Below are 56,223 nucleotides of genomic sequence, written 5' to 3' on the forward strand. Positions count from 1 at the left end.
CGTGGATGCCTTGGAACTACACCGAGGCGCTGGCCCGCGCCGAGGCTGCCGCCGCCAACGAGGCTGAAGCGCCGCCGGACTGAGTCGCACAGCGGCAGGGTCTCGCCGCTCTTCTTGCTCGCCTAAGCATCCTCCAGGAGCTGGATCGCCCCCGTGCTGGGGCGGCTTGCGTCCGGTGGCCGGGGCTTTGCAGCGTTACCGAAAGCACACGACAAGCGGTCGTTGGGCGTGATCGTGACCGGTTGTGGGATGCTGCATGAATCGGCGGTCTGGCCTTGGCGAGATAAACGTTCAGGTTGGGATGAAATGCGCGCAGGCAGGGTGCCGATCGAGCGCCCTTATTCGCTGCTGCCGTTCAGCCATCGTAGCGCGACGCTCAGGCCGGTGTTCAGCGTCTGCCGGTCGAAGCCGCCGGGTAGCATGGACAACAGCCGGTCGCAACACGCCGCGTCATCGTTGTCGAAGCACTCAAGCAATGCCAGGATGGTTCCCAGCAGGCCGTCGTGCCGACGCAGGGCGCTGCCCACTTCCCGCTCCACGGCGATCTGTTCGAGTATTTCGTCAATCGGCAGACCCAGCGCTGTCGGCATCATCGACAGGATGCCGGTGAGGAACGCCAGATCGGCCATCTTGCGCTCGCCCGGCTGACCCTTCTCGGTGAGCAGTTCCATCATTCGCCCGCGCAGGGCGGCAACCTGCAGCAATGGCGATCGGGTCGGGTCGCCCGAGTCGTGGCCTGGCGCCAGTAGTAGCAGGGACAACCAGCGCTGCAACTGGCGCCGCCCAAGCAGGGCGATCGCGTGACGCAGCGAGGTTACCGGCTGCCCCACGCGGTTGCCCAGGCGGCCAACCGAATTTACTATGCGCAGCAGGTTGAGGGTCAGCGCCGGTTCGTGCTTGAAGGCATCTTCGATGACCGCCGTTTCGACGTCACGGCCGACCAGATTGCACAAACGAATCAGGGCGCTGTGCGAGGCCGAGAGGCGACGACCGCTGACGATTTCCGCCTGCGCGAAGTAGCGGCCCTGGAACAGCGCGAAGCCCGCGCTTCGACAGCGCTCCATCTGCTCGTGACTATCAACGCCCTGCGCCAGGAGCTTGAGCGGAAGGTGTCGCAACGAACCGGCCAGATCCTGGAGCCGGCTCAGTTCGGTATGCGCGAGGTCGATCTTGACGAAGTCGACGATCGGCAGCAGTGGCCGGCTGCGGTTGTCGATGCCCTGGTAGTTGCTCAGCGCCAGAGAATAGCCGCGCTCAATCAGGACCCGGCAACGCGTCAATGTGGCCGGATCGGGTACGCCATCGAGCAACAACTCGAGGACGACGTTTGTCGGCGGCAACAGCTCGATCACTTGCTGCTGCAAGAATTTGGCGTCGACGCTGATAAAGGCGCAGCTCTTGCCCAATGCACTGTGCATGCCGAGTTCGGAATAGGCGGCGCATAAAGGCGCCCCTACGCCGCAGTCGGCAGGGTCGTCGTCGGCGACCTGCTGACCTTGGTGGAACGACAAGTGGTAGCCGGCCAGTTCCTGCTTCCGGTCCAGAATCGGTTGGCGGAAGAGGAAAGCGTTCTGGAGAGCCTGATCAGTCATGGGCCGTAATTTCCTGCGGTCTGGCGTGGCGATTGATCGCGTCTGGGCCGGTCAATGGAACTGTTGCAAGACCGGTCCGCCTGGCCGCATCTGCGTGCTGCTTGGCAGCCTCGAATCTTAGCATCCGCGCCGGTGTGTCGGGCGGGGGCCGACACGTCAGATACCGGGAATCGGGGCGCCGCTCTCCGTACAGTACGCTCGGCTCCGGCGGTCAACGATGCCCCAGAGCGATGCGGAAGCCACTGCTGCGCGGTCTATAGGCGGGTTCGATCCGGCCTCGGTTGGCGGCGCGGGCGTAGCGCCCTGGGTCACCCCAGGTGCCTCCTCGCAGTACCCTTTGCTTGCCGTACCTGGGGCCACGCGGGTCAAGCTGGGGCTCGCTTGGGTACTCGGCGTACCAGTCGGCACACCATTCCCAGACGTTGCCGTGCATCTCATGCAGGCCCCAGGGGTTCGCTGGAAGTGAGCCGGCGGCAGCGGTACGCTGGCGATAGAGGCCCTTCTCTCCGCCAGCGTAGGGGTAGCCACCGTGGTAATTCACCAGATCCGGAGTGATCTGGTCACCAAAGGCAAACGGCGTTTTCGTGCCGGCGCGGCATGCATACTCCCATTCCGCCTCGCTTGGTAGCCGCGCGTGTAGGCCCGGTAGTCGCCTGTTCAATTCAGCGATGAACCCCTGGGCGTCATGCCAGCTGACGTTTTCGACCGGGTTGTCGCCATGATCCTGAAAATGGCTCGGGTTGACAGGCCACACTGCCTGCCAGAAGGCCTGTGTACAGGTGGTGTCGGCTAGCCAGAAACCGCTGCTCAGAGTGACTTCGTGTGGGATTTCCGTACGGCCACGCTCTGCCTCGTCGGTCGGCGAACCCATCAAGAATCGCCCTGGCTCGATCCAGCGAAAGCGCTGCCGCTCCTCACCGACGGTCAGCAGCAGCGAACGTCCAAACGAATCCTCGACAAGGTCGCTGGTCCAGGCCACCGGGAACGGGTCGGCGATCACAGCTTCAGCGTTTCTCGGACGTATAGGGTCTGGCATCGTGAGCTTTCGCAGTGGTGGTGGCGGGAGAGGGCTGGTGACCGGCGCAGCGAGACAGCCGCTCGCATCGTTGGCCCAACACTTGCGGCGATCGAGGCATGGCCGGGGCTTCCCCGACGCCCCGGCCAGGCGCGTCTTGTACCGACGATGGTGTCGCTGGTGCGGAGTCTGGTGCGGAGTCGCCGAGCATGCTTTTCTCGTCTCGATCGGCAGCAGCAGGCAGCTGAACCAAGAATCGTCTTCGTCTATTAGCCGTTTCCATTAGCCGACAGAGGCGGCGGCAAGCCGACGTGCCGGGAGGTTTTCGGTCTCGCCGCGAGGATCTTGCCGACGATGCAGCGAACGAGCGCCGGTGTGTCTCGTCGTCGTTCACCGTCAGCATCAGGGTCGCCATCATGGCTCGCATCGCGCCCATGACGTCATCTCCCCGACCCTTGCAGCAGATGACCAAGTCTTCCGCGTGATTGACAATTCGCGCCGACCGGCGACGCGCATACCCCAAAGTCTTCCATCCGAGGATCAAGCGCCGCATGCACAGATTCGACAGCAGCGGTGGAATCGGGGTCCCTTGCGGCGTACCGCGTGCGGTATCCCGGTTGGATGGCGTCCGTTGCCGGTGACCGTGTTCATCGTCTTCTTCCACCGGCGCCTCCAGCCATCGCCTGACGAGTTGCAGAACCTGCCGGTCAACGACCCGATCGGTGACGCGTTTCATCAAGTCTGCGTGCAGAATGCCATCGAAATGGCCGGTTGGATCCGCTCTTGTCACTTGCCGGTATCCTGTTTTCAAGAGACGATGAACCGTTCCTACCGCGCCCCGCGCCCCGCCCGACAGGCATACCGCTCCGGCAGCAGACCTGCTTCAAAGATGAGTTCCAGCCCGAGCAGGATCACCGTTGGTACGACTCGGTCGGTTATCGTCGGTATCCCCAAGGGGCGCAGTCTGCCGTTCGGCTTTGGCATCGAGACCCGCTTGACCGCTTCCGCTCGGCAGTCTTTCTTCTTTGGCCGTTCCGCCAGTTCCCCAAGCCAGCGTTGTTCTCCATACGCTTCGATGTCTTCAAGAGGCCCTCCATCCACCGCGGCGAATCCCTGGTTGGCTTTGCAGCTTCGGTAGACCTGATCGCGTACGTCCGGTCGGTGCATCTTGTCGTAAGGGAGGTAGAACCGGTACCCGGGTTCTTCCTTCGTTTTGGCGTGTAACACCGTCCGCAGTTTCTGAACACTTGTCGGAGTTTGCACGTTGTCCAATCTCCTGTCCCTTTCGGCTTCTGGCGTTGGTCTTGAACTGAGGCCCCTTTGCTCCATCGGCATTAGCCGACTTCAACGGTCCTACGCGCCTCTCTGCCACGCCGCGTCGCCCATCTTCCACACATGCGATCACCACTACCCGGGCCGGACCACAGACTGCGTTTCGCTCGCATTCGCCTGCGACTGTGGTCTCACCCGTCATTCTGGCGGGGCGACTTGCGCATCAACCTTTTCGAGGCCTGCCCGGTGTTCATTCACATTACGGCCTGCATGCTCGCCAGGTTCCTTGAAGAACCCTCCATACCGGAGGCTTCAGCCGCTTCGTTGGCTCCACCACTGCCCCAGTTGCTACCGGCCGCAGCGAAAGTTGCCGGGCGGGATTCGCACGCGCTGGAAAACAGCGCGTTGGCACGACCCACGGGAAGATGGGTTAAACGGCCCCGCCACAGCGGGCAATATACCGCGAACGAGGCTCCTGAAAGTGTCGTTTTCGTCACAGCGGTCGTCAGGCCGTGAGGACGCGGCTCTCCACACGGTGTCGACCCGGCGCGGCCTGTGCGCCGAACTGCTGGTGATCGGCGAGGCCGTTTCCCGCGCCAAGGCGGCGCCATCATTGAATCACCGCAACGCCAGTGGCGGCGGCGCCACCAGGGAGCCGTCCCTTCTGGCGTGTGCTCGACGTTCGGTCTGCGGGGTGCCTGCTGATCGTTCCGGCAGTCTGTCGGACTTGGAAATTCAGAGGATTCCGTATGCAAGCGATGGATTGAATGGTGGTGATGTCAGCAGTCGCGCCTATCGCAGGTACCTCAGCAGAACGCCACGCTCGCGCTTCTTGCGACCCCGGCCCGCAAGGTCTTGAGCTTGAGGAAGCGACAGAGATGCTCATACCGCTCGCCAGCGTTGCCTGCCGCCGAGAATCCAATCGAGGTGCCGGCGCTGAGGAGCGGCTCGATCGTGGTCAACCGTGCTTCTTCATGTTGAGCACCATCCTTGCGATGACCAACCCGCACCGCAATTCTCCTGCGATTTCTCTTCCTCGGGCCCGTTCCTGGCTGGAAGGAGACCCGTCCTTCAGGCCATGCCACGTTGACCAAGGCTAAAGCCCGGCGGGCGCGCCGAATAAAGGTATAATCACGTTTTAGTGCGATCGAGCGTTGACTGCTTTGAGCGATTTGAAGGCATCCCCCCCAATACGTTTCACCGACCTCGGCCTGGCGCCCGATCTGCTCAAAGCCGTTGCCGACAAGGGCTACCTCGAACCAACACCAATCCAGGCGCAAGCGATACCACTGGTTCTCGCGGGCCGCGACCTGATGGGCGGCGCCCAGACCGGCACTGGCAAGACCGCCGCATTCACGCTGCCGCTCCTGCAACGCATTCTGCCGTTCGCCAGCCCCAGCCCGTCGCCCGCACGCCACCCAGTCAGGGTCTTGATGCTGGCACCGACGCGCGAACTGGCAATCCAGGTGCACGAGTCGGTCAAGACCTACAGCAGGCACGTTCCGATCCGGAGCTGCTGCGTGTACGGTGGCGTCGACATCAAGGCGCAGATCGCCGAAATCCGCTGCGGCGTCGAGGTGCTGGTTGCCACGCCGGGCCGCCTGCTCGATCTGGTCGAGCAGAAGTGTCTGCACTTCAACAGCGTCCAGGCGCTGGTCCTCGACGAGGCCGACCGGATGCTGGACATGGGCTTCATCCCTGACGTCACGCGGATCATCAACATGCTGCCGCAGCAACGCCAGAGCCTGCTCTTCTCGGCGACCTTCTCGGAAGAGATCAAGAGGCTCGCCGACCGGATGCTCAAGTCACCCGAACTGATCGAAGTGGCCCAGCGCAACACCGTTTCCGACACGATCACCCACCGCGTCCATCCGGTAGCGAGCGACGCCAAACGAGCCCTGCTGGTCAAGCTGCTGCGCTCGTCCGATTTCAATCAGGTGCTGATCTTTACCCGTACCAAGATCGAGACCAACAAACTTGCGCGCGACTTGCAGCGAGCCGGCATTGCCGCCGATTCGATCCATGGCGACAAGACCCAACTGGAACGTCTGAAAGCGCTGGAAGCGTTCAAGGATGGTTCGGTGCTGGTGCTGGTCGCTACCGACGTTGCGGCGCGCGGCCTCGATATAGACGAATTGCCGCACGTGATCAACTTCGAACTGCCGCACACGCCGGAAGACTACATCCACCGGATCGGCCGTACCGGCCGCGCGGGCAAGGCGGGAACGGCGATTTCGCTGGTCTCTGCGAGCGAGGTGCAGTACCTGGTCGACATCGAGAAGCTGATCCGGATCAAGGTCGAGCAGGTGATCGTGGCGGGCTTCGAGCCGGAATACGAGTACACCTACCCGCCGGGCGACAAGCGCCATCGCCGGCCGCCGGCGGCACCACCGCCAGCACCGATCGCGCCGGCAGCGCGCGGCGAACGCTCGCCGGGCCGCAGCGCGCCGCGGGATGGAGCCAGAACGAGCAACCACGGTGGCGGGCGGCGCCCCAGCCATCTCGCCGCCGACGGTTTCGATTTCAGCAAGCCCTACCAAAGCACCGAACCGCATCCGGTTGCCGCCGCAGTCGGCGAGGACGCCAGCAAGGCGCTCAGCCACGAGCACCCGCACAAGCGGCGACGCGCGGTAGCGGCGCTACTTGGCGGGCTGGGACGCTAGCAACACACCGGCGCCGGGGACGGCGGCCTGCTCGGGAACCGGCGCCTCAACCAGCTTGAGGATGGCCATCGAGATATTGTCGCCGTCACCATTGCCCAATGCCCGCGCCCGGCCGATCAGCAATTCGGATGCTTCGCGCGCCGAAGACGCACCGTCGATCACCCACGCCAGTTCCTGGTCGGTGAAATAGGCCCACAGGCCGTCCGAGCAGAGCAGGAAGGTATCACCCACCTGCAGCTCATCGGCTTCGCCGAAAGCAATCTTGGGCGCTTCGACGCCACCCAGAGAGGTCAGCAGGATGTTGCGGTGGGGATGGACGAGAGCCTGCTCAGGCGTCACCCGGCCCTGCACCACCAGTTGCGCGACGTACGAATGATCGGTGCTGCGAAAGATCAGGCTATCGCCCCGAAAACGGTAAAAGCGGCTGTCGCCGCAGTGTGCCCAGCTGACCTTGCCGGGCTGCAACAGCATCATCACGGCGGTGCTGTGCGGGTCCTTCTCATTGATGAAGCGCGAAGCCTTGATCAGCATGTGCGCTTCGTTGATGCTCGACTCCAGCAGAGTTCGGGCTGATTCGGTGCGCGCCGAAAAGCGCTCGAGATTATCGCGCGCGGTGTGGATAACCTGCTGTGCGGCAAGGACCCCGCCGGTGTGGCCGCCCATCCCGTCGGCCAGCACTGCCAGCGCGACGCCCCCCCCGCGCGGGTGCGGCAGGATGGCTACCCGGTCCTGCTGCTCGCGACGGTCACCCTGGTGCTGGGCGACGCAGGCATCGATCGAAATCGGCATTGATTGACTTTCCAAGGAGCCGGCACGTCGCCTGCAGCCGCACCGCCTGGCAAAGCAGGTGGGCGACCAGGCTGACGTCGACCGTCAAGTTCAGCGGTGAGCGAAGCGAGTCCGCTGCAATGCCAAGTTAGGCTCTGGTGGCGGACCGGCAGGAGCGGGAATGATCGTCCACCCTTCCGCTGCGTGTTTGTTCTGGCGTGCCTGAAGATCAGCAAATATGCGGTCGAGATTGAAATCCAAGCTGGCGGCGTGCTGCTCGCGAATCGCACGTAATTCGTGAATGATGCTATCAGTCATTGTCGTCTCCCAAGAGTTCGTCAGGTGTGCAAATGAAAGGCAGGAACAAGCCGTGCTGCCGAAAATGCTCGGCGATTCGCGCCTGAATCTCCGGATTGGCAATATGCCGACAGTTCCACGTCAGCAGATAATCTACGAAATGAACTGTAGCAATCGAAATATGCATAGCATCCTCAGTCGCCCTGACCGGAACAATTCCAGCGGCAACCAGCCCCTTCGCCAGATCAACACTGCGGGCGGTAATGTCGAGCAGCGGTATCGCCAACAGCGCGTCAAGCCGTCTGGTCGCCGCGGAGGCATCTCCCGCGGCGTTGGTGCATAAACATCGACACCCCACTTCTCTTGCGATTTGAAGCGGAATTGGAACACTGGCCACCACCAATGGGCGTCAGAACGTCACCTCCGGAAAGAAGTCCCCCACATTCTGATCTAAAAATTGGATTTATGCACCAACGCCTCTCCCGCGCCGCATTCAGTGATAACAATTCTGACGCCACCAGATCGAATTCGCTACGCCGATCCCAGAAGAGGTAAGTGGTCTGCTGATGGCCTGCTTCAATAACGTTCTTGCTGGGGCGGGCCGTCAAATAGCTAATGACGGATGTTTCGATGTAAACCTTACGTTTCATGATTTCGGCGCCTTGGTTCAGAAAACCGTGATCTGTCCCGTATTTTTATTCGAGCGAATGGTTAGAACTCGTCATTTCCCCAGAAGCTCGTCGAGAAGTTTACGGCCGCGAATAACGATATCCTGGTGTTCACTTAACTGCCTTGTTGCTCCCGTAACCTTGAAATCCCAGTCGAGTTCGTATTCAAGCTTAGTAAAATATGACAACTGTAGCAGTGCAGCGAACTTGTCGTCGTGATTGAGGTTAACGTCCGCAAACCAACCATTGCAGACGGACGAATAGTAGGCAGAGTTGCCGCCGCGACTTGATCCAAGCGGGAAGAGAGAAAGCGGGTCTGGTGCAAAGCGCTTGCCGCGAGACCGGCTTCCTGCACGAGCGTGTCACTGGTCGTACTCCGACAGAACGCTTTTTCGATAACCGCAAAATTGGTTAACTAGCCAAATGTAGACTTCTTTTCCGCTCTCGAAGAAGGCGGTCTGGCCGCGAAAAACCGCCGTTGTTGGCGTTCTGTCTCCGCCGTGCTTTTGAGATTTTTCGGAAAAGCGCTCGCGAAGTATTTCTTCGGCTACGCGAACATGCTCAAGCTTGTTCTTCGAAAGCGCGTTTGCCCGCATGGTCTTAAGTTGCTCGCGGGTAAGCTTTGGGTCACTGGAAATTTTCGAGAAGCGTTCGATGTCCATAGCCACAGAGTTCTAACGTAGTGTTCTAGAGGTTTGCCCGCAGCAGTTCGGTCGGGCGGGGCAAATGATCGCTGCGATCGGGATGGCGCTCGATATACAACCGGTGCGCAGCGACCACCAGGGCGTGAACCTCGTCACTGTCCAGGGCGGGAAAGTTCTCGCGCACGACGCGGTACGCCAGATGTTCGAGCGACTGCCCGGCCCACCCCTGCTGCGGGTCGAAGAACGGCTCGATCATCGCAAACGCGTCAACGAAAGCGGCACGCAGACCGAGCCTGTGCCGCCGCTCGGGCTGCTCCCGGCTGTTCGCTCAAGCGCTCCACCTGCTTCATCGTTGTCCCGGCTCTCCAGCATTCACCAACCTTCCCTCTTCGCGAGCACGCAATAGGCGCCGCTGAACTTTTCCGGTAGTGGTCATCGGCAGCGCATCGACGAATTCTATCGCTTTCGGCGTCTCGTAGGGTGCCAGATGCCGGCTCACCTGCTGCTGCAGTTCGTCTACCAGCCCCCGGCTGCCAGCGACGCCGGCTTGCAGGACGACAAAGGCCTTGACCAGCGTTCCGCGAAGGTCGTCCGGTACGCCGATCACCGCACAGTTGGCGACCGCCGGATGCTTGAGCAGGCAGTTCTCGATCTCGGACGGGCCGATACGATAACCGCCACTGTTGAAGACGTCGTCGGCACGCCCCTGGTACCACAGGTCGCCGTCGCCATCGACCTTCGCCAGGTCGCCGGTCAGCCCCCAGCCGTCACCGACGAACTTCGCTGCCGTTGCCTCGGGATTCTGCCAGTAGCCAAGCATGATCACCGGATCGTCCTCGCCCTGGCACTGGCGGTGGACGGCAACCTCACCAAGCTCGCCCGGTGGCAGGACCTGGCCTTGGTCGTCCACCACCGCTACGCGGTGCCCCGGATAGGCCCTGCCCATCGCCCCCGGCTTCGCCGGCCATCGCGAAGCGCAATTGCCGACGACGTAATTCATTTCAGTCTGCCCGAACATCTCGTTGATCGTCACCCCGAGCCTTTCCTTCGCCCAATGAAAGACCGCTTCACCGACCGGCTCGCCGGCGCTCATGATCGTCCGCAGGTCGAGATCGTACTTCGCCTTCGGCTCGGGCACCGCCTTCATCATCATCTTCAAGGCGGTCGGAAAGAGGAAGGTATTGCGGATCGCGTATTTCTCGATCAGGGCAAAGGCTTTGCCAGGGTCGAAGCGGCCCTTGTAGGCCAGCAAGGGCATCCCGAAGTGCCAGGTCGGCAGCAGCACGTCCCACAGGCCGCCGGTCCACGCCCAGTCGGCCGGCGACCAGAACATGTCGCGCGCCTGCGGGAAGGAGTCATGCGAGCAGACGTAACCGCTGAGATTGCCGAGCAGCGTCCGGTGCGCCATCAGCGCGCCCTTCGGCTTGCCGGTCGTGCCGCTGGTATAGATGATCATCGCCGGGTCGTCGGCTGCGGTAAGCGTCGGCGTGTAGCGCGTCGACGCCAGTTCGAGCACTTCCGCCCAGCGCTTGATGCCGTCACCGGTCGCCGCGCCGACGCCAAGGATATGTCTTAACGCCGGCAGCCGGTGGCGAATCTCCTGCACCCTCGGCAGCGTCGTTTCATCGACAATGGCCAGGTGCGCGCCGGCGTCGCCAAGCCGGTACTCCAGTGCATCCGGCCCGAAGAGGTGCGACAGCGGTACCGCCAGCGCGCCCATTTGATAGATCGCGACATGCGCGATGGCTGTCTCCGGGCATTGTGGCAGGAGGATCGCGATGCGGTCGCCAGGCAGCGTGCCGAGAGCTGCCAGCACGTTTGAAAGGCGGTTTGCCGCGCGCTGGATGTCCCAGAAGGTATGCGCGGACGTGAAGCCGCTCTCGTCCTCGTAGTACAGCGCAAAGCGGCTGCGATCCTCGGCCCAGCGGCCGCAGACGTCGACCCCGATGTTGAAATGCTCGGGTACCTGCCAGCGGAAGTTCCGGCAAAGTTCCGCATAGCTGCCGGCCTGATTGGCCATCTTCATCGCTCTCCCCCAGCCGGGCCCAGAAACCCTGCGGGCGACTCAGGAGCCGCCGCTCAAACGCTCGTCGATCAACTCGATCCAGTGCCGCACCGGCAGCTGGCTACCACCTTGCAGGTGCGTCTGACAGCCGATATTGGCGGTTACCAGAACCGCCGGCGAACCGGCTTGCATGGCGGCCAGCTTATTATCACGCAGCTGCTCGGCGAGCACCGGCTGGCTGATCGAATAGGTGCCCGCGGAACCGCAGCACAGGTGTGGATCGGCCACCGGCGAGAGCTGATAGCCGGCGGCAGCAAGCAGAACCTCGACGACGCCGCGGATCTTCTGTGCGTGTTGCAGCGTGCAGGGCGAGTGGAAGGCGACGCGCTGACCGGCGGTGGCGCTGGCCTGGCGCAGCAATGCCTCGAGCTGATCACCTTCGGCAGCCAATACCTCGGAGGCATCGCGCGTCATGGCCGCGATGCGGGCGGCCTTGTCGGCATAGACCGGATCGTCTTTGAGCAAATTGCCGTACTCGCGCACGTGCTCACCACAGCCGGAGGCAGTCATCACGAATCCCTCGACGCGCCCGCTCTCGACATCGGGCCACCAGGCGTCGATCACCTGCCGCATGTCGTCGAGCGCCTTCTGCTGCGCGTGCAGGTGATAGCGCAGCGCACCGCAGCAGTTGGCAGCGGGCGCCTCGAGCAACTCGATCCCAAGCCGGTCGAGCACCCGCGCCGTCGCCGCATTGGTATTGGGAGTCAGGATCGGCTGCACGCAACCGGCCAGGGCAATCATCCGGCGCCGGTGCCCCGCCGGCCGCGGCCAGGGTCTGGCCGGACCGCCGGCGACCGTCGGCACCTTGGCCGCCAGTGCCGCCGGCAGCAGCGGCCGCATCCAGCGGCCGATGGTCACTGCCGGCCGGAAAATCCAGCGCCGGGGCAACGCCTCACAGAGCAGGAAACGCGTCGCCCGGACGACGAAGGGGCGTGGCACGCGCTGCTCGACGACCTCGCGGCCGATCTCCAGCAGGCGGTGGTACTTGACGCCCGATGGACAGGTCGTTTCGCAGGCCCGGCAACTCAGGCAGCGATCGAGGTGAAGCTGCGTCCGCTCGGTGACCGGCTGCCCTTCGAGCATCTGCTTGATCAGGTAGATTCTCCCACGTGGCCCGTCGAGTTCGTCGCCGAGCAACTGGAAAGTCGGACAAGTGGCGGTGCAGAAGCCACAGTGCACGCAGGTACGCAGGATGGCGTCAGCTTCGTGACCGGCCGGCGTGTCCTTGATGAAATCAGCGAGATTGGTTTGCATGCTCAGCGGACTCTCATAGTTCCGGATACATCCGGCCACGGTTGAACACCCCTTGCGGATCGAAGGCGTGCTTCAGATTGCGATGAATTCGTGCCAGCGGCGCGGTCAACGGCTGGAATACGCCGGCCGCGGCCTTCAGTGTATCGTCGCCACGGAACAGCGTCGCATGCCCACCGGCCTTGACCGCAGCCGCGCGGATCGCCCCGGCATCGCCCGTACGCAGCCAGCGCTGGGCGCCGCCCCATTCGATCAGCGTCGGCCCCAGCGCCATCGGCGGCGCCACCGATGGCAGCGAGAGACGCCATAGCGGCGCGTCACCGGCAAAGAAGGCATGCGTCTGCTCGCGTAACGACTGCCAGAAAGCCGTTGCATCGGCGTCCGCCAGGTCGTCGCCGGCCAGCGTCCGTTGCGCCGCCTGCACGGCCGCCGTCGCCCCCGACAGCCGCAGGGTCAGCACGCTATCGTGCCAGGCCGAGGCAGAGATCGGCAATGGCCGGCCACCCCACTGATTGAGCCTGCCCAGCGCAGCCGCTTCATCGACCGCAAAGCGCACGCTCTTTTCGGCCACTGGCAGCGGCAGCACCTTCAGCGAGACCTCCAGCACCACCCCCAGCGTCCCAAGGCTGCCGGCGAGTAGCCGCGGCACATCGTAACCGGCCACATTCTTCATTACCTGCCCGCCAAAGGAGAGTTCCTCGCCGGCACCGCTCAACAATCTGGCGCCGAGAACGAAATCGCGCAGCGCACCGACCGCCTGCCGACGCGGCCCGGACAGGCCGCTGGCGAGCATCCCGCCAACGGTTGCCGACGGCCCGAAATGCGGCGGTTCGAAAGCCAGCCACTGACCCTTCTCGGCCAGCGCCGCCGCCAGTTCGACGAGCGGTGTTCCGGCGCGCGCGGTGACCACCAGTTCCGTCGGTTCGTAGGCGACGATACCGCGGTGACCGCGGACATCGAGGCGCTCGCCTTGTTCCGGCCCCCCGTAGAAGGATTTGCTGCCGCCGCCACGAATCGCCAGCATGCGCCCGGACTTGGCCGCGTCGGCGATCTGACCGATCCAGTTTTCGATCAATGTGCTCATCAGAACCTCGGCGAAATAGCCGCGCCGCCGGCGCGGGCCTGGGTGTATTCGCGACAACGGGCCAGCGTCGGCACGCCCTTGCCGGGGTTGAGCAGGCCGTGCTCGTCGAAAGACTTCTTGAGCCGGTGGAAAGCGGCGATTTCGGCCAGCGTGAATTGCTCGGCCATGACATCGATCTTCTCGATACCGACGCCGTGCTCGCCGGTAATGGTGCCGCCCAAGCGGACCGACAGTTGGAGGATGGCGGCGCCGAAGGCCGCCGCGCGCTCGAGTTCTCCCGGCTGGTTGGCGTCGTACATGATCAATGGATGCAGATTGCCGTCACCGGCGTGAAAAACGTTGGCGCAGCGCAGGGCGTACTTCTCCGACAGGGTGTTGATCGCGTCCAGCATCTCGGCCAGACGCTTGCGCGGAATCGTTCCGTCCATGCACAGGTAGTCGGGGGTGATTCGGCCAACCGCCGGGAACGCCGCCTTGCGCCCCGCCCAGAACTTGAGGCGCTCGGCTTCGTTCTGCGAGACGCGAATCCCGGCCGCGCCGCTCGCTTCCAGCACCGCCGTCATCCGGCCGATCTCCTCGGCGACTTCTTCCGGGGTGCCATCCGACTCGCAGAGCAGGATCGCCTCGGCATCCATGTCGTAGCCCGCGTTGACATAGGGCTCAACGGCGTGAATCGCCTTCTTGTCCATCATTTCCAGGCCGGCGGGAATGATCCCGGCGGCGATGATGCTGGCGACCGCATCGCCGGCCCGCCGCACGTCGGCGAAGGAGGCGATCACCACCTGCGCCAGCTCGGGCTTGGGGGTCAGCTTGACGGTCACCTCGGTGATCATCGCCAGCAGTCCTTCCGAGCCGTTGAGCAGCGCCAGCAGGTCGTAGCCTGGCGCATCGAGCGCGGCATTGCCGAACTCGACGACATCGCCCTCAATGGTCAGGCCGCGCACGCGCAAGACGTTGTGCACGGTCAGCCCGTATTTCAGGCAATGCACACCACCCGCATTCTCGGCGACATTACCGCCAATGGTGCAGGCGATCTGCGACGAAGGATCGGGCGCATAGTAGAGACCGTACGGCGCCGCCGCCTCCGAGACCGACAGGTTGCGCACCCCCGGCTGGACGACCGCCGTCCGCGCCAGCGGGTCCACGCTGATGATCTTCTTGAGCTTGGCCAGCGAGACCAGAACACCGTCGGAATGCGGCGTCGCCCCGCCCGAGAGGCCAGTGGCGGCACCCCGCGGCACCACCGGCGCGCGCAGCTCGTGACATACCCTGAGGATTGCCTGCGTCTGCGCTTCATCCTCCGGCAGGGCGACCAGCAGCGGCAACTGCCGATAGGCGGTGAGCCCGTCGCAGTCGTAGGGCCGCATGTCCTCTTCCTCGGCGAGCAGCGCGTGCTCTGGCAGTAGCTCGCGCAATCGAGCTGTCAGAGCCTGCCGGTCGAACGTGAAGCGCCGCTCGGCAACGGTGGTTTCCATGCTCATGGACTTTCCTCAGACGACGTGGTTGGTGACTACGGTGAAGCGCGCGTCAGGATGGCGGCACTGCTTAGCGGCGATCACTGCTGCGCTCGCTGATCAGATCGTCGGCCAGTTCGATACCCACCCGCAGCGCTGCGCAGCGCACGTGCTCGTGGGCATTACGACGCGCGCCACGGGGGTCGCCGGCGGCGACCGACTCGAAGATCCGCCGGTGCTCGGTCTGCGCCTCCTCAGGCAAGACGCCGTTGCGCCCTGGCATGGTCCACGCCAGGCGCCGCGACTCGGAAAAGTGGCGACCGAGGAATTCCAGCAGGCGATGCGCGTAGCTGTTATGGGTTGCGGCGGCGATCGCCAGATGAAAATCGTCATCGGCTTCCGAGCCATCGCTGCCGGTCGCCAGCGCATCGTCCATCGCCTGCAGGAAGCACCGTATCGCGGTCACGTCGGCCGGCAGCCGACGGCGGGCAGCGAGTTCGGCAATCGAACTTTCGACCATCGCGCGCAATTCGAAGATCTCGCGCAACTCGGCCAGCGCCGGGCCGTCTCCCTGCCAGAAGCGGAGGTTCAGACTCTTTGGCGCCAGCGCGACGAAGGCCCCCGCGCCCTGCCGCGTCTCGACGCGGCCGTCGGCCTTGAGTCGCGCCACGGCTTCGCGAACCACGGCGCGGCTGACGCCGAAGGTTTCGGCCAACACTTTTTCGACGGGCAGACGCTCACCGGGTTTGATCTCGCCGCGCGCGATCTTCCCTTCGAGGGCCATCGACACCTCCTCGCTCAGGCGAGGCCGGCGAGCAATTTCCTTCAGATCGTTGTGCATCAGTTCGTTGGTGACCATGGCGATCCGGTTGTCTGACAACTTCGCGGCAGAATACTACAAGCAGCGCCTGATGCAATACCTGCGACCCACCCATCCAACGCTCACGCCTCCGACAGCGCCCGGGACGACCCGAATTGGCTTTCTGATACAATCGGCCGCTCGCTGCGACAGCCCCGGGGCCCGCTACCAGCGGCAGCCGGCCTTGCTTGAACGAACCGTCGAGGTCACAGAATGCAAGCTCTTGCCCATCTGAATCGCGTCTTGCCCGGACTGCAGCCCTTGCTCAAGTATCGTGCTGCCGACTTGCCATACGACTTGCGGGCCGGTCTGTCGGTGGCCGCGGTGGCCATTCCGATCGCCATCGCCTACGCCCAACTGGCCGGCTTCAGTCCGTCGACCGGCTTGTATGCCTCGATCCTGCCGATGGTGGTGTATGCCTTTGCCGGCACCTCGCGACAGCTGATCATCGGTCCCGACGCCGCCACCTGCGCGATGCTCGCCGCGGTGATCGCACCGCTGGCCGCTGGCAATAGCGGCCTCTACCTGACTTACGGCATCGCGCTGACGCTGCTGACCGGCGCCTTCTGCCTGGCGGCGAGCTTCCTTCGCCTCGGTGGCCTGGCAGACTTCCTGGCCAAACCGATCATCATTGGTCTGCTCAACGGCGTGTCGCTGACGATCCTGATCGGCCAGGTCGGCAAGGTCCTCGGCAGCAAACCGGAAGCGACGCGTTTCTTCAAACAGCTGCTGGAGATCCCGCACCTGGTGCTCACAGCACACTGGCCAACGGTCGTCCTGTCGATCTGCTGCGCGGCGGTGATGTTCTTCATGCCGCGTTATACCAAACGCGTGCCGGCGTCGCTGGCGACGATGATCATCGCCGGTCTGGCGGCTTTTCTGTTCGGGCTCGACAAGCATGGGGTGGCGCTGATCGGCCCGGTGGCCGGCGGCTTGCCCGATCTCGAATGGCCGGAACTGCACGTCGACGTCGTCGGCGAAATCGCAGCGTCGGCGGCCGGTCTGGCTCTGGTGCTGTTCACCAGCGGCATGCTCACCGCGCGCAGTTTCGCCGAACGCAACGGCTACGACATCGACGTGGACCGCGAATTCGCGGCCTTCGGTCTGGCCAACATTGTCTCGGCGCTGTCGCAGGGCTTTGCGGTCACCGGTGCCGATTCGCGCACTGCGGTCAGCGACTCGAATGGCGGTCGCACCCAGCTGGTCAGCATCATCGCCGCGCTGACGATTTCGCTGCTGCTGCTGGTCGGTACCGCTTCGCTGGCCTGGTTGCCGATTCCGGCACTCGGTGTCGTGCTGATGTTTGCCTCGTGGTCCTTGCTCGATTTTCAGGTTTTCAGGCGCTATCACCAGATTGAACGTTCGGCTCTGGTGCTCGGCGTGATCACCATGCTCGGTGTCCTCGCTTTCGGCGCCATCAAGGCAATCATGCTCGCCGTCGGCCTGGCCTTGTTGATGTTCATTCGTCGGGTGGCACGGCCCGACTGCGAAGAACTGGTCAATATTCCCGGCCGCTCGGGGCTGTACAACCACAAGCTGTTCCCGAATGCGGCAATCATCGATGGCCTGCTGTTGCTGCGCTTCTGTGGTCCTCTGGTCTTCTTCAACGCCAATCATTTCCGTGCGGAAGTGCATCGGGCGATCGCCCGCCAGCCCGCTCCCGTCGAGCGCGTGGTGCTCGACATGATCGCCATGACGGACGTCGACATCACCGGTATCGATACGCTGGAAAGGCTCGATGCGGAACTCGCGGCGAAGAACGTCACGCTGATCCTGGCGGGCCGGCAGATCGAGTTCGAGCAATGGCTGATCACCACCAAACACCCCGACGAGTCCCTGCAGCAGCGCGCGTTTCCAACCATGCGCCAAGCGATTCGCCATTGGCGGGTGCGTGAGGACCTGGACGTGGCCGCCGCAGAAACGGACGGCAGCGCCGACGAAACAGACGCGGCGGCCGCGGCGGCCGCGGCGGCAGGAGACCAGGACAACCCGCCGACGCCAGCGTCAGCTTCGGTCAATGCCCCGCGGGCACCCGGGCCGGCAGCCGGCTAGCGGATCGGACAGGAGCTCGGGGTGATGCGCTGTGGAGACGACTGAGAACGCGCCGGCCGCGGGCGCCCGTGAGCGGGACTCTGAACCGGGGCAACGCACGCCGACGGCCTGCGCAGGAAGCACCGGCAGGCGGGTCAGCCGGTCTTCTCGTTCGCCAGGGCCTTGGCAGTAATCTGTTCGTACAGATTGATCAATCTTGCCGCCAGTTCGCCATATTCGGGATGACGGGCGACGAGTGCCTTGCTATCCTCCATGTCGGTAAATACCCGTTCGAGGAAAGCGATGTCCATGTCGTCGAGCCGCTCGCCGGCGTCCACTTTCGCCTTCAGATCGATCGCCCGCGGCAGCCGCTCTTTTTCCAGACGCTCCAGCAAGACCGCCGCCATTCCCTGATCGTCCGATTCGTGATTCATCTCTAGCTCCCTTTCTGATTGCGGCGCCCCAACGGCGACTCGAGTCGAGGATAATGCCAGCTCTGCTGAATGGATGGCAATAGCAGGGGCCAGAGCGTCGGCGTTCAGCCAGGCCATGCCAGATCACACGCAGTTACACAATGGGGACAGAGATGCAACAGATCATGCTCGGCGGATTCGCTAATCTCCGTCCTGTCGCTGCCGCGCTCTCCCCCTCCCCCCGAGCGGCACCGGCCGTAGCACCCGGCCCGCCCAGACCCTCCCTCTGCGCGGGCCGTTCCTCTTCCGGAAAGCGGCGAGCCACGTTTCTGCAAGCTGCCGTCACCTGGCGCAACGCTGACCCCTGATCGCCAAGCGCGAGATTCGTGGAGTGATGCTGATGACCCGATGGATGAAGACGTTCGTCTGCCTGCTGTGGCCACTGCTGCTGGCTTTCGCGCCGCATGCGTTTGGCGCCGGGCAGGCCATGCCAACGAAACTGCCCCCGGGCGTCGAAAAGCTGAGCACGGTCGAAGGGATCACGGAATACCGACTGGCCAACGGCCTGCACTTCATCCTGTTTCCGGATGCCGCCAAGCCAACAGCCACCGTCAACGTCACCTACCTGGTCGGCTCGCGCCATGAGAACTATGGCGAGACCGGCATGGCGCACCTGCTCGAACACCTGCTTTTCAAAGGATCGAAGAATTTCCCCGATCCGACCCGCGAGTTCAAGGCGCGCGGTTTCCAGATCAACGGCTCGACCTGGCTGGACCGGACCAACTACTACCTGACTTTTCCGGCCAGCGAAGCCAACATCAAGTGGGCTCTGGGGTGGAGCGCCGACGCGATGGTCAATTCGTTCATCGCCAGGAAAGACCTCGACTCCGAGATGAGCGTCGTCCGCAATGAATTCGAAATGGGAGAAAACAACCCGTCCAGCGTGATGCTGAAACGGATGCAATCGATGCTCTTCGACTGGCACAACTATCGCCACAACACCATCGGTGCCCGCAGCGACATCGAGAACGTCAGGATCGAGAACCTGCAGGCCTTCTATCGGCAGTTCTACCAGCCGGACAATGCGGTTCTGACGGTCGCCGGCAAGTTCGACGAACAGCAGGCGGTCAAGTGGATTGTCGCCAGTGTTGGCAGGCTGCCGAAGCCGACGCGCGAATTACCGACGTCATGGACGGTCGAGCCGACGGCCGACGGCGAGCGCCAGTTCGCGGTCCGCCGCAAAGGCGAGATCCAGCTCGTGACCCTCGCCTACCGCACGCCGTCGAGCCTGCACGCCGACTCGGACGCCGTCGCGATGGCCAGCGAGATCCTCGGCGACACGCCGAACGGTCGTCTCTACAAGGCGCTGGTCCAGCCGGGACTGGCGGCCCAGGTGTTCGCGTTCACTGTCGACGCCCGTCAGCCCGGATTCGTGGTCTTCGGCGCAATGGTCAAGAAGGGCGAATCACTGGATCGCGTTCGCGAGCGGATGATCGAGGTGCTCGAAGGCGGCTTCGCCGACGACGCGGCGACCACGGCCGAGCTCGGTCGCGCGGTCGACCAGGCGCGGACGGCTTACGAGCGAGCCCTAGCCGACCCGGAGGTCTTTGCGGTGATGCTGTCCGAGTACATCGCGCTGGGCGACTGGCGGCTCTTTTTCCATGCCCGGGATCAACTGGCGCAGATCACGCCGGCGCAGATCGACGCTGCCGCCAGCAAGTACTTCGTGCGCGACAACCGAGTGCTGGGCACCTTCATCCCCGAGGATTCGCCGCAGCGGGCGGTGATCACCGAGGCGCCGAGCGCTGCCGAACTGCTGGCGAACTTCAAGCCGCAGGAAAAAGGCGACGCCGGCGAGGCTTTCGACGCCTCGCCGGAGAACATCAACCGACGGACCGACCTGCCGAGCTTTGGTGCGCTGAAGGTCGCGCTGCTGCCGAAGAAGAACCGCGGCCAGACGGTGAACGTGGCCATCAAATTCCGTTGGGGGGACCAGGACTCACTGCGTAATCGCGAGGTGGCAGGCGGCCTGGCGGTAGCCATGCTGGCGCGCGGCACGAGCCAGCTGAGCCGCCAGCAGATCGCCGACGAACTCACCCGTCTGAAGGTCAACGGCGACCTGAGCCACTTCGAGACCACCCGCGACCATCTCCCCGAAGCACTCCGCCTCGTGGCGCAACTGTTCCACGACGCGAGCTTCCCGGCGGCCGAGTTCGAAGAACTCAAACGCCAGACCCTGACCGCCATGCAGGCCCAGCTCGACAATCCTCAGGAACTTTCTCGCGACGCACTGACCGCCCACTTCAACACCTATCCCCCCGGCGACCCGCGTTACCACGCGCAGTTGACCGAGCGTATCGAACAGCTGCGCCAGACGACACTCGAGCAGGTCACCGCTTATCACCGCCAGCTAATCGGCACGGCGCGCGGCGAAATCGCGATCGTTGGCGACTTCGATGAAAAAGCCATCATCGACGAGCTCAAGCGGCTTTTCCCGGAATACGTCTCCCGCTCGCCGTATGGCCGCGTCGACCGCGAGTACCGCCAGGTTGACCCTCAGCGCCTCGTGATCGACACCCCCGACAAGGAAAACGCCTTCGTGCGCGCCCGTCTCGACCTCATGTTGCGCGACGATGACCCCGACGCCCCGGCCCTCTACCTGGCCAATGACATCTTTGGCGGCACCACCGGGTTGTCCAGCCGACTGCTGGATCGCCTGCGCCAGAAGGACGGACTCAGCTACAGCGTCGGTTCGTCGCTGTCGGTCGGCAGCCGCGAGCATCTGTCGACCTGGACCTTTGCGGCGATGGCCGCGCCGCAGAACGCCAACCGCGCCGAACAGGCTTTCCTGGAGGAGTTGCGGCGTGCGCGCGCTGACGGCTTCACGGCGGAAGAGGTCGCCGAAGCCAAGAAGGGGCTCCTTCAAGCACGCGCCGTCGAACGTTCACAGGACGGCGCGGTCGCTTCCCGCTGGGTCTCGTTTCTCGACCTCGGCCGCGACTGGCAGTTTTCGAAGGACTTCGAGGACAAGATCATGGCGCTCACCCCGGAACGGGTCAACGCCGCTTTCCGCAAGTACATCGACCCCGAGCGGCTGACGCTGGTCGTCGCCACCGACGTCAGCAAGGGGAACGCAAACTGACGGCGGCGGGAGGCCACGCCGGCCGACCCCCGACTACTTCTTCAAGCTGTCACGAATCTCGCGCAATAGCACGACCTCCTCGGCCGGCTCCGGCGCTGCTGCCGGCGCCGCCGGCGGCTCGCTCTTCCTGAGCCGATTCACCTGCTTGACCATCACGAAGATGATGAAGGCGAGGATGATGAAATTGACCAGGATGGTCAGGAAGTGGCCGTAGGCGAAAACCGGAACCTGAGCCTTTTTCAACGCTTCGAGCGTCGTCGCGGTCCCTTCCGGAACGCTGCCCAGGACCACGAACATCCCCGAAAAGTCGAGCTTGCCACCCATGATCAAGGCCACCACCGGCATGATCAGATCGCCGACGATCGCTTCGACGATCTTGCCAAAAGCGCCGCCGATGATCACGCCGACGGCGAGATCCATGACGTTGCCTTTCATTGCGAACTCTTTGAACTCCTGCAGCATGCTCATGCTGTTCCTCCACTGGTCGTTAAAAAACAAAAGGGGTGTCAAAAGCCGCAGCTGCTGGCTCGGCGCAATGCGCAATCGCTGCCGCCCGTTTGCCGGAAGGCTTTGGCCCCGGTTAAACGCCGCGCAGTCTTTCGCCCGCGGCGGCCAGCGTCGCCTCCTGCTTGGCGAAGCAGAAACGGACGACACGGTCGTCGTGTCCGTGGTGATTGAAGACCGATACCGGAATCACCGCCACCCCCACCTCGCGGGTCAGCCAGTACGCGAAATCCCGATCAGGCAGGTCGGAAATGGCGCTGTAGCGTGCCAGTTGAAAGTAGCTGCCGCGGCACGGCAGCAATTCGAAGCGCGAGTGGTGCAACTGCGCGCGAAAGAATTCGCGCTTCTGCTGGTAGAACGCGGCCAGCCCGAGGTGGCGAGAAGCGTCGCGCATGTATTCGGCAATCCCCAGCTGGCACGGCGTATTGACGGTGAATACGTTGAACTGATGGACCTTGCGGAACTCGCTCATCAGTTCCTGCGCGCCGAGCACATAACCGATCTTCCAGCCGGTGATGTGGTAGGTCTTGCCAAAGGACGACACGACGATGCTGCGGGCGGCCAGTTCGGGATGGCTGGCGACGCTTTGGTGTCGCACGCCGTCGAAAACGATGTGCTCGTAGACCTCGTCGGAGAGCACCACGATATTGGTTCCGCGCGTCAGGGCCGCCAGTTGCTCCAGATCGTCGGCGTCCAACAGGCTGCCGCTGGGGTTGTGCGGCGAATTGATGATGATCATCCGCGTGCGCGGGCTGAGCAGCGAACGCAGTTGCTGCCAGTCCGGCCGGTAATCCGGAAAAGCCAGCCTGGCGTAGACCGCCTGGCCGCCGACGGTCTCGATCGCAGGCACATAGCTGTCGTAGACCGGCTCGAAGACGATCACCTCGTCGCCATGGCGGACGAAGGCCGCGATGGCGGTGAAGATCGCCTGCGTGGCGCCGGCGGTGACGGTGATTTCGTGCTCGGCGTCGTAGGATGCGCCGTAGAGCGCCGCCACCTTGCCGGCAATCGCGGCCCGCAATTCGGGGACTCCGGCCATCGGCGGGTACTGGTTGCGCCCGTCGCGCATCGCCCGCAAGGCGGCGTCGAACAAGGCCGCGTCCGCCTGAAAATCCGGAAAACCCTGCGACAGGTTGATCGCCCCGCAGTCGGCGGCGAGTTTGGACATCACGGTAAAGATCGTCGTCCCCACCCGGGGAAGTTTCGAATCAATGACTACAGATGGCTGGCGCATGGCAATCCGCGCTGGGCACGGTGATCGGTGAGAAGGCGCCTAGTGTAGGGTTGCCCTGCCGATGAAACAAGGCCGGCGGCAGCGCAGCAACGGCTGACGGTGCGCGTCGGGCTGATCAACGGCGAGGCGATCTGATAGCATTCACCAATCAAGCGCTCTCAGGACGCCCCCCTCATGAACACCGCCGCCACCGCCCTGCGCAGCCTGTCGACCGCTGTCATCGTGCTGACCCTGCGCAGTGCCAGCGCCGCGGCACCGCTGCCGGCACTCGGCGCCGACCTGAGCCAGCTGACGGTTTCCGGTGTTTCATCCGGCGGCTACATGGCGGTCCAGTTCCAGGTGGCGCACTCGAAGCTGGTGCGCGGTGCTGGCGTGATCGCCGGCGGCCCGTACGACTGCGCCGAGGGCTCAACCCGGCTGGCGCTGACGCGTTGCATGTCGCCGTCGTCGTGGGCAGCGCTGCCATCGGTGGCGGAACTGCGCGCCAGGGCGGAGGCACTGGCCGGCGCCGGCCGCATCGACCCGCTCGACAACTTGCGCGACGACCAGGCATGGCTGTTCTCGGGCGGCAAGGACGACACCGTGGCGACGGCGGTAGTGGACCGGCTGGCAGCGTTCTACGGTCAGTGGATGACGCCGGCAGCGATTCGCTTCGTCAAGCTGCCCGAAGCCGGGCACGCGATGATCTCGGTCGCCGACCCCCAGGCCAATCCGTGCGCCAGCGCGCAGTCGCCCTACATCAACCGCTGTGGCGACTTCGACGCCGCCGGCGAAATGCTCACCCACCTGCTTGGCCCGCTGTTGCCACCGACCGCCACGACGCAAGGCGAACTGGCAGGCTTCGACCAGCGCCCCTTTGTCGACGGCCCGGCGATCGACGCCAGTCTGGCGAACGAGGGCTACCTCTTCGTGCCGCCCGCGTGCCACGCGGGGGCTTGCCGAATCCACGTCGCTTTCCACGGCTGCCGCCAGAGTGCGGCCCAGATTGGACGACGATTCGTGGAAGGCGCCGGCTACAACGGATGGGCGGCCAGCAATCGGATCATCGTCCTCTACCCGCAGGTGGCTCCGCGCTATGGCGCAGCGATGGGGTCATGGAAGTGGCTGAACAACCCGTTTGCGTGCTGGGACTGGTGGGGCTATTCGGGCAACGACTATCCCACCCGCCAAGGACCGCAGATCAACGCCGTGCGCACGATGATCGAGCGCCTGGCTGCGCCTCGTCAGCCCTGAGTCGGTCAACGGCGGCGGCGACGCTCAGCGGCGAAGCTTGCCGTAGATCACCAGCAGGATTACCGACATGATCACCGAGGCGATGAAGCCGGCCCCCTCGCCAGCGCGGTACCAGCCGAGGAACTGTCCAACCACCCCGGCAGAAAACGACCCGGCAATGCCGAGCACGACCGTAACCACGAAGCCCATGTTTTCCCTGCCGGGATGGATCAGCTTGGCAATCACGCCAATGACAAAACCCAGAACGACGGTCCACAGAATTCCCATCGCCGACCTTTAGTCAATCAATGTGTTAGCAGGCAGCAGGCCGTACGCGTCCAGCAAGCGCGACGGGCATCACAGGGGCGGGATGCGCAGGACCTGGCCGGGGTAGATCTTGTCCGGGTTGCCAAGCATCGGCCTGTTGGCCTCGAAAATCAGCATGTACTTATTGGCGTTTTCGTAGTGCAGTTTTGCGATCCGCGACAGATTGTCGCCCGCAACGACGGTGTAGAACATCGCTTCCGGCTCGCTCTGGTCGACCGACATCATGTCATTGACCCTGGAAACGCCGGTCACGTTGCCGCAGCAGAGCAAAATCTTCTCCTTGCTGGCCTGGTCACCGGCGACACCGAAGACCGTCGCCGTACCGCTTGCGCCGTCAAAAGTCACGGTCAGCCCGGTAACCGGCAGGCCCTGGGTATTGACGTACGCTTCGATGGCATCGCCGGCGCTGCGGTTCAACTCGCTCAGCCTGGCCGCGGCCGCCTCGTCATCGGGCGCGCGGTCAACGGCCGTCGACGCGGCCTCCGCATCCTGGGAGCGAAAAAGCTTCTCACCTGCCTCCTTGACGAAATCAAATAAACCCATGCTGTCTCCTCCGTTGGGGTGGCGCCTTCTGGCACCGCAAAAGTATCCATGGCCTGACGTTGTTTGCCAAACCGTAGCGAGTCTAGCAGCTTCACGGCCATAGGCAAAGGCAGCCGGAGGCGCGCCGACGACAGTGACGGCGATGAAGCACGGCAGGCACGCGCCGTATCAAGGGAGATTACGCTGCTGCCGGCGCCTGGCCGGTTCTACCGGCGCTTTGCTGTATATACTTGCGCAGCATGCTGTCGCGATGAGCGCCGCCACGTACAGCCACAGCATCGTGTCAGACGATCACGCCCCTAAAAAACTCTCCTGGAGAAATATTCATGCCGCTTGCCACCCATCCCATGGCCTCGTCGCTGCGCGCGTCGGACACCGGAAAGGTCGTTTCCGCGGAAGACGCGGTACGGCTGATCGAGGACGGTGACACCGTCGCCACCGGCGGTTTTGTCGGCATCGGCTTCGCCGAGAACATCGCCGTCGCACTGGAGAAACGCTTCCTCCAGGCGGCCAGTGACGACGCCAAGGGTCTCGGAAGTCCGCGCGACCTGACCCTGGTGTACGCCGCCGGACAGGGCGACGGCAAGGAGCGGGGACTCAACCACCTCGGCCATGACGGCCTGGTCGGCCGGGTCATCGGTGGTCACTGGGGACTGGTGCCAACGCTGCAGAAACTGGCGGTGGCCAATCGCGTCCAGGCCTACAACCTGCCGCAAGGGGTGATCGCCCACCTCTTCCGCGACATTGCCGCGGGCAAGCCGGGAACGATCAGCCGGGTCGGGCTGGGGACCTTCGTCGACCCGCGCTTCGGCGGCGGCAGGCTGAACGAGATGACCACCGTAGACATCGTTCGGCTGATGGAGATCGACGGCGAGGAGTACCTGTTCTACAAGGCCTTCCCGATCGATGTCGGGATCATTCGCGGCACCACGGCCGATCCCGATGGCAACGTCACGATGGAAAAGGAGGCGCTGACACTGGAAGCGCAGGCGATCGCCATGGCCGCCCGAAACTCGGGCGGGATCGTCATCGTGCAGGTCGAGCGCATTGCCGAACGCGGCACGCTGAACCCGCGTCAGGTGAAAGTGCCCGGCATCCTGGTCGATTGCGTGGTCGTCGCCGAAAAACCCGAATACCACATGCAGACCTTTTCCGAGCAGTACAGCGCGGCTTTCGCCGGTGAGATCAAGGTGCCGATGTCGGCCATTCCGGCGATGCCGATGAGCGAGCGCAAGATCATCGTCCGTCGGGCCGCCTTCGAGCTGCGGCCGAATGCCGTGGTCAATCTCGGCATCGGGATGCCGGAAGGCGTCGCCAGCATCGCCGCCGAGGAGCAGATCGCCGACCTGATGACGATGACCGCCGAGCCCGGCGTGATCGGCGGCATCCCGGCCGGCGGCCTGAGCTTCGGAGCGGCGACCAACGCGCAGGCGATCATCGACCAGCCCAGCCAGTTCGACTTCTACGACGGCGGCGGCCTGGATATCGCCTTCCTCGGGCTAGCGCAGGCCGACCGGCAGGGCAACCTCAATGTTTCGAAGTTCGGCCCGCGTCTGGCGGGCGCCGGCGGCTTCATCAACATCTCGCAGAACGCCAAGAAAGTGGTTTTCGTCGGCACCTTTACCGCCGGCGCGCTGGAGGTCGCTCTCGACGACGGAAAACTCCGCATCGTGCGGGACGGCAAGGCGCGAAAGTTCGTCGAAGAGGTCGAGCACCGCACCTTCAGCGGCGCCCAGGCCCGCAAGAGTGGTCTGACCGTCCTCTACGTGACCGAACGATGCGTCTTCAGGTTATGCCGCGAGGGCCTGGAGCTGATCGAGATCGCCCCGGGCGTCGATCTGCAGACGGACGTCCTCGACAAGATGGATTTCGTGCCGATCATGCATGGCCAGCCGGCGCTGATGGACAGCCGGATTTTCCGGGAAGAGCCCATGAAACTGCGGGCGGAGATGCTCGAGATCCCGATGGCCGACCGCTTGTCTTACGATGCCCGGAAGAACATTTTCTTCCTCAACTTCGAGGGACTGAGCGTCCGCACCAGCGACGATATCGCCCGGCTTCGACAGGCTGTCGGGGAGAAACTCGGGCCGATCGGCCACAAGGTCTACGCGATCGTCAATTACGACCGTTTTTCGATCGTCCCCGAACTGGTCGACGACTACATCGACATGGTCAAGGAAGTCGTCGACACCTACTACCACAACGTCACCCGCTTCACCTCGAATACCTTCCTGCGCGCCAGGCTTGGCGAGGCTCTCGCGAAGCGAAAAATCGCTGCGCGCAGCTACGAAACCGCCGCCGAGGCCGAAGCACACCTCAGGCCTGACTGACTTGGCCGCACAATTCATGTCGCGACCCCAGCTCCTGGTTAATGCCAGGAGATGCATCGGTCAAAGCCGGGTGAAATGGCTTGGCAAAGGATAGCCGCCCGCCCCCTTTTCAGCCTTGCCAATAGCGGTTTGCGGCGAAAGCGCACGACGGACGCAGTCGGCAGGATGAGGTGCGCGCAAACTAAGCGGCACGGTGTTGGTAAATTCCTGAGTTCCAGGGGATGACGCGCTGAAAGCGCAGCCACACACCGTGTTCCCAACGACAACCGGCTCCGTCAGAGCTGAAGCACCCCGGGTCGGGTGTCAGCGGGTCCCGGGCGATCGGCGGAACGGCTTACAGCACGAGAGAGAGAACAAATGCGAAAACGGAGAAGCGGCATGCAGCCGCTTCTCCGGGCCTCAGTCAGCGCCTTTTCAGGCTTGAACTTTGCGGCGCGCGCAGAAGGCAAGGGCGCCGATCCCCAGCAAGGCCAAGGTGCCCGGCTCAGGGATGTTTGGGTTCACAGAGCCGAAGGTGATGTTGTCGTATCCGGTTTGATTGGCGGTGCCGCCAAAGTCGATCGAGTAAGCCGTGCCGCTGAAGGCCACACCGACCGGCGTGAAGTTACAGAAAGTACCACTCGGGTCGCCAGTGCAGTTGTCGGTATACTGAGCCGTCAGATTGAGCGACCCAAGGACGTTACCACCGCCGGCCGCGCCACCCAGCGCATCATACACGCTGACAGTCGCCGCGGTGGACGACGTGTAATAGAACGAGAAGCCGGTCGTAAAGCCCGCAGCGTAATCGAGAACGGCGGTCGCCGCATTCAGGAAGAACATGATGGTATTGGGCGTCGGCTCGTTTGCGAAGTTGCCGTTACCGCCGTTATCCGCATCGACAAGCCCGAGGGCATCAACGAACTGGACGCCGTAGTTCGGGCCGGAATTGCCCAAGCTATCGGTTCCGCCGTTGTAGAAATTCTGGATGTCGGCGTAGTCACCCACACCTTCGAAGGTCAAGGTGAAGGCTCCGGCTTGAGCGCTGCAGAGCAAACCAGCAGCCACAAGGGCAGCGTTCAGTAGGCTAGTCTTGATGAGTTTCATGTCGTTTACCCCTGTTAGAGAAGATTCGTGTCATAGCTAGACTGTCGGTGCGCCTTACTGCGGACTGGCCACCGTTCGGATTGAATTCAACCCGACGTTTCTCTAGCATTTTTCGTGCCACTACTTTCAACATGCTGATAAATGGGCATTACATCCCCAACTGTCAGCGGACAACAACAACGACTGTAAGATTTTTCGACACTGGCTCTTGCAGCGCCCGGCCCGGCCTGCCCAGCGCGAGTGTCCGCTGCCAACGATCTCAGCCGTAGCGCCCCTCAATGTCGTCAGGGGTTCCTTGTGGGTTGGGGGAGCGAACATCTCTTCGGTCAGCGCGTGCTCGACCACTCTGCTTATCAGCATGAAGATGCACTCCTCGCTGGCGCGCTGCGGCTGCGCCATGTTGTGGGTGGCGATCAGGATAGTGTACGGGCGACGCAGTTTCCAGAGCAGCACCTGCCGCAGCGAGTCTTCGACGATCGCGTCTGGTGTCTCTGATCCGGCCGCTGGAGATCAACGGAGCGGAATTACGCAATAGGCCATTCCGACGGCACCGATGAGCGAGCGCAAAAACATCATCGCGTGTCGGGCCGCCTTCGAGTTGCGGCCGGTTGCAGTGGTCCGTCTCGGCATCGGGATGCCCAAGGATGATGGCGACGACGACCTGGATGTCTGCTTCCTCGGACTGGCGCAGGCCGGCTGGCAGGGCAACCTCAATGTTTCGAAGTTCGGCCCGCGTCTGGTGTGTACCGGCACTTTCATCAATATCTCGCAGAACGCCCGAAAGGGGATCTTCATCGGCACCTTCGCGGCCGGCGCGCTGAAAGTCGCGATCGACGACGGCCAGTTCCGAATCGTGCAAGACCGCGAGGCTGGGAAGTTGGCCGAACAGATCGGACACGGGACTTTCAGGGGCGCCCAGGACCGCACGAGCGGACTGACGGTCGACATGGTCAAGGAAGTGGTCGACACCTACTACCACAAGGTCACCCGCCTCACCTCGAATACCTTCCTGCAGGCCAGGCTCGGCGAAGCTCTACGGAAGCAAAAAATCGCCGCGGGCAGCTACCAAGCTGCCGCCGAGGTCGAAGCACACTCCGGCCGCCGGAGTGATGCGCCGGCGATAATCTGATCCAGGGGCCCGCGTGGACAACCTCGATCACGGCGCCCTGACGCCGCCGGACTGCGCCGCGATGCCGATCCGGCGAAATCCGGCAGCTGTCGCGATCCCGATGCTTATCCGCAGCCACCAGCAGCAGAACGTGGCCGACATGAGGATGATCTGTCGGATTTCTTTACACATGGGGTCTGCGGTTCCCGCAAACTTTTTAGTAAGTAACTGACAAAACTTGACTATTAGTTTTTGGCATGAAACGTGCTTTGATCAAGGCAACCTGTTTCTGCAACATTTCCGTAAGAGTTTGTGCAGCAATGGGGGTTGCCAGGGTTGGTTCTGATGCGTTCGGAGCGCCAATCGATCAACCGATAACTAAAACCATCAATCACCCAATCACCACTTGGAGCAGACAAATGAACAAGACACATCTGGCATCAGGAATGAAACTTCGGCACGCCGTCCAGCTCGGTCTGGCTGGCTTGGCACTCGCCTGCACCGTTCCCGCTTGGGCCGTGGCGATCAGCGTCGAGAATGGCGGGATCACTTTGAACTCGACTGACACGAGCACTGCCGGCGACGTGGGGGCGCCCTGGGTCATCAACGAGACCATGACCTCTGCCGGCACCCTGAAACTTGAAGGTGATCCGCTCGGTGGTAACAACCCGACCGGCAGCGGCCACGCGGCCGGGAAGTGGTTCCAGAAAATCGTTACCAACAACACGGGGGTGGCCTGGACGTCGTTTGAACTCGAATTGCAGGTCATCCTTGGGACGCCTTCCGGTCAGGGCGACGGTCTGAGCTTCGCCGATGGGTCTGCTGTGACGGGGCTTTTCAGCTCCGACGTGTTCTCGGGCTACACCCGCATCGATGACACGCGGGATTACCTCAACTTCAGCGGCGGCACCGTCGCTGATGGTGCGACGGTGACTTTCAATTTCGTGATCACTGACAACTCCGGCAACGATCCGTTCTACCTGCTGCAGACCCCCAACAAGCAAGAAGTGCCGGAACCCGGCACGCTCGCTCTGCTCGGCCTCGCGGGTATTGGCATGTTTGGCCTTCGTCGGCGCAAGTTGGCCTAGTAAGAACCGGCAGAAACACCAGAACGGCGAACCCTCGGGTTCGCCGTTTTCTATTGTGGCTGCTTTGTCGGTGGTCGGTGTCCTGCACTCGGTTCACCAACCGCTGCCACCCCGCTCGTCTCCCGCCCGAGGATGGCGCGAGGCTTTGTCTGTTCGCCTAGGTGCCGGCACGTTCAAAGCGCCGCACCAGGCAGCGGCCAGACACACGGAGATCAGACCCAGCCCCTGCAAATAGCGTCGCCCTATCGACGCACGACCGGCGTCCGTTCCACGCCATGACTCAGCGCGTCAGGCTCAGCCGTAGCGCCCTTCAATGTAGTCGGCGGTTTCCCTGTGCGTCGGGGTAACGAACATCTCTTCGGTCAGCGCGTGCTCGACCACTCGGCCCATCAGCATGAAGACGCACTCCTCGCTGGCGCGCCGCGCCTGCGCCATGTTGTGGGTGACGATCAGGATGGTGTACTTGCCGCGCAGTTCCCAGAGCAGCTCTTCCACCGCTTCGGTACCCTTTGGGTCGAGCGCCGAGCAGGGCTCGTCCATCAGCAGGAGCTTCGGCTTCACCGGCAGCAGGCGGGCGATGCACAACTTCTGCTGCTCTTCCAGCGACAGCTCGGTGGCCTTGCGCTTGAGCCGGTCCTTGACCTTGTCCCAGAGCAGTACCTGCCGCAGCGAGTCTTCGACGATCTCGTCCGGTGTCCCGCGGTGCACATCGCCGCCGCCCTTGGCGTGCAGCCGATGGCCGAAAAGGATGTTGTCGCGGATCGAAATGGGCAGTGGATTCGGACGCTGAAAGACCATCCCGACCTGCTTGCGCACCTGGATCAGCTCGACCTGGGGGTCGTAGATGTTCTGGCCCATGACGTCGATTCTGCCGTCGATGCGCACGTAGCCGAGACGCTCGTTGATGCGGTTGACGCTGCGCAGGTAGGTACTCTTGCCACAGCCAGAAGGCCCGATCATCGAGGTGATCATGCCCTGTCGGATCCGCAGATCCACGTCGTACAGGGCCTGAAAAGTCCCGTACCAGAGGTTGAGTTTCCTGGTGTCTATCGCGTATTCGGGTGCTGGCTGCTGCAGATCTGCGGCTTGGGCGGCGGCGGTCATGCTGGTTGTCCTTCGTTGGCATTGATCAAGTCTGTCGAAAGCCGGGGCCTGCGCCGCAGCCATTCATCTGTGGGCCTCCTGCCTAGCGCCGGGCTCCCCGGCTTCGCGGCAGCAGTGAGAAGCCGGGATTCGGGTATCAGCCGAAGCGGCCCTCGACGTAGTCGCGGGTGCGCTGATCCTTCACCTCGCCGGTGAACAGATCCTCGGTCACCCCCACCTCGACGCACTCGCCGTTCAGGAAAAAAGCGGTCCGGTTAGCCAGACGCCGGGCCTGCTGCACCAGATTGGTGACCAGGATGATCGTCACGTCCTTGCACAGTTCCTTGAGGACGTCCTCGATGCGCATCGTGGTCACCGGGTCCACCGCAATCGAGAACTCGTCGAGCATCAGCAGGTCGGGCTCCTGTGAAAGCGCCCTGGCGATCGTCAGCCGCTGCTGCTGGCCACCCGAAAGCAGGCTCCCCAGGGCATTGAGCCGATCCTTGACTTCGTCCCAGAGCGCCGCGCGGGTCAGGCAGCGCTGGACGATCACGTCCAGTTCGGCCTTGTTTTTGATTCCCCGCAAACGCGGCGACAGCGCGACGTTTTCGTAGACCGTCATCGGCAGGCCGACCGGCAGCGGAAAGACCACGCCGATGCGGCTGCGCAGGGCATAGACGTTGCTCAGGCGGCGGGTATCGCGGTCGTTGAAGCGGATTTCACCGTCCACCCGCATGCCCGGGGTAAACACGTCCATGCGGTTGATCGCCTTGAGAAAAGACGTCTTGCCCGCGTTGGCCGGGCCGATGATGCCGAAGATCTCGTGTTCGCGAATTTCCAGATCGACCCCCTGCAGGGCCACCGAGCTGCCGTAGCGGATGCTCAGGTCCTTGACCAGCAGCTTGGTCCGTGCCGCGGTGGTGAAGACGTCGATTGGCTCGTCGACTGCGGCCGGCGCCAGAGAATTCTGACTTACCATTTCTTTTTCCCCCTGAGCCACATGCGGAAGGCGATCGAGGCGCTGTTCATCAGCAAAACCAGCGCGATCAGCACCAGGGCGATCCCGAAGGGTATTTCGTCGGCGATGCCGGGGACCTGCGTGGCGGCGACGAAGAGGTGCAGCGACAGCGCCATGGTCTGGTCCATCACGCTCTGCGGCAGGAAAGGCGTAAAGAACACCGCGCCGGTGAACATGATCGGCGCGGTCTCGCCGGCGGTCCGCGAGACCTCCAGGATCACGCCGGTCAGGATGCCGGTGATCGAGTTCGGCAGAACCACCTTGCGGATCGTCTGCCAACGCGTCGCGCCCATGTTCCAGCATGCTTCGCGAAACGCCTGTGGCACCGCCTGCAGCGACTCGCGGGTGGCGACGATCACCACCGGCATGGTCATCACCGCGAGGGTCAGGCTGGCCGCCAGGATGCTGGTTCCAAAACCGAAGAAGATGACGAAAGCCCCCAGCCCGAACAAGGCGTGGACGATCGACGGAACGCCCGCCAGGTTGATGATCGCCAGGTTGATGGCGCGGGTAAACCAGTTGTCGCCCGCATACTCGCTGAGATAGATCGCCGCAAACACGCCAATCGGTACCGACAGCAGCAGCGCCACGGTCACCAGCCAGACCGTCCCCAGCAAGGCCGGCAGAACCCCTCCGGAACGCATGCCATCGGTGGGCGCGGTAAACAGGAACTCCCAGGAGATCACCGCGCCACCCTTGACCACCAGCGTGCCAAGGATCAGCAACACCGGCGCGATCAACATCAGGGTCATCAGACCGAAGAGCAGTCGGTAGAGACGCTGCACGCGCTCGTTACGCTGGTTCAGGCCGGTCGCCTGAAACAGTACTGCATTGGCCGTTGTCATTTTCTATCCCTTGCGAATGCCACGCACGATCAGGTCGGCGGTCAGGTTGACGGTGAAGGTGACCAGGAACAGCAGGATCCCGATGGTGAACAACACCTGGTAGTGCTCGCCACCGACCACCGTTTCGCCAAGCTCGGCGGCGATCGTGGCGGTCAGCGCGCGTACCGAATCGAAGATGCTGTCCGGGATATTGACCGCATGACCAGTGGCCATCAGCACCGCCATGGTCTCGCCGAAACCACGGCCAACGCCGAGCAGCACGCCTCCGAGCAGGCCGTTCTTGGCCGCCGGCAGCACCACCTTGTAGGTCACCTGCCAGCGTGTCGCGCCCATCGCCTCGGCCGCCTCGCGGTAGCGGTCGGGCACCGCCTTGAGCGCATCCTCGGCGATCGAGGTCATGATCGGTGCCGCCATCAGGCCGAGGATGATGCCGGCGTTGAGCACGCACAGCCCCACCGGAACGTCGAACCACTTGATGATCAGCGGGTTCATGATCACCAGCCCGATGAAGCCCCAGACCACCGAAGGAATGGCGGCCAGCAGTTCGACCAGCACCTTCAGCGCTTCACGCGTCTTGCCGCTGGCGAACTCGGCGATATAGATCGCCGTACCCAGCGAAAACGGGATCGCCACCAGCATCGCCAGGCCGGTGACGCTCGCCGTGCCGGCGATCAACGCCAGGATGCCGTATTCGGGATCGTCGGCATCGCTCGGAGACCAGTACGGGGTCAGGAAGAACTCGCGAAAGTTGAGATGCTCGATGATGAAGCCGATCCCTTCCTTGGTGACGAAGACGAAGATCCCGAGGACAAAAACGATCGCCGAGACACCGCAGACAAAGACCACCGCCTCTACCGCCTTGTCGACATACCAGTCGAAGTCACGGCGATCGAAGTCGTTCACTTCTCTGGCAGCAACAGCGCCGCCCTGGGTAGGGTTGCTGGTAACCATCTCAGCTGGGCTCCTCGCCGCGCAGGGTCTCCATCAGGTTGCTCACCTGCACCGCGATCTGTCGACACAGTTCCCCGTAGCGTGCGCGCTGCTGCTCATCGGGAAGATCCGCGACGCCTGCGCCGAAGTCCCACTCGAGCGCTACGGTATGGAACGGTACGTTCGCGATGTACGACTTGATCGGTCCCTGCAGGCTGACGATCACCTGAAACTCGGAGAGATCCTGATGCGAAAGATCGAGTGCCCTGGGCCGGTGGCGGCCGAGATCGACGCCCAGATCCTGCAGGGCGCTGACCGCCTCCGGCGCCAACGTACCCGCCTGCCTGCCGGCGCTCCGGTACTCGCCGCCCGCGGGAAAGTTCTTGCGGCCGATCGCCTCGGCGGTCGGGCCAAGGACGGTGTTGTCCTCATCGAGAAAAAGGATTCGGAAAACCCGCGCCGCCTTGGTCTGGCCGGTGACCGCGAAAACCGTATCCTCACAGACGTTCTTGGCCTGGTCGGAAACCCGTTCGAGGGCGTTGAAGACGCCAAGATAGGCGAACAAATCCTCGGTGCTGAACTGGCCAGCCTCACCGACCAGATCGCTGAAGGCGACGTCGAAAGTCCGCTCGACCTGATCGGCCATGACCATCGTCGCCCTGGCCTTGTCGCAGTTTCCTTCGATGAACGCCGCGGCCGCCTGCTTGAACATCTGGCGCGACTCGCTGGCCAGCATTTCGACGCTGCGCTTGATCAGCGCGTCCGGGCGCTTGACCACGTGCACCGACTCGCGCGCGATGGTCACCGCGTAGTCGCCGACACGTTCGAGACCGATGTTGGTGTGAATCACCGCGGTGATCAGACGCAGGTGTCCGGCGCTCGGCAAATGCACGCCGATGAAGGCATGACACATCCGGTCCAGCGCGCGACTGATGGCATTGATCCGCTGGTCGCCGAGAACGGTGGCGTAGGCCATTGCGTCGTTGCCGTTCAGCAGGGCGCGCACTGCGCTGGTCAGCGCATCGTCGACGCAGTCGGCCAGCAGCGCCAGTTGCTGCTTGATCCGGGACAGGTCTCTCTCGAGACGTTCTTCGTAATGACTCATCGGTAGCGGCTCCCCACAGCGCGTTCGGACAACACTTGAGACAACAATTAGCAAAGCGGGCACACGGAGTGCGGCGTCCGCGTGCCCGGAATGGCGGGCAGACTTACTTGCAGGTGACTTTCTTGACCGGCGCGTAGCCTTCCTTGGCGAGAATGCACTGGCCAACGTCGCTCTTGATCCAGTCCATGTACTTCTTGACATCGGCCTTTGGCTGGCCATCGGTGTACATGAACAGCGGCCGGGCAATCGGATAGGTGCCATCGAAAGCCGTATCCTCGGTCGGCTTGACGCAGGGCTTGCCCGCTGCCGGCGCGATGCAGAGCGCCTTGAGATGGTCCGTGGCATACGCCAGCCCGCTATAGCCGATGGCACAGGGGGTCTTCTCGACCAGGTCGGCAACGTCCTTGGATCCGTGCATGTCGAGCGTGCCCTGGCGGAACTTGCCTTTCTCACCGAGGACGGCTTCCTGGAAGTAGGCGTAGGTTCCCGAATTGTTCTGCCGGCTGACGACGACGATTTCGTTCTTGCAACCCGGGATGGTGATGCCGAGATCGCTCCATTTGGTCGCCCCGCCGTCACGCCCGTATATCTTCGCCAGGTCGGTGACGGTCATGGAATCGCCGGGAAAGTTCTTGTGCACAAAGATCGCCAGCGCGTCGTAGCCGACGATATGCTCGACGGGATTATGACCTTTGGCCTGCGCTTCCTTGATTTCCTTGTCTTTCATCTTGCGGCTGGAATTGGCGATGTCCACGGTGCCGTTGATCATCGCAGCGATGCCGGTGCCCGAACCACCTCCAGAGACGGCGACGGCAACGTTGGGGTTGATCTTTCCGTACTGCTCGGCCCAGGACTGGGCCACGTTGACCAGCGTGTCCGAGCCTTTGTTCTGGATTTCGGTTCTCGCGGACGCGGCACCGGACGCCAACGCCGTGGCCACCGCCACGCTGATATTCAATAACATCGATCTGGAAGTCATTCTGGGTTCTCCAAGGATGGGAAATTTTTTGAAGTCTATAGATGCAGATCAAAGACTTCCGGAATGGCGCAAGCAGCCGAAGCCAAAGATTATCAGAAAAAACTGGCCTGACAAGCCTTTGGCGACAGAACTTAATCAGAAAAAACTTCCTGAATACCAAGAAAAAACTCGTTGCATCGGCACCGGCACAGTTTTTTCCATTGGCATGCATAGCTCTTGTTTCGATTCATGCAATACAGATACATAACATGTAAAATATTGCTTTAATGCATTAGTTGTTGTAAAGTTAGATGCCAATTAGCTTTTTGTGTTCATGCGCATGACGGAGCAAAACAAACCAAATTGAGAGGCAAAATTTATTGAAGCCCATTCATCCATCACGGACTGCACTACCATCCCGCACCGGACTGAAGACCGATATAATGCGCCAGATAATCACCGCGCTTATTGTAATCACGGAAAACTAATCGTATGTTGTCATGGAGTTATGGAGTGCCCGGGCAAATCATCCGGACTTCTGGGAATTGCCCTGCTTCCGATACGGATCATGAATATGGCATCGTGCGGCAGGCGGCAGGAAGCAGTCGCCGGCTGAAGCGCTCGCCAATCTTCTCAATGACCGACGAACGGCTGTCAGAGCACGCGAGAGCGGATCGCCACACTAGCGGCAGGAATCAGCTCTTGACCAGGACAAATTCCAAACTGCGCCGGACCATGCTGTAGGCTGTAGCGCCGGCGATCCTGGGTAGTTGTGACGGTCTGCGCGAGGTCGCTTGGCGACGAGGCAAGAGCCAAGCACGCTGCCGGTGGGGCACTCCTGCCGCTGCTTCGCGTCACAGGCAGGAGCGCGCACGCATGACCCGGCCGAAGACCCCGCCGCGGTGGCTACTTGCGCAACAGGCGCATCCCGCGCTCCAGCCCGTTGAGCGTCAGCGGAAACATGCGGCCACCCATCAGGTTGTGGATCAGCGCGGTCGATTGCCGGTACTGCCAGGCGTGCTCCGACTCGGGGTTGAGCCAGATTGCGTGCGGCCAGGTGTCAGCAAGCCGCCGCAGCCAGGTGGCACCTGGCTCTTCATTGTTGTATTCGACGCTTCCCCACTGCTGCAGAAGCTCGTACGGGCTCATCGCCGCATCGCCGACGAAGATCATCCTGTAGTCATTGCCATATCTGTGCAGCACGTCGTGCGTGGCGATGCGTTCGCTGTGGCGGCGGCGGTTGTCCTTCCAGAGGAAGTCATAAACGCAGTTGTGGAAGTAATAGTGTTCGAGGTGCTTGAACTCGCTGCGGCACGCCGAGAACAGTTCTTCGCAAACGCGGATGTGATCGTCCATCGAACCGCCGACATCGAGGAACAGCAGCACCTTGACGGCATTGTGCCGCTCGGGCCGCAGCCGCAGATCGAGCCAGCCAGCGTTGCGCGCGGTCCCGGCGATGGTTCCTTCGAGGTCGAGTTCCTCGGGCGCACCCTGGCGGGCAAAGCGGCGCAGCAGCCGCAGCGCGACCTTGATGTTGCGGGTGCCAAGTTCGACGCTGTCGTCGAGGTTGCGATACTCGCGCTTTTCCCAGACCTTGACCGCCGAGCGGTTCTCGCTCTTGCCACCGACGTGGATTCCCTCGGGATGCGTGCCGCCGTGCCCGAATGGCGAGCTGCCGCCGCTGCCGATCCACTTGCTGCCGCCGGAGTGACGCTCCTTCTGCTCGGCCAGGCGCTGCTTGAAGGTCTCCATCAGCTTGTCCCAGCCGAGCTTTTCGAGCTTGGCGCGTTCGGCGTCGGTCAGATGTTTCTTCACCGCTTGCCGCAGCCACTCTTCGGGAATCAGGCACTCCATTCCCGGCAGCGCCTCGACCCCCTTGAAGTACTCGCCGAAGGCCCGGTCGAACTTGTCGAAGTTGGTCTCGTCCTTGACCAGGATCGCGCGCGCAAGCACGTAGAAGTCGTCCAGGCTGTGCTCGATGACGCGCTGCTGCAGGGCGTCGAGCAAGGCCAGGAACTCCTTGATCGACACCGGCAGGCGGTTTGCCTTGAGATGGAGAAAGAAGTCGATCAGCATCGTCGCATTCGTCCGCTATCGTTCAGCGTCGTTCAGTGGCATGCTTCTGCCTGTTGCCGCGTCGACCGCGGCGCGGTAGAACGCCGGGATCAAGGCGACCGTTCAGCGGTTCTGGCGGGCCATGAAAATCAGCCGCTCGAAAAGGTGAACGTCCTGCTCGTTCTTCAGCAGCGCGCCGTGCAGCGGCGGGATCGCGGTCTTGTGGTCCTTGCTGCGCAGTGCTTCGGGCGGAATGTCCTCGGCGAGCAGCAGCTTCAGCCAGTCGAGCAGCTCCGAGGTCGAGGGCTTCTTCTTCAATCCCGGGATCTCGCGCAGTTCGAAGAACACCTCCAGCGCCTCGCGCAACAAGGCCGGCTTCAAACCCGGGAAATGGACGTCGACTATGCGCCGCATCGTCTCCCGGTCCGGAAACTTGATGTAATGAAAGAAGCAGCGGCGCAGGAACGCGTCGGGTAGTTCCTTCTCGTTGTTCGAGGTGATGAACACCGCCGGCCGGTGGCGGGCGCGGATATTCTGGCGCGTCTCGTAGACGAAGAACTCCATCCGGTCGAGTTCGCGCAGCAGGTCGTTGGGGAACTCAATATCGGCCTTGTCGATTTCGTCGATCAGCACCACCGACGGCGTTTCGCACTCGAAGGCCTGCCACAGCACGCCCTGGACGATGTAGCTGCCGATGTCGGCAACCTTCGCCTCGCCGAGCTGCGAGTCGCGCAGCCGCGAGACGGCATCGTATTCGTACAAGCCCTGCTGCGCCTTGGTGGTCGACTTGATGTGCCACTGGAACAGCGGCCGGCCGAGGGCGGCGGCCACCTCTTCGGCGAGCATGGTCTTGCCGGTACCCGGCTCGCCCTTGATCAGCAGCGGCCGCTGCAAGGTGACCGCGGCGTTGACCGCGAGGGTCAGGTCACCGGTGGTCACGTACCTTTCGGAGCCGGAAAAACGCATGCGGATGTTCCCCTTCAAAGATCAGTCGATTCTACCCGCAAAGGTCTGCTGCCAGTGTCACAGCCACTGCCGGCTTGCTACCGAGACTCCACGGTCGACGCTGCGAGCACCCGGCAGCCGGTAGCAAGAAGCCCATTCCCCGCGGCAGGCGGGTTCGATCTCCAGCTGGGCATAGTGACTGAGAGCGCACGCGGCACTGTCGACATCTTTTACATCTGCCCGCACATACCAAACAAATGTTACATTAACTCCGCTAGTTATACACGTGGCACAAAAAATGCTTGGCACCGATCATCCCCGGCGTTTCACCGGCTTCTGCGCAGACGGCCTCAAGCCTGCAGCACGAACCTCACCGGCCCGCGCCGTGTTCAAGGATGCCTGGCGGGAGTGCGCTTGCACAACAGGTATTGGCAAGCGCAAATCCGCCCCCATGTTTCGGCTTCTAAATCGCATTCGTTTAAGGAGAGTTGAGAAAGGATCAGCAAACTTCGCATTATTCTTGCCCCCGCTCTGGCCTTGTCGACATCTTTGGCCCTTGCCGCACCGGTATCCTGGACCGACTGGACCACGTTGTCTGCTACCAGCCCTGGCGTTCTGGGCTCGCTGGTCGTCGGCTCGACCACCGTCGGCGTCACCTACAGCGGCGCCTACAGCTTCGCGCAAACCAGCGGCGGCACCAATTACTGGGTCGAGGGAAGCCCCGCCGCCTATACCGGGTCCGCACTGGTCGACAACGCGCCTCCGGCCGCCGACATCATCGCCCTCGATGCCGGCGGGCTCAAGACCATCACCTTCTCGCAAGCGGTCGTCGATCCCCTGATTGCGCTGGTCAGCTGGAATGGCAACACGGTCGACTTCGGCGTGCCCATCGAGATCCTGAGTTTCGGCCCGGGATACTGGGGTAGCGGAACGCCAGTCCTGAACGGCAGCGGCACCGGTTTCTTCGGCAGCGGCGAAGTTCACGGGGTGATCCGTCTGCCGGGTTCATACTCGTCTATTTCCTTCACCGATACCTCTGAAAACTGGCATGGCATTACCGTCGGCGTCGTGGGTTTGGCCGGCAACAATGTCCCTGAACCGGCGTCGCTTGCTCTACTGGGCATTGGTCTGGCCGGCCTGGGCGCCCTGCGCAGGTGCAGGACGGCCTGAGCAAAGCCACACGACGACACCCATATAGCCGGCCCCGCGAGGGCCGGTCTTCTTTTTCGCGGCGACACGACGTCGGCGCGTGCCTGTCCGCGGCCGCGGCGCCGGTCGGATGCTCGCCCGCTCGCCTTCCCCGCGAACGCGCCAACAACGGCAGAGCCGTATTTCACCTACCGGCTGCGCGCCGAACACAGTCGAGGTAGGCCGCCCCATCGATCGCCCCGCCATCGCGCTGGGCGCGCCAGATCGTCTCGCCCAGACACTCGATGATTGCATGTTCGGCGGCATGGACATCGAGACGCGCGCGCAGCGCCTGGTAGGCGGAAAGAATCCCGAACGGCTGGTCGATGCTGATCTGTTCGGCGACGGCGAGGTGCAGCGAAAGGTGGAGAAAGGGATTCATCTGGCCGCTCTCGGGCGTGAACTCCTGCTCCAGCGCCAGCGCCGGGTTCTCCAGCAGCGCGTGGTATTCGGGGTGTTCGACGATCAGATCGGCGGCGACGACCTCGGCACCTTCGAGAATCGAGCGCTCTCGATGCTTGCGCCAAGCCTCGCAGAAGAACTGGCGGACCTGCTCACGGCTGGGATTGAACATCGGCTCTCCGGGTGGTCATGCTGATCAAGGCGGTGACGACGGCGTTATGCAGCAGGCGATTGCCACCCGCCGCCCGTGGCGCGGTCTGTCCGGTGCCGTAGCTTCCGATCAACGGCAGACCGGGCAAGCGCTCGCGCAGACAGTCGAGTTCACGGTCCTGGCCGCTGTGGAAACAAGCGCCACGGCCGATGCACGAGAAGACTAGCGCGGCGACCGGGTCAGCGGCAACGCCAGCCAGGCGGGAAAGGGACTGGCGCATGTCGTCTTCGGCCGACTGCGGCACGCGCATCGCCCAGGCCAGGCCTTGCCCCGGCGTGGTCCGCTCGGCCAGGGTCAGCGACTTGTCGACATTGGCCGCAATGATCGCGATCGTGTGCCAGCTTTCGTCAGCCCCCTCGCCCCGGCCGTCGGTCACCACCGCGCGCAGCGAAGCCAAAGGGAGTTGCAGCGGGTCGCGGCAAGCTGCCGGCAGCGTGCCGGTCAGGCTGTCGAGCGCACTCTTGCCGCCCAGGCTGAACAGCTCGTGGTCCCGGCAGCTGTCGACCGGGAACGGACGACCGAGCAGTCGCCAGCCGCAGGAAACGCCGAGATCGACATGCGCCGCGCGCAGCCGCAGGCTGCATTCCCAAGCCAGACGACTGTGCTGCCAGGCAACAGGGTCGCGGCGGCCAAGACTGCCAGCAAAGCTGCCGCCGAAACGCCGCGGCGCCAAGTCCCGCCAGGCGCAGGGAAAGCTGCTGCCCGCGTAGCTCAAGAGGGGTTCGCTGCCCTGCTCGCTCTCGTCGCCAGCGTGATCGTCGTCACCCTCCGCGCCCCCCTGGCCGGCCGGAGCGGCAGGCTGCCGATGATCCAGCGACAGGCCGCCGGCAAAGACCATCACCGCTGCTGCCGGGCGGTCGAGTATCCAGCCGTGGTCGGTGAACACGCCGGCTGCGATACCTCCGGCGACCTCGGTGCACCGCGCCGCTCGTGCCACCGCGGTGACGGTCCGCTGCGCGTGCCGGGAAAAATCCGACGTCAAGAAAAGCAGCACGCTCGTGGCGTGGCTGGCGCCGGACTTTTCCAGCGCCTGCGCCAGCGCCTCCTTGGCCAGCCGCGGCAGCGGCTCGTTGCCCGCGGCCAGCGCGCTGCCGATGCTCATCCGGGCATCAGCCCGAAGGCCACGGTCTTTTCCGGGTAGGCACAAAGGTCGGCGATGCTGCAGCGCCAGCACTCCGGCTTGCGTGCGGTGCACACGTAACGCCCGTGCAGGATCAGCCAGTGATGCGCGGATTGCCGGAATTCCCCGGGAACCAGTTCGAGCAGCTCGCGTTCGACGGCCAGCGGCGTTGTGCCGACCGCCAGCCCGGTGCGCCTGGCGACCCGGAAGATATGCGTGTCGACAGCGATCGTCGCTTCGCCGAAGGCCGTGTTGAGGACCACATTGGCGGTCTTGCGGCCGACCCCGGGCAAGGCTTCGAGCGCCGAGCGCGAACGCGGCACATCGCCGCCGTGAAGTTCCAGCAGTTGCCGGCAGGTGGCGATGACGTTCCGGGCCTTGTTGCGGTACAGGCCGATCCGGTTGATGTAATCGCTCAGACGCTCCTCGCCCAGCGCCAGCATCGCCTGCGGCGTCGGAGCGTCGGCGAAGAGCTTCCTGGTCGCCAGGTTGACGCTCTTGTCGGTCGCCTGTGCGGACAGGATGACCGCAATCAGCAACTGAAAGTTGCTGGCGTACTCGAGCTCGGTGGTCGGTTGCGGATTGGCCGAGCGCAGCCGTGCGAAGAGTTCATGACACTGGCTGCGGTTCATTCGGGTCAATTCTCCGACGATTCCGGTAACACTCAGACACCGTCGGCCAGTGCCGCCGGCGAGGCCCGATCGGACGGCGAATCCGCTCGGGAATCGGGGCGGCGCGCAGCGGCGCGCGCTTCAACCCAGTTCTTCCAGGCGATCAGGCAGCCAAGCAGGATGAAGGCGCCGGGCGGCAGCATCGCAAGCAGGAGGCCGGGATAGTCCGCGGGCAGCAATTTCAGTCCCTGCAGCGCCGGAAAGACCATGTCGACACCCGAAAAGAGCGTGCCGGCGCCGATCAGTTCGCGCAAGCCGCCGAGCAGGGCCAGCGTCCACAGCATCCCGACGCCCATGAAAACGCCGTCGAGCAGCGACTGCAAGGGTCGATTCTTGTTGGCGAAGGCTTCGACACGCGCCAGGACGATACAGTTGGTGACGATCAGCGGAATGAAAATCCCGAGCACCAGATACAGCTCGTGGAAGTAGGCATTGAACACTAGATCGACGACGGTCACCAGCGCGGCGACGATCAGGATGAAGACCGGGATGCGAATCTCGTGCGGAATCAGATTGCGCAGCGCGGAGACCGCGACGTTGGCCACCGCCATGACGATGATCGTCGCCAGCGAGAGCATCACGCCATTGACCAGCGTGGTGGTCACCGCCAGCAGCGGACACAGGCCGAGGATTTGGATCAGGCTGGAGTTCTGGTGCCAGACCCCGTTGTCCATGATCTGGCGGAATTCGTCGCGGTTGATCACTGGCTCCCTCGCGGATCGGATGAAAAGAGTTGCTGGCGGTTCTCGGCGACGTACTGCAACGCCCGGTGCACCGCCTTGATCACCGCGCGCGGGGTAACCGTCGCGCCGGCGACCGCGTCGAAGCGCCCCTGGTCCTTCCTGACCCGCCATTCGCTATCGGCCACGCTGGCCAGCGACAGCCCGTCGAACTGCCTGATCCACGGGCGCTCCTTGTTCTTGTCCTTGCGCGGGTCGATGTAGTCGCCGAGTCCGGGCGTCTCCTTGTGCTGGGTGACGCGGACCCCGAGCAGGATACCGTCGGCGGCGACCGCAATCAACAGCCGGATCTTGCCGGAATAGCCGTCCGGGGCGACGGCTTCGAAAACCAGCGCGCTGGCGACGCCAGCCTGGCGCGCCAGATAGGCGGTCGACGGCTCGTCAAGCCCCAGCGCGGCGCTCGGCGCCAACTGCCGGCTGTCGTTGAGCAGGTCGTTATCGAACACGGCCCCGGGCAGCACCTCGCCGATCAGTTTCATCTTTTCGGCCGCCGCCGCTGCCTCGATCGCCTGCTGCGTCCACAGGTGAGCGGCAGCCAGAAGGCTGGTAAACGCGACCACGAAGACGAACAGGACGATCGCCGTACGGACCGCCATCTGTGGCGCGCTGATGGTCTTGACGGGTGGCGTCATGGCTCGTTCTTGAGGCCGAAAATCGGCGGCTGCGAGTACATGTCGATCAGCGGCACGCCGAGATTCATCAGCAGGACGGCGAAGGCAACGCCGTCCGGAAAGCCGCCGAAGACCCGGATGGTGTAGGCGATCAGACCGGCCAGCAAGCCGAAAATCAGTTTGCCCTTCGGCGTCGTGCAGCCGGAAACCGGGTCGGTGACGATGAAGAAAGCACCGAGCATGGCTCCGCCGGAAAACAGATGGAACAGCGGATCGGCGAACTGCTGCGGATTCCACGCCCACAGCGCACCAGCCAGCAGAGCCAGGCCGGCGATGAAACCGAGCGGCGCATGCCAGGTGATCAGCCTGCGCTGCCACAACCACAGGCCGCCCAGCAGGTAGCCACCGGCGACCCACTCCCAGTCACGACCGGCGAAATAACCGAAAACGTCCTGTGTCGCCAGCAGCGTCGGCACCTCGACCTTGCCCTCGCCCAGCTTGAGTGCGGTCTTGAGTGCGTCGAGCGGCGTCGCACCGCTCATCGCGTCGATCCGCGGCAGCACACCGGCAATGATCTGGAACTGCTCGAGCAAGCTCAGCTTCAGACCAGGCATCGGCCACTGCGACATCAAGGCCGGAAAGGAGATGATGCACGCGGCGAAGGCGACCATCGCCGGATTGAAGGGGTTCTGGCCGAGGCCGCCGTACAGATGCTTGGCGACGACGATGGCCAGCAGGGTGCCGACGACGATCAGCCACCATGGCGCCAGCGGCGGGAAACTCAGGGCGATCAACCAGGCGGTGACGATGGCACTGCCATCGCTTAGGAACAGTGCCAGCGGCTTGCGCCGCAGGGCGAGCATCAGCGCTTCGCCGGCCAGTGCGGCGACCGTGGCGATAGCCAGTTGCACGACGATCCCCGGGCCGATCAGCCAGACGTAGGCAGCGACGCCTGGCAGCAGCGCCAGCAGCACCTGCAGCATGACGCGGCGCACGCTGCTGCGCTCTACAAGCAGGTAAGGGGGGGTGGTGAAGTCCATCAGTCAGCCGTACGCCTCGCCGTCCCCGGCGTTTTCAGTGTTCTCTCGGGGCCGGGCCGATCTGCGGTCGTCGCGTCCTGTTCTGCCCGCAGGGCCGCCCTTCGCGCATCGACCGCGGCAAGCTGTCGCTTCTGCTCGGCGGTCAGTTGCTCGGTGTTTCGCGGCTGCACGGCCGTGCGCTGCGCGCGAGCACGTTCCATCGCCGCGACGATGGTCGCCTTCTTGACCTCGTCGGCATCGAGCGCGGGCGCCGCCGGTTGCGCTTCCGAGGTGACGACCGCGTCGCTGCCCGCTGCGGGCGCCACCGGCACCGACTGCTCGGCAGTCACCACGACTGCTCTGGTGGCCGAGCTTGCGGCAAGGCTGGTCGCTGGGGCGGCGGCGGGAGCGGCAGGAGCGATGACCGGCGGCGCCTTCTTCTCGGCGGCCCTGGCCGCCGCCGCGCGCGCCAGCCGCCCGGCTTTCTCGGCCTGCTCGCGCTCTTCGCGCGCATTGCGCAACTCGAAGCGTGCCTTGGCCGCGTCGGCGGCGTTCTTCTCGCGCTCGCGCGACCAGATTTCGCTCTTGGCGAAACGAAAATACTGCACCAGCGGAATGTGTGAGGGGCAGACGTAGCTGCAGCAGCCGCACTCGATACAGTCGAAGATGTGGTACTCCTGGGTCTTGCCGAAGTTTCGCGCGCGCGCGAACCAGTACAACTCGAAGGGTTGCAGCTCGTGCGGGCAGACCTCGGCGCAGGCGCCGCAGCGAATGCACGGCATCTCGGGCGGGCTCGGCGGGAACATCGTCGGCGACCCGGCGATGACGCAGTTGGTCGCCTTGACCACCGGCGCGTCGAGACCGGGAAGCTCGAAGCCCATCATCGGCCCACCCATCAGGTAGCGGCTGGTGTCGGCTTTCGGTCGACCAAGGGCGACCAGGTCGCGCAGCGGCGTGCCGATCCGCACCTCCCAGTTGCGCGGCTCTTCGAGATTGCCGGTCAGGGTCACGACGCGCGCGATCACCGGCTCACCGAAGGCCAGTGCACGGTAGGCGGTGTACACCGTGGCGACGTTGAAACACTGCACGCCAAGGTCGGTCGAGCGCTTGCTGGCCGGCACTTCCTTGCCGGTCAACACGCGGATCAGCTGTTTGGCGCCGCCTGCCGGATAGCGTGTCGGAACGGCGACGACCTGGTAATCCTCGCCGACCTGCTGCACCGCCCGCCGCATCGCGGCGACGGCTTCCGGCTTGTTGTCCTCGATGCCGATCAGTACCCGCCGAGCCGCCAGCAGCTCGCGGAAGATGGCGATCCCGCGGACGATCTCTTCGCCACGCTCACGCATCAGCAGGTCGTCGCAGCTCATGTACGGCTCGCACTCGGCGCCGTTGATCACCAGTTCGTCCACCGGAACCGACCGGGCGGCGGTGAGCTTGGCGTGACTCGGAAAGACGGCGCCACCGAGGCCGACGACGCCGGCGTCGCGCAGCAATTCGCGCACCCGCTCGGGCGCCAGGGCGCGGTAGTCGAAGGGGGTGCGGACAATCCACTCGTCGCGCCCGTCGGGCTCTATGGTCACCGTCAGCGTCGTCAGGCCCGATGGATGCGCGGCAAGGTGTTCCCCGACGGCCAGCACGGTTCCCGAAGTAGGCGCATGCACGGCTGCCGACATCCATCCGTCCGCGCCGCCGATCAACTGCCCTTTCAGGACCTGCTCGCCGGCTTCGACCAGCGGGTTCGGCACTCCGCCGATGTTCTGGTGCAAGGGCACGTACAGCCGCGCCGGCAGCGGCGCCTGCGCAATCGGCTGCTGCACCGAAGGCGCCTTGTGGGTCGGCGGTTTGACTCCACCTCTGAAGCGGAACAATCGCTGGAGCATTCCGGTCGCCTCAGGCGGCACGCTTGATTTCGATCACCGGGTACTTCCACTTCCAGTTGTCGAGATTCTCGGCGATCGGCTGCATCACGATGCACTCGACCGGACACGGCTGGACGCACAGCTCGCAACCGGTGCATAGCGAGTCGATGACGGTGTGCATCTGTTTGGCGGCACCGATGATGGCGTCGACCGGACACGCCTGGATGCAAAGAGTGCAGCCGATGCAGGTCTGTTCGTCGATGATCGCCACCTGTTTCGGCTTCTCCTCGGCTTCCAGCGGCTTGACTTCGCGGCCGAGCAGGTCGGCCAGCTTGCGCACGCCATCCATTCCGCCCGGCGGGCACAGGTTGATGTCCGCTTCGCCGGCCGAAATCGCCGTCGCGTACGGTTTGCAGCCAGGGTAGCCGCACTGCCCGCACTGCGTCTGCGGCAGGATCGCTTCAATCTTCTCGACCAGCGGATCGCCCTCGACCTTGAACTTGATCGAGGCATAACCGAGCGCCGCGCCCAGGACAACGGCGCCCAGAGCCATGATCGCGATAGTAATGATCATCAGCTGGCGACAGTCACTGGTAGCGGTCCAGCCCGGCGAAACCCATGAAGGCCAGGCTCATCAAGCCCGCGGTGATCATCGCGATGGCCGTTCCCCGAAAATGAACGGGCACATCGGCGCCCTCGACGCGTTCGCGGATCCCGGCAAAGAGCACCAGCACCAGCGAAAAGCCGACAGCACTGCCGGCGCCAAAGAGCAGCGACTCGACGAAGTCGTGCTGGTTGGCGATGTTCAGCAGCGGCACGCCGAGAACCGCGCAATTGGTAGTGATCAACGGCAGGTAAATGCCCAGCACCTGGTGCAGCACAGGGCTGGTTTTCTGGATCACCATCTCGGTCAACTGAACGATGGCGGCGATGGTGACGATGAACGACAGCGTCCGCAGGTATTCGAGGCCGAACGGCATCAACAGATAATGGTCGATGATGTAGCTGGCACCGGTGGCGACGGTGAGCACGAAAGTGGTCGCCGCCCCCATCCCGAAGGCCGTCTCCAGTTTCCTGGAGACGCCCATGAACGGGCACAGGCCCAGGATCTTCACCAGGACGACGTTATTGACGAGCACCGCCCCGACGATGATGAACAGGTAGTGGGTCATGATTTGCGTAAGCGGTAGGCAGCCCGGTCCGGGGCGCCGCGATTATCTCGTGTCAAATGCGTGCGTTCAACCACGTTGTCAGTAACACCTTCCGGTTTCGGCAGCAAGGACTTCCGGATCAGGGTGCGCGCAGTGCGGCGATCGCCGCCGCCGCCTCGGCGACGAGTTCCGGACCACGGTAGATGAAACCCGAGTAGAACTGCACCAGGCTGGCGCCGGCAACGATCTTGGCGGCTGCATCGGCACCGTTCATGACGCCGCCGACACCAATGATCGGCACTTCGCCGGCCAGCGCAGTGGCCAGCTTGCCGACCACCGCGGTGGACAGCGCCAGCAAAGGAGCACCGGACAGCCCACCCGCCTGCTCAGCACCTCGCAGCCCCTCGACCCCGGCCCGCGAGAGCGTGGTGTTGGTGGCGATGACTCCGTCCATGCGGTGCTGGCGGAGCAGGTCGGCAATCGCCTGGATCTGCCGATCTTCGAGGTCCGGGGCGATTTTCAGCGCCAGCGGCACGTACTTGCCGTGTTGGTCGGCAAGCCGCGCCTGTGCGTCCTTCAGGCCGCCGAGCAGCGCGTCGAGCGCGTCGTCCTGTTGCAGGTCGCGCAGGTTCTTCGTGTTCGGGCTGGAGATATTGACCGCCACGTAACTTGCCGCCGCGTAGACGCGTTCGAGGCAGAACAGGTAGTCGCTTGCCGCCTCGTTGATCGGCGTATCGAAATTCTTGCCGATATTGATCCCCAGGACGCCGCCCCAGCGGACGAATTTGGCGGCTGCAACGTTGGCCAGCAGCCTTTCGACGCCGTCATTGTTGAAACCCATGCGGTTGACGATCGCCTGCCTTTCCGGGATGCGGAACAGACGTGGCCGCGGATTGCCGGGCTGCGGCCGCGGCGTGACCGTTCCGACCTCGATGAAACCGAAACCCAACGCCGCCAGGGCATCGATGTGCTCACCATTCTTGTCCAGTCCGGCTGCCAGACCGACCGCATTGGGAAAATCGAGCCCCATCACCTGCACCGGCTGCGGCGGTACCGAACGCGCCAGCAGGCAGGACACGCCAGCGGCATTGACGAAGTCGACGCCAGCCATCCCGATGCCGTGTGCGGTCTCGGCGTCGAGGGCGAAGAAGAACTTGCGAAGTAGCGGATAGATCATCGGATGATTTTACCGCATTGCAGCATGTGGCGCTTGACGAGGGGGTCGATTCGGCTCCCTCCGCGACGCGGGCATCCCGCCCGGCGACACTGCCACTACGCGATGCGACATAACTCCACCAGCCATGGTCACTCTAGCACCAATCGATCCGGCGCCTTCGCATGCGCCGCGCCAACGAGAAACGGCGACCCGCGGGTCGCCGTTTCTCGTCGCGAAAGCGTGCGTTTAGACGTTCTTGCGACGGCGAGCGGCACCGAGGCCGAGCAGTGCCAGACCGCCGAGCGCCAGGCTGCCCGGCTCGGGGACGTTGCAGCCCGTCTGGCAAACCTGCTGCAGCGAGCCGACCGTCATGTCGTCGAAAGCGAAAAAGTCGCCGCCGCCTGGGTTGGTATCGAAGAAGTCGATGGAGGTAAACTCCTCGGCCACGCTGGTCGCGATCAAACCGAAGTAGAGAGCCGACCCGTCCTGGAAGGGTATTGCCGGTACGTTTGGTACGTCGATATCTTCCGAGCCACCACCCGCTTTGTGGACCCGGATCCAGAGATCCCCGCCGAACTCGCCGATGTCCATTCCGAAGAACCCGAAGGCCCCGACGTTGGAGCCAAAGGTCACGCCGAAAGAGGTCGAGCTGGTCTCGACAAAATGGACGCCAGAGTGCGGATAGCGACCAACGCCATTGGTGCCGGCGCCCTGGAATACAACCTCGGCGCTACCGGTCAGCGTGGCGGCACCGGCACCGGGGAAAACCAGGCCGATCGGCGGCGTCGTGCCAGCGGGGATGCCTTCGAAAGTCTCGGTGCCCACACCCTGCAGGAAAGACAGGAAGCTTGCCTGGGCTGCTTCGGAGTTGGTGAAGGAAGCCCGCGTACTTCCTGATCCGTCTGCGTCAATACCCGAGAAGGTGGTGTAGGCGTGTGCGCTGAACGACGCTGCGCCGAGGCCAACCGCTGCGATCGCGGTCATGATCGATTTGTTCAACATGGTGTTCTCCTGAATAGTCTGGAAGTGAAGAACCGGAGTCTGTGCCGGCGCAGGCATGAAGCGGAAAATTACTGCTGCAGCCAACAACAAGCAACAAGCGTACCAGGATTTTAAATTCTTTATTTAGCAATACGTTATGCGCATGGCAAGGGTAGGCTAGGCGGCGATATGTAAAGAATATCGACACCGCGCCTTCCGACTGTTTGCCCCTTTCCCGGGCGCGCCGCCCTGCCCCGCCCCTCGCGGCGCGTGGCCCAGCACCTGCGGATTGACGCCGTCGCGCCCCCCGTTCGACTCGCCTGCCAAGATGAGTCGAGGCGCCTGATGCGGGTTCCTGACCGAGACGGTGAAGGCGCCGCGCCCTGGCAACGGCGCCTCCACAGTTGGGCTGGCAAGCAGATCGGGTCGCTGAAAACCGGCGATTGGCCGCAATTTGGCAGCACGCCCGGCGGGAATCGACGCTGAGATGCTGTCGGATTTTTTTACACCACTCAAGCAGCACCACCGACAAAATCTCACAGGATGTTGATTTTATTGCTTGCCTATGATCTGGCACGATTCTGGCTCAGCGTATTTTGCAAGCTCGTCAAGACCACTTTCCACCAAGGAGATCAGAAATGTTCCGCAAGCCCCTACTCAGTGCCTTGGCCGTTGCCAGCCTCGCGGCCACCTCGTTCAGCGCCCATGCCTATCAGACTTTCTTTGGCGAAGACGCGAACGGCAGCGCCTCGGTACCACTGGCCAGCACCCCCAACTCGAATTCGGCACAGGCCAGCTTTCTGTCGTTCCTGACGGGTGTCGGCACGGAAACCTTTGAGACTCAGACCACAGGAGCCAGCGCTCCGCTGATCCTCACTTTCCCCGGTGCCGGAACCGCGACGCTGTCGGGCGGAAGCGGTTCGGTCCAAGCGGTTGCTCCTGGCACGACTAACGGAGCTGGTCGCTACAGCATTCCTTCCGCCAGTTCTTCAAAGTATTGGGAAGTATCTGCGGGAGGCGGCGGCAACTTCACCATCACCTTTTCGCAATCGATCGCCGCCCTTGGTTTCTACGGCATCGACATTGGCGATTTTGGCGGGCAGCTGACCCTTGGCATCAATGGCGGCAGCCTGACCGTGCCTAATACTGTCGGCAGCAGCGGCTCGACCGATGGCTCCGTGCTGTTTTACGGACTGATAGCCGAGAATGTCGGTGAAGAGTTTACCAGCGTCACTTTCAATACCACCACGGGCCAAGGTGACGTGTTTGCCTTCGATGACTTCACTATCGGCACCGTAGAGCAGGTTTGCGTCCCGGGCACGCCGGGCTGCGGTCCGACGGTACCCGAGCCCGCAACCCTGGCCTTGCTTGGCCTGGCGCTGGCAGGTTTTGGCGTTTCCCGCAAGCGCAAGATTTGAGAACTGAAGGGTAAGGCAGAGGGCAGGCTTTCGCCTGCCCTTTTTCTTCCGGCGGGGCATTCGACCCACCCGCACCCACCTTTCGGGGTACGTGCCGAAGCCACACGCCAGACGCCGGCCAACATCCCCCGCCCGACACCGCATTCTCACGCCCTGCGCATGACTTGCAGCGCCATTCCGAAGCGCACCTGCCCAGACCTCACGAGTTGGTGCGCAACAGCAACTCGGAAAACTGATCGGCTGGCAGCGGTCGGCTGAAGTAGTAGCCCTGAATCTCCTCGCATCCGGCTTCGCGAAGGAAGCCCCTTTGCGCGGCGATCTCGACGCCTTTGGCAATCACCGACAGGCCGACGGTCCTGGCGATGCTGAAGATCGTCCTGGCAATCGCCGAGTCGCAGCGACGAGTCCGCCACACGCTGGCCCACAAGCTTTCTCCCGACGCCTTCTTTCGCCTTGCGGTCGACTACAGGCCACCGCTTTCGGGACAGCCGAGGAATCGATCGTCGTTGGGATCGACATGCAGCAGACGGATATCCCGGCCGAGAGACTCAGTCGCCGCATAACCGAACACGCGTTTGGCCTCCGGATTCCAGCCAGTGATGCAGCCACCGAGGCCAATGTTGATCAGCGCGTCAGGGACCTGATCGAGGAGCAGCGCCTGCCAGCACGTCCGCTCGGCGCTCACCACCAATGCCGCGAGGTTCGGCTGCTGCCGGCAATGCATCGCCAGGAGCGTCGGGAATCGCTTGCACTGCGACCATCGGCTACCTGCGCTACCGTTCCGAACTGATTCTGGCAGCCCAGTAGAAGGCGCCTATCTGCGCCGTGGCATGGCCGGCCGGGCTGATCTCGAGGCTGGACAGCAGCGCCTTCGCCTGCGCGAAATCCCTGGTTTCTCCAGCCTGTACGGCGGCCAGCAGGGTGCCCAGCGGACCCTGGCGCAGCGCCAGTGCGGCAGCAACGTCCGACGGCAGAGGCAGGTCGCTGAGGATTTCGCGCATCGGCACCTTGAGCAGGATGTCGAGCAAGGAAAAGATGCCGGTCATGAACGCGGCGTCACCGATTTCCCGAGCGTCGCTGCCCGAGTCAAGGGTGGCGGCCAGCAATTCCATCTGACGTCCCCGTGCCGCTGCCAGTTGCAGCAATGGATTGGGCTTGTTGCCATGGGCCAGCTGGTCGGCGTAGATCAGCAACTGCAGCCAGCGCTGCAACTGTCGACGACCGAGCAGCGCGATGGCCTGATTGAAGCTGCTGATCCGGGTCTTGGCGCCGACGGCGACCGAATTGACCAGACGCAACAGGTTATACGAAAGCCGTGGTTCCTGGCGGAAGACCTCTTCGATCTCGCGGGTGTCGGCGTCCTGAATGACCAGGCTCAACAGCCGGAGGACCTTCAGCCGTGCCAGGTCCGGCTCGCCGCCGGAGGTCGGGTCAATGATCGTCACGAAGCTGCTGTCACTGAAGTCGAAGTGCCTGGCCGCCAGCCACTCGAAGGCGTCCAACGACCCGACGCCGGTGGCGATCTTGCGCAACGCGTTGCGCTCGAGATCGCGCCAATCGAGGAGCGACAGTTCGTAACGGGCAAGCGTCGCATCGACTTGCAGATGATCAAAAGCGGCGCGTGGGATCGCCTTGATACGTTCCGCATGGTCAAGCTGCAAGGCCAGATGGCGCCCCTTCCGGCGCAGGCCGGCGCACAGTTCGATCGCCTGACCGTCGTCCAGAGCCGCAGCCGGGAGGACAAAGATGGCTTGGTTGGCCTCGAATTTCTCGATAAACTCGCTGTCGCTCAGCCACCTTGGGTCAATCCTCATCACCAGCGGCATCAGCCTGGCGAGGGGAGCCGCGCCAGCATCGACAAAGCAGCGAGCAAGATGGCTGGCATCGGTCGGATCCGGGCCTGCGTAACACCAGTCAAGCGCCGCCCAATGCTTGTCAGCAGCAAGCAGTGGGCGAAAGAAAGAGTAGGAATCCGGCATGGTCGTTGTTCTTGTCGTGAGGGTCGAAGTCCTGCACTGCTAGACTCGTGAAGTCTTGAATCCACGCCTTCCGAAGCTGGCATGAGCCGGTCGCAGCCAAACGTCCATGTTACTACCGCGGACCTTGAACTCGAACCCTGAATCATCACTTTGAACAAGGATCACGGCATGCCACACGTTTTCTTGAGCGTGCTGCGGCTGGCAGCGACCCCGGCGCTACTGCTGATGCTGGTCTTTTCGTCAGCGATCGAGGCGCGCGAACTGCGCCTGGCGACAACCACCAGCACCGACAACTCCGGATTGCTGCGCGCCATCGTGCCGCAGTTCGAGCAAGCGCGGGGGGTCAAGGTGCACGTCGTCTCGGTTGGTACCGGAAAGGCGCTCAAACTGGCCGAGAACGGCGACGTCGACGCCGTGCTGGTCCACGACCGCCGCGCCGAGGATACCTTCGTCGCCGCCGGCCACGGCGTCGAGCGACGCGACGTGATGTATAACGACTTCGTCCTGGTCGGGCCGAAGAGCGACCCGGCCGGCGTGCGCGGCGGCAGGGACGTCCTGCAGGCGATGCGCAAAATCGCCGCCACCCAGGCGCGCTTTGTCTCGCGCGGCGACGATTCCGGAACCGAGCGGATGGAAAAAGGCTACTGGCGGCAGCTCGGGATGGCCGTCACCGGAGCACCGTGGCACGTCGCTGCCGGCCAGGGCATGGGCGAGGTGCTGACCATGGCCGGCGAGATGCAAGCCTACACGCTGGCCGATCGTGCCACCTATGTGACCTACCAGGCGAGGACCGGTCTGGACATTCTGGTGCAGGGTGATCCGCGCATGTTCAATCCTTACGGCATCATCGCGGTCAGCCCCGGGAAATATCCGGAGATCCATTTCACCGACGCCATGGCGCTGATCGATTGGTTGACCAGCGCTGCCGGGCGGTCGGCGATCAGCGCCTTCCGCCCCAATGGAGAACCATTGTTCTTTGTCACTCCCGACAACAACAAGTAGCAGTGCCGCCTTTGACCCTGGTCGACGCCACCCACGCCGCGCTGCGGCTGCTGCTGTCCGGTGACCCGGACCTGTGGGGTATCGTCGGCGTATCGCTCTCGGTAACGCTGCGCGCGATGCTGATCGCCATGCCGCTGGGAGTCGGCGCCGGCTACCTGCTGGCCACCCTGCGCTTTCCGGGGCGACGGGTCGTGGTGGTGGTCGTTCAGGGGCTGCTGGCGTCGCCGACGGTGGTCGTCGGCCTGCTCCTCTACCTGCTGCTCTCGCGCCAGGGTGTCTTTGGCCAGCTGCAGCTGTTGTTCAGCCAGACGGCGATGGTCATTGGCCAGGTGCTGATCGCCCTGCCGGTACTGATTGCCTTCTCCTTGTCGGCGATCCAGGGCGCCGACCCGCGCGCGCGCGAGACCGCCGTGGCGCTCGGCGCAGCGGCTCCGCGCGTCGCCTGGACGATGCTCGTCGAAGTTCGCTTCGCGCTGATGGCCGCGGTCTGCAACGCCTTCGGCCGAGTCGTCTCGGAGATCGGCTGCTCACTGATGGTCGGCGGCAACATTGCCGGCGTGACCCGTAACATCCCGACGGCGATCGCCCTCGAAACGAGCAAGGGCGACTTCGCGCAGGGAATTGCTCTGGGCATCGTGCTGATGGTCGTCGCGCTGGGGATCAACTCGGCCTTCGCCTTCTTTCAGGGGGAATCGCGGCGATGACGCTGTTGGCGGTATCCGAGTTGACCAAGTCATTCGGCGAACGGCGCCTGCTGTCGATCGACCAGCTGACGCTCACCGCTGGCAAGAGCTACGTGCTGACTGGCGAAAACGGCAGCGGCAAGTCGACCCTGTTGCGCATCGTGGCCGGAATCGAAACGCCGGACAGCGGTGTCGGGCACTACCGGGGGCAGCGCTTCGACTGGAAGCCCTATCCCGACTGGCTGCGCCGCGAAGTGATCTATGTGCATCAGCATCCCTACCTGTTTCACACCAGCGTCGCGGACAACATCGCCTATGGGCTGCGCGCCCGCAGGGTCGACCTGCGCCAGCGAGAGGGCATGGTGGCAGCGGCGGTCGCCTGGGCTCGACTCGAACACCTGCTGGCGACGCCACCCCAGAAGCTATCGGGCGGCGAGCGCCAGCGC

55 protein-coding genes (1 of these 55 only partly in view) are annotated in these 56,223 nt (G+C 63.5%); 12 read left to right on the top strand and 43 right to left on the bottom strand.

What is annotated here, in order from left to right:
- Positions 1-338 precede the first annotated feature (338 nt).
- From Q1L50_RS17545 to Q1L50_RS17555, 4 genes are all read right to left on the bottom strand, one after another.
- Positions 339-1,592 carry an HDOD domain-containing protein gene (locus tag Q1L50_RS17545; protein ID WP_300341298.1) on the bottom strand — a complete coding sequence of 418 codons (1,254 nt, stop codon included), beginning with the start codon at positions 1,590-1,592 and terminating at the stop codon, positions 339-341.
- A gap of 211 nt (positions 1,593-1,803) precedes the next feature.
- Entirely contained in the window at positions 1,804-2,592 is a 789-nt protein-coding gene (locus tag Q1L50_RS17550) for a formylglycine-generating enzyme family protein (RefSeq protein WP_300341300.1), read from the bottom strand.
- Positions 2,593-2,596: 4 nt separating this feature from the next.
- Positions 2,597-3,397: a reverse transcriptase domain-containing protein gene (locus Q1L50_RS20095; RefSeq protein ID WP_366145263.1), complete on the bottom strand. Its 801-nt coding sequence runs from the start codon at positions 3,395-3,397 to the stop codon at positions 2,597-2,599.
- A 38-nt stretch (positions 3,398-3,435) separates the two neighbouring features.
- Positions 3,436-3,879, bottom strand: coding sequence for a hypothetical protein (locus Q1L50_RS17555; RefSeq protein ID WP_300341303.1), 444 nt, complete (start codon positions 3,877-3,879; stop codon positions 3,436-3,438).
- A 1,190-nt stretch (positions 3,880-5,069) separates the two neighbouring features.
- Between Q1L50_RS17555 and Q1L50_RS17560 the strand changes: the two genes are divergently transcribed.
- Entirely contained in the window at positions 5,070-6,542 is a 1,473-nt protein-coding gene (locus Q1L50_RS17560) for a DEAD/DEAH box helicase (RefSeq protein ID WP_300341401.1), read from the top strand.
- Here Q1L50_RS17560 and Q1L50_RS17565 read toward each other — a convergent pair.
- The 11 genes from Q1L50_RS17565 to Q1L50_RS17615 all read right to left on the bottom strand — a co-directional run bounded on the left by Q1L50_RS17565 (position 6,519) and on the right by Q1L50_RS17615 (position 15,632).
- On the bottom strand, positions 6,519-7,331 hold the full coding sequence (locus Q1L50_RS17565) for a protein phosphatase 2C domain-containing protein (protein ID WP_300341306.1): 813 nt from the start codon (positions 7,329-7,331) through the stop codon (positions 6,519-6,521). The genes Q1L50_RS17560 and Q1L50_RS17565 overlap by 24 nt on opposite strands.
- Before the next feature lie 90 nt (positions 7,332-7,421).
- Complete coding sequence (locus tag Q1L50_RS17570; protein ID WP_300341309.1) at positions 7,422-7,628, bottom strand: hypothetical protein; 207 nt, start codon at positions 7,626-7,628, stop codon at positions 7,422-7,424.
- Positions 7,621-7,893, bottom strand: a complete 273-nt coding sequence (locus Q1L50_RS17575) for a hypothetical protein (RefSeq protein ID WP_300341312.1) — start codon at positions 7,891-7,893, stop codon at positions 7,621-7,623. The genes Q1L50_RS17570 and Q1L50_RS17575 overlap by 8 nt, the downstream gene beginning before the upstream one ends.
- A 7-nt stretch (positions 7,894-7,900) precedes the next feature.
- Positions 7,901-8,257, bottom strand: coding sequence for a hypothetical protein (locus Q1L50_RS17580; RefSeq protein ID WP_300341315.1), 357 nt, complete (start codon positions 8,255-8,257; stop codon positions 7,901-7,903).
- A gap of 380 nt (positions 8,258-8,637) precedes the next feature.
- Positions 8,638-8,937, bottom strand: a complete 300-nt coding sequence (locus Q1L50_RS17585; RefSeq protein WP_300341317.1) for a hypothetical protein — start codon at positions 8,935-8,937, stop codon at positions 8,638-8,640.
- A gap of 25 nt (positions 8,938-8,962) precedes the next feature.
- Positions 8,963-9,175: a hypothetical protein gene (locus Q1L50_RS17590; RefSeq protein WP_300341319.1), complete on the bottom strand. Its 213-nt coding sequence runs from the start codon at positions 9,173-9,175 to the stop codon at positions 8,963-8,965.
- Between the two features lie 90 nt (positions 9,176-9,265).
- The gene (locus tag Q1L50_RS17595) at positions 9,266-10,939 is read right to left on the bottom strand and encodes an AMP-binding protein (protein WP_300341403.1); all 1,674 of its coding nucleotides are present in this window, start codon (positions 10,937-10,939) and stop codon (positions 9,266-9,268) included.
- 45 nt (positions 10,940-10,984) lie between these two features.
- Entirely contained in the window at positions 10,985-12,238 is a 1,254-nt protein-coding gene (glcF, locus tag Q1L50_RS17600) for a glycolate oxidase subunit GlcF (protein ID WP_300341321.1), read from the bottom strand.
- 13 nt (positions 12,239-12,251) lie between these two features.
- Positions 12,252-13,319: a glycolate oxidase subunit GlcE gene (glcE, locus tag Q1L50_RS17605; RefSeq protein WP_300341322.1), complete on the bottom strand. Its 1,068-nt coding sequence runs from the start codon at positions 13,317-13,319 to the stop codon at positions 12,252-12,254.
- Complete coding sequence (locus tag Q1L50_RS17610; RefSeq protein ID WP_300341323.1) at positions 13,319-14,800, bottom strand: FAD-linked oxidase C-terminal domain-containing protein; 1,482 nt, start codon at positions 14,798-14,800, stop codon at positions 13,319-13,321. The genes glcE and Q1L50_RS17610 overlap by 1 nt, the downstream gene beginning before the upstream one ends.
- Before the next feature lie 64 nt (positions 14,801-14,864).
- Positions 14,865-15,632, bottom strand: coding sequence for a FadR/GntR family transcriptional regulator (locus Q1L50_RS17615; RefSeq protein WP_300341325.1), 768 nt, complete (start codon positions 15,630-15,632; stop codon positions 14,865-14,867).
- A gap of 213 nt (positions 15,633-15,845) precedes the next feature.
- Between Q1L50_RS17615 and Q1L50_RS17620 the strand changes: the two genes are divergently transcribed.
- Positions 15,846-17,684: a SulP family inorganic anion transporter gene (locus Q1L50_RS17620; protein WP_300341327.1), complete on the top strand. Its 1,839-nt coding sequence runs from the start codon at positions 15,846-15,848 to the stop codon at positions 17,682-17,684.
- A 134-nt stretch (positions 17,685-17,818) separates the two neighbouring features.
- Here Q1L50_RS17620 and Q1L50_RS17625 read toward each other — a convergent pair whose 3' ends face one another.
- Positions 17,819-18,097: a hypothetical protein gene (locus Q1L50_RS17625; protein WP_300341329.1), complete on the bottom strand. Its 279-nt coding sequence runs from the start codon at positions 18,095-18,097 to the stop codon at positions 17,819-17,821.
- Between the two features lie 379 nt (positions 18,098-18,476).
- Between Q1L50_RS17625 and Q1L50_RS17630 the strand changes: the two genes are divergently transcribed.
- The gene (locus Q1L50_RS17630) at positions 18,477-21,218 is read left to right on the top strand and encodes a pitrilysin family protein (protein WP_300341331.1); all 2,742 of its coding nucleotides are present in this window, start codon (positions 18,477-18,479) and stop codon (positions 21,216-21,218) included.
- A 33-nt stretch (positions 21,219-21,251) separates the two neighbouring features.
- Here the strand turns inward: Q1L50_RS17630 and mscL are convergent, their stop codons facing one another.
- Positions 21,252-21,686 carry a large conductance mechanosensitive channel protein MscL gene (gene mscL / locus Q1L50_RS17635; protein ID WP_300341332.1) on the bottom strand — a complete coding sequence of 145 codons (435 nt, stop codon included), beginning with the start codon at positions 21,684-21,686 and terminating at the stop codon, positions 21,252-21,254.
- 112 nt (positions 21,687-21,798) lie between these two features.
- Positions 21,799-22,956: a pyridoxal phosphate-dependent aminotransferase gene (locus tag Q1L50_RS17640; protein ID WP_300341334.1), complete on the bottom strand. Its 1,158-nt coding sequence runs from the start codon at positions 22,954-22,956 to the stop codon at positions 21,799-21,801.
- A 174-nt stretch (positions 22,957-23,130) separates the two neighbouring features.
- On the opposite strand from Q1L50_RS17640, the gene Q1L50_RS17645 reads away from it, so the two are divergent.
- Positions 23,131-24,189, top strand: a complete 1,059-nt coding sequence (locus Q1L50_RS17645; RefSeq protein ID WP_300341336.1) for a poly(3-hydroxybutyrate) depolymerase — start codon at positions 23,131-23,133, stop codon at positions 24,187-24,189.
- Positions 24,190-24,213: 24 nt separating this feature from the next.
- On the opposite strand, the gene Q1L50_RS17650 is transcribed toward Q1L50_RS17645, so the two are convergent.
- On the bottom strand, positions 24,214-24,456 hold the full coding sequence (locus Q1L50_RS17650) for a GlsB/YeaQ/YmgE family stress response membrane protein (RefSeq protein ID WP_300341338.1): 243 nt from the start codon (positions 24,454-24,456) through the stop codon (positions 24,214-24,216).
- Between the two features lie 69 nt (positions 24,457-24,525).
- Positions 24,526-25,038 carry a peptidoglycan-binding protein LysM gene (lysM, locus tag Q1L50_RS17655; protein WP_300341340.1) on the bottom strand — a complete coding sequence of 171 codons (513 nt, stop codon included), beginning with the start codon at positions 25,036-25,038 and terminating at the stop codon, positions 24,526-24,528.
- 326 nt (positions 25,039-25,364) lie between these two features.
- On the opposite strand from lysM, the gene Q1L50_RS17660 reads away from it, so the two are divergent.
- Entirely contained in the window at positions 25,365-27,368 is a 2,004-nt protein-coding gene (locus Q1L50_RS17660; protein WP_300341342.1) for an acyl CoA:acetate/3-ketoacid CoA transferase, read from the top strand.
- A 414-nt stretch (positions 27,369-27,782) separates the two neighbouring features.
- On the opposite strand, the gene Q1L50_RS17665 is transcribed toward Q1L50_RS17660, so the two are convergent.
- Entirely contained in the window at positions 27,783-28,451 is a 669-nt protein-coding gene (locus Q1L50_RS17665) for a PEP-CTERM sorting domain-containing protein (protein WP_300341343.1), read from the bottom strand.
- Positions 28,452-29,004: 553 nt separating this feature from the next.
- Between Q1L50_RS17665 and Q1L50_RS17670 the strand changes: the two genes are divergently transcribed.
- Both Q1L50_RS17670 and Q1L50_RS17675 read left to right on the top strand, forming a co-directional pair.
- On the top strand, positions 29,005-29,580 hold the full coding sequence (locus tag Q1L50_RS17670) for a hypothetical protein (protein WP_300341345.1): 576 nt from the start codon (positions 29,005-29,007) through the stop codon (positions 29,578-29,580).
- Positions 29,581-29,978: 398 nt separating this feature from the next.
- Positions 29,979-30,647: a PEP-CTERM sorting domain-containing protein gene (locus tag Q1L50_RS17675; RefSeq protein ID WP_300341347.1), complete on the top strand. Its 669-nt coding sequence runs from the start codon at positions 29,979-29,981 to the stop codon at positions 30,645-30,647.
- 294 nt (positions 30,648-30,941) lie between these two features.
- On the opposite strand, the gene Q1L50_RS17680 is transcribed toward Q1L50_RS17675, so the two are convergent.
- The 8 genes from Q1L50_RS17680 to Q1L50_RS17715 all read right to left on the bottom strand — a co-directional run bounded on the left by Q1L50_RS17680 (position 30,942) and on the right by Q1L50_RS17715 (position 39,607).
- Entirely contained in the window at positions 30,942-31,751 is an 810-nt protein-coding gene (locus tag Q1L50_RS17680; RefSeq protein WP_300341349.1) for a phosphate ABC transporter ATP-binding protein, read from the bottom strand.
- A 136-nt stretch (positions 31,752-31,887) separates the two neighbouring features.
- On the bottom strand, positions 31,888-32,709 hold the full coding sequence (locus Q1L50_RS17685) for a phosphate ABC transporter ATP-binding protein (RefSeq protein WP_300341351.1): 822 nt from the start codon (positions 32,707-32,709) through the stop codon (positions 31,888-31,890).
- Positions 32,703-33,593, bottom strand: coding sequence for a phosphate ABC transporter permease PstA (pstA, locus tag Q1L50_RS17690; protein WP_300341353.1), 891 nt, complete (start codon positions 33,591-33,593; stop codon positions 32,703-32,705). Before pstA ends, Q1L50_RS17685 begins: the two co-directional genes overlap by 7 nt.
- 3 nt (positions 33,594-33,596) lie before the next feature.
- Entirely contained in the window at positions 33,597-34,544 is a 948-nt protein-coding gene (pstC, locus tag Q1L50_RS17695; RefSeq protein ID WP_300341354.1) for a phosphate ABC transporter permease subunit PstC, read from the bottom strand.
- A gap of 1 nt (position 34,545) precedes the next feature.
- Positions 34,546-35,628, bottom strand: coding sequence for a PhoU domain-containing protein (locus Q1L50_RS17700; protein ID WP_300341356.1), 1,083 nt, complete (start codon positions 35,626-35,628; stop codon positions 34,546-34,548).
- A 103-nt stretch (positions 35,629-35,731) separates the two neighbouring features.
- On the bottom strand, positions 35,732-36,607 hold the full coding sequence (locus Q1L50_RS17705; RefSeq protein WP_366145261.1) for a phosphate ABC transporter substrate-binding protein: 876 nt from the start codon (positions 36,605-36,607) through the stop codon (positions 35,732-35,734).
- Between the two features lie 885 nt (positions 36,608-37,492).
- Positions 37,493-38,662 (bottom strand): VWA domain-containing protein, encoded by a 1,170-nt coding sequence (locus Q1L50_RS17710; RefSeq protein WP_300341357.1) that lies wholly within the window; start codon positions 38,660-38,662, stop codon positions 37,493-37,495.
- Positions 38,663-38,764: 102 nt separating this feature from the next.
- Positions 38,765-39,607, bottom strand: a complete 843-nt coding sequence (locus Q1L50_RS17715; RefSeq protein ID WP_300341359.1) for a MoxR family ATPase — start codon at positions 39,605-39,607, stop codon at positions 38,765-38,767.
- A gap of 1,047 nt (positions 39,608-40,654) precedes the next feature.
- On the opposite strand from Q1L50_RS17715, the gene Q1L50_RS17720 reads away from it, so the two are divergent.
- Positions 40,655-40,756, top strand: a complete 102-nt coding sequence (locus tag Q1L50_RS17720) for a PEP-CTERM sorting domain-containing protein (RefSeq protein WP_300341407.1) — start codon at positions 40,655-40,657, stop codon at positions 40,754-40,756.
- A gap of 163 nt (positions 40,757-40,919) precedes the next feature.
- On the opposite strand, the gene Q1L50_RS17725 is transcribed toward Q1L50_RS17720, so the two are convergent.
- From Q1L50_RS17725 to Q1L50_RS17775, 11 genes are all read right to left on the bottom strand, one after another.
- Positions 40,920-41,348, bottom strand: a complete 429-nt coding sequence (locus Q1L50_RS17725; protein WP_300341361.1) for a DUF1841 family protein — start codon at positions 41,346-41,348, stop codon at positions 40,920-40,922.
- Positions 41,329-42,489, bottom strand: a complete 1,161-nt coding sequence (locus Q1L50_RS17730) for an FIST C-terminal domain-containing protein (protein WP_300341363.1) — start codon at positions 42,487-42,489, stop codon at positions 41,329-41,331. The genes Q1L50_RS17725 and Q1L50_RS17730 overlap by 20 nt, the downstream gene beginning before the upstream one ends.
- Positions 42,486-43,139 (bottom strand): endonuclease III, encoded by a 654-nt coding sequence (nth, locus tag Q1L50_RS17735; protein ID WP_300341364.1) that lies wholly within the window; start codon positions 43,137-43,139, stop codon positions 42,486-42,488. The genes Q1L50_RS17730 and nth overlap by 4 nt, the downstream gene beginning before the upstream one ends.
- 32 nt (positions 43,140-43,171) lie before the next feature.
- Positions 43,172-43,879, bottom strand: a complete 708-nt coding sequence (locus Q1L50_RS17740) for an electron transport complex subunit E (protein ID WP_300341409.1) — start codon at positions 43,877-43,879, stop codon at positions 43,172-43,174.
- Entirely contained in the window at positions 43,879-44,550 is a 672-nt protein-coding gene (gene rsxG / locus Q1L50_RS17745; protein WP_300341366.1) for an electron transport complex subunit RsxG, read from the bottom strand. The genes Q1L50_RS17740 and rsxG overlap by 1 nt, the downstream gene beginning before the upstream one ends.
- On the bottom strand, positions 44,547-45,569 hold the full coding sequence (locus Q1L50_RS17750) for an RnfABCDGE type electron transport complex subunit D (protein ID WP_300341368.1): 1,023 nt from the start codon (positions 45,567-45,569) through the stop codon (positions 44,547-44,549). Before Q1L50_RS17750 ends, rsxG begins: the two co-directional genes overlap by 4 nt.
- The gene (gene rsxC, locus Q1L50_RS17755) at positions 45,569-47,428 is read right to left on the bottom strand and encodes an electron transport complex subunit RsxC (RefSeq protein ID WP_300341370.1); all 1,860 of its coding nucleotides are present in this window, start codon (positions 47,426-47,428) and stop codon (positions 45,569-45,571) included. The genes Q1L50_RS17750 and rsxC overlap by 1 nt, the downstream gene beginning before the upstream one ends.
- 10 nt (positions 47,429-47,438) lie before the next feature.
- Positions 47,439-47,981, bottom strand: a complete 543-nt coding sequence (rsxB, locus tag Q1L50_RS17760) for an electron transport complex subunit RsxB (RefSeq protein ID WP_300341372.1) — start codon at positions 47,979-47,981, stop codon at positions 47,439-47,441.
- Between the two features lie 13 nt (positions 47,982-47,994).
- A complete protein-coding gene (gene rsxA, locus Q1L50_RS17765) occupies positions 47,995-48,579 on the bottom strand; it encodes an electron transport complex subunit RsxA (RefSeq protein ID WP_300341374.1) in 585 nt (194 codons plus the stop codon).
- A gap of 118 nt (positions 48,580-48,697) precedes the next feature.
- Complete coding sequence (locus Q1L50_RS17770) at positions 48,698-49,735, bottom strand: quinone-dependent dihydroorotate dehydrogenase (protein WP_300341376.1); 1,038 nt, start codon at positions 49,733-49,735, stop codon at positions 48,698-48,700.
- Positions 49,736-49,960: 225 nt separating this feature from the next.
- The gene (locus tag Q1L50_RS17775; protein ID WP_300341378.1) at positions 49,961-50,716 is read right to left on the bottom strand and encodes a PEP-CTERM sorting domain-containing protein; all 756 of its coding nucleotides are present in this window, start codon (positions 50,714-50,716) and stop codon (positions 49,961-49,963) included.
- Between the two features lie 617 nt (positions 50,717-51,333).
- Between Q1L50_RS17775 and Q1L50_RS17780 the strand changes: the two genes are divergently transcribed.
- Positions 51,334-52,113, top strand: a complete 780-nt coding sequence (locus Q1L50_RS17780) for a PEP-CTERM sorting domain-containing protein (protein WP_300341380.1) — start codon at positions 51,334-51,336, stop codon at positions 52,111-52,113.
- A 199-nt stretch (positions 52,114-52,312) separates the two neighbouring features.
- Here the strand turns inward: Q1L50_RS17780 and Q1L50_RS17785 are convergent, their stop codons facing one another.
- From Q1L50_RS17785 to Q1L50_RS17795, 3 genes are all read right to left on the bottom strand, one after another.
- On the bottom strand, positions 52,313-52,540 hold the full coding sequence (locus tag Q1L50_RS17785) for an EAL domain-containing protein (RefSeq protein ID WP_300341381.1): 228 nt from the start codon (positions 52,538-52,540) through the stop codon (positions 52,313-52,315).
- 36 nt (positions 52,541-52,576) lie between these two features.
- On the bottom strand, positions 52,577-52,798 hold the full coding sequence (locus tag Q1L50_RS17790) for a PAS domain S-box protein (RefSeq protein ID WP_300341383.1): 222 nt from the start codon (positions 52,796-52,798) through the stop codon (positions 52,577-52,579).
- Positions 52,799-52,886: 88 nt separating this feature from the next.
- Positions 52,887-54,092, bottom strand: a complete 1,206-nt coding sequence (locus Q1L50_RS17795) for an HDOD domain-containing protein (RefSeq protein WP_300341385.1) — start codon at positions 54,090-54,092, stop codon at positions 52,887-52,889.
- A 168-nt stretch (positions 54,093-54,260) separates the two neighbouring features.
- On the opposite strand from Q1L50_RS17795, the gene Q1L50_RS17800 reads away from it, so the two are divergent.
- The 3 genes in view from Q1L50_RS17800 to Q1L50_RS17810 are tightly spaced (at most 11 nt apart) and all read left to right on the top strand, a layout consistent with a single transcriptional unit that may run on beyond the window.
- Positions 54,261-55,094 carry a substrate-binding domain-containing protein gene (locus Q1L50_RS17800; protein WP_300341387.1) on the top strand — a complete coding sequence of 278 codons (834 nt, stop codon included), beginning with the start codon at positions 54,261-54,263 and terminating at the stop codon, positions 55,092-55,094.
- Positions 55,095-55,105: 11 nt separating this feature from the next.
- Positions 55,106-55,798 carry an ABC transporter permease gene (locus Q1L50_RS17805; RefSeq protein ID WP_300341411.1) on the top strand — a complete coding sequence of 231 codons (693 nt, stop codon included), beginning with the start codon at positions 55,106-55,108 and terminating at the stop codon, positions 55,796-55,798.
- A protein-coding gene (locus tag Q1L50_RS17810) for an ATP-binding cassette domain-containing protein (protein ID WP_300341388.1) crosses the window boundary here: on the top strand, positions 55,795-56,223 show its 5' portion. 291 nt of this gene lie beyond the right edge of the window; 429 of the gene's 720 nt are visible here — the first part of the coding sequence; the start codon lies at positions 55,795-55,797; its stop codon lies beyond the right edge, outside the window. The genes Q1L50_RS17805 and Q1L50_RS17810 overlap by 4 nt, the downstream gene beginning before the upstream one ends.

The sequence above is a fragment of the Accumulibacter sp. genome (assembly GCF_029255145.1).
In the GTDB taxonomy this organism is placed as follows: domain Bacteria; phylum Pseudomonadota; class Gammaproteobacteria; order Burkholderiales; family Rhodocyclaceae; genus Accumulibacter.

Coding starts and splice junctions, on each gene's coding strand:
- rsxB (WP_300341372.1), bottom strand. CDS start 47,981: ATGATCATTACTATCGCGATCATGGCTCTGGGCGCCGTTGTCCTGGGC.
- Q1L50_RS17645 (WP_300341336.1), top strand. CDS start 23,131: ATGAACACCGCCGCCACCGCCCTGCGCAGCCTGTCGACCGCTGTCATC.
- Q1L50_RS17775 (WP_300341378.1), bottom strand. CDS start 50,716: ATGTTGAACAAATCGATCATGACCGCGATCGCAGCGGTTGGCCTCGGC.
- Q1L50_RS17630 (WP_300341331.1), top strand. CDS start 18,477: ATGACCCGATGGATGAAGACGTTCGTCTGCCTGCTGTGGCCACTGCTG.
- rsxC (WP_300341370.1), bottom strand. CDS start 47,428: ATGCTCCAGCGATTGTTCCGCTTCAGAGGTGGAGTCAAACCGCCGACC.
- Q1L50_RS17670 (WP_300341345.1), top strand. CDS start 29,005: ATGAGCGAGCGCAAAAACATCATCGCGTGTCGGGCCGCCTTCGAGTTG.
- Q1L50_RS17800 (WP_300341387.1), top strand. CDS start 54,261: ATGCCACACGTTTTCTTGAGCGTGCTGCGGCTGGCAGCGACCCCGGCG.
- Q1L50_RS17625 (WP_300341329.1), bottom strand. CDS start 18,097: ATGAATCACGAATCGGACGATCAGGGAATGGCGGCGGTCTTGCTGGAG.
- rsxA (WP_300341374.1), bottom strand. CDS start 48,579: ATGACCCACTACCTGTTCATCATCGTCGGGGCGGTGCTCGTCAATAAC.
- Q1L50_RS17615 (WP_300341325.1), bottom strand. CDS start 15,632: ATGGTCACCAACGAACTGATGCACAACGATCTGAAGGAAATTGCTCGC.
- Q1L50_RS17780 (WP_300341380.1), top strand. CDS start 51,334: ATGTTCCGCAAGCCCCTACTCAGTGCCTTGGCCGTTGCCAGCCTCGCG.
- pstA (WP_300341353.1), bottom strand. CDS start 33,593: ATGACAACGGCCAATGCAGTACTGTTTCAGGCGACCGGCCTGAACCAG.
- glcE (WP_300341322.1), bottom strand. CDS start 13,319: ATGAGCACATTGATCGAAAACTGGATCGGTCAGATCGCCGACGCGGCC.
- Q1L50_RS17580 (WP_300341315.1), bottom strand. CDS start 8,257: ATGAAACGTAAGGTTTACATCGAAACATCCGTCATTAGCTATTTGACG.
- Q1L50_RS17595 (WP_300341403.1), bottom strand. CDS start 10,939: ATGGCCAATCAGGCCGGCAGCTATGCGGAACTTTGCCGGAACTTCCGC.
- Q1L50_RS17700 (WP_300341356.1), bottom strand. CDS start 35,628: ATGAGTCATTACGAAGAACGTCTCGAGAGAGACCTGTCCCGGATCAAG.
- Q1L50_RS17680 (WP_300341349.1), bottom strand. CDS start 31,751: ATGACCGCCGCCGCCCAAGCCGCAGATCTGCAGCAGCCAGCACCCGAA.
- lysM (WP_300341340.1), bottom strand. CDS start 25,038: ATGGGTTTATTTGATTTCGTCAAGGAGGCAGGTGAGAAGCTTTTTCGC.
- Q1L50_RS17565 (WP_300341306.1), bottom strand. CDS start 7,331: ATGCCGATTTCGATCGATGCCTGCGTCGCCCAGCACCAGGGTGACCGT.
- Q1L50_RS17730 (WP_300341363.1), bottom strand. CDS start 42,489: ATGAGCATCGGCAGCGCGCTGGCCGCGGGCAACGAGCCGCTGCCGCGG.
- Q1L50_RS17610 (WP_300341323.1), bottom strand. CDS start 14,800: ATGAGCATGGAAACCACCGTTGCCGAGCGGCGCTTCACGTTCGACCGG.
- Q1L50_RS17675 (WP_300341347.1), top strand. CDS start 29,979: ATGAACAAGACACATCTGGCATCAGGAATGAAACTTCGGCACGCCGTC.
- Q1L50_RS17660 (WP_300341342.1), top strand. CDS start 25,365: ATGCCGCTTGCCACCCATCCCATGGCCTCGTCGCTGCGCGCGTCGGAC.
- mscL (WP_300341332.1), bottom strand. CDS start 21,686: ATGAGCATGCTGCAGGAGTTCAAAGAGTTCGCAATGAAAGGCAACGTC.
- Q1L50_RS17725 (WP_300341361.1), bottom strand. CDS start 41,348: ATGTTCAATCCCAGCCGTGAGCAGGTCCGCCAGTTCTTCTGCGAGGCT.
- Q1L50_RS17620 (WP_300341327.1), top strand. CDS start 15,846: ATGCAAGCTCTTGCCCATCTGAATCGCGTCTTGCCCGGACTGCAGCCC.
- rsxG (WP_300341366.1), bottom strand. CDS start 44,550: ATGACGCCACCCGTCAAGACCATCAGCGCGCCACAGATGGCGGTCCGT.
- Q1L50_RS17710 (WP_300341357.1), bottom strand. CDS start 38,662: ATGCTGATCGACTTCTTTCTCCATCTCAAGGCAAACCGCCTGCCGGTG.
- Q1L50_RS17585 (WP_300341317.1), bottom strand. CDS start 8,937: ATGGACATCGAACGCTTCTCGAAAATTTCCAGTGACCCAAAGCTTACC.
- Q1L50_RS17770 (WP_300341376.1), bottom strand. CDS start 49,735: ATGATCTATCCGCTACTTCGCAAGTTCTTCTTCGCCCTCGACGCCGAG.
- Q1L50_RS17715 (WP_300341359.1), bottom strand. CDS start 39,607: ATGCGTTTTTCCGGCTCCGAAAGGTACGTGACCACCGGTGACCTGACC.
- Q1L50_RS17650 (WP_300341338.1), bottom strand. CDS start 24,456: ATGGGAATTCTGTGGACCGTCGTTCTGGGTTTTGTCATTGGCGTGATT.
- pstC (WP_300341354.1), bottom strand. CDS start 34,544: ATGGTTACCAGCAACCCTACCCAGGGCGGCGCTGTTGCTGCCAGAGAA.
- Q1L50_RS17665 (WP_300341343.1), bottom strand. CDS start 28,451: ATGAAACTCATCAAGACTAGCCTACTGAACGCTGCCCTTGTGGCTGCT.
- Q1L50_RS17590 (WP_300341319.1), bottom strand. CDS start 9,175: ATGATCGAGCCGTTCTTCGACCCGCAGCAGGGGTGGGCCGGGCAGTCG.
- Q1L50_RS17640 (WP_300341334.1), bottom strand. CDS start 22,956: ATGCGCCAGCCATCTGTAGTCATTGATTCGAAACTTCCCCGGGTGGGG.
- Q1L50_RS17570 (WP_300341309.1), bottom strand. CDS start 7,628: ATGACTGATAGCATCATTCACGAATTACGTGCGATTCGCGAGCAGCAC.
- Q1L50_RS17795 (WP_300341385.1), bottom strand. CDS start 54,092: ATGCCGGATTCCTACTCTTTCTTTCGCCCACTGCTTGCTGCTGACAAG.
- Q1L50_RS17705 (WP_366145261.1), bottom strand. CDS start 36,607: ATGACTTCCAGATCGATGTTATTGAATATCAGCGTGGCGGTGGCCACG.
- Q1L50_RS17685 (WP_300341351.1), bottom strand. CDS start 32,709: ATGGTAAGTCAGAATTCTCTGGCGCCGGCCGCAGTCGACGAGCCAATC.
- nth (WP_300341364.1), bottom strand. CDS start 43,139: ATGAACCGCAGCCAGTGTCATGAACTCTTCGCACGGCTGCGCTCGGCC.
- glcF (WP_300341321.1), bottom strand. CDS start 12,238: ATGCAAACCAATCTCGCTGATTTCATCAAGGACACGCCGGCCGGTCAC.
- Q1L50_RS17750 (WP_300341368.1), bottom strand. CDS start 45,569: ATGGACTTCACCACCCCCCCTTACCTGCTTGTAGAGCGCAGCAGCGTG.
- Q1L50_RS17545 (WP_300341298.1), bottom strand. CDS start 1,592: ATGACTGATCAGGCTCTCCAGAACGCTTTCCTCTTCCGCCAACCGATT.